Here is a 57,671-nt window from a genome sequence, read left to right as displayed (position 1 = left end):
CAGGACGGCCAGACGTGATCAACGAATCCGCCGCGCGCACGTGCGAGCCCGCGGTTCCGCGTGCCGTGATCGTGAAGTAGTCGGTCGGAACGGTGAGATCGCTGTCGTCGACTGGAATGCGACGCAGCACTCTTCCGTCTGAGGAGAGCTCAGTCAGTCCGCCAGCATGCTTGGGTGCGTAGAGCACCGACGACCATGAGGCACGCACCAGCGAACCTGTGCCCCACAGCCGCTGAATGTCCGCTGGTACCCCCCCGGGCAACGCGATGAATGACCCCTGCCACGCCAATTCCCTGGAGAACACATGGACAGACTTCCCTGTCGCTCGCGGATCGTCCGAGATACCGCTCACTACGACCCGATCGCCGTCCAGTATTGCGATATCCGAGACCGTGGCGAACGCCAAGCCGAGCATGCCGCGACGGAGGAATGTGCCGTCTGCGGCATACCACAGGAGCGTTTTCGAGCCAAGGTCCAACACCACGACGTTTTCTGCCTTGTCGAGCACGACGCGATACGGAAACATCAGTTCACCGGGGCCAAGCCCGCGGACGTTGCGCTGCCACAGCAGCTTGCCGTTCGGCAAGAAGGCCGCGAGTCGAGGCCAGCGCCCATCCGCCACGTAGATGGTGCCTGCCGCTGACACCGCGACGCCATAGGGCGTCCGCGTTTCCAGCATAACGAGGTGGCCGGATGGACGGTCGCGAAGCGTGGACAGCACGGATCGCACCTGTCTTGCGCCGCCCCAAAGCTGCCCGCTTGAGAGGACGAGAATAGCCGCAATTGCCAACTTGTATTGCACGATCGCTCCGAGCCGTTACCGCCATTGTGCGTACTATCGGCACGCCGGTTCGCGTGCTCCGCAGACCGAGTATTCGGCGGCACTGCCCCTTGTCGCAAGTCACTGGACCATGTCACCCGAGCGATGTCATCAACGATGATGACACGGTCCTAACATCATCTCGCCTACGCGTCGTTCTGCCCGCCGCCGGTGTTGTTGCGGTGTCGGACGTGCGCGGAAAACGCGCAGACGATGGCTTGGGAAATGCTGCCGACGCCGAGTCGTCGATACAGCCGGTTCTTGTAGGTGCTGACGGTGCTGACAGAAAGACCAAGTGCGGCTGCGATTATCGCGCTGCCTTCGTCGGTGAGCGCCGCCCGCAGCACGTCTGCTTCACGGGGTGCCAGCCGCAGCTCCGCGACGATGGTTATCCATTCGTCATCGGTGAAGTGCACAAAGACGTTTCCCCCGATCCGCGAATCGCGCGATTCCCTCATAAGATTCGATTTCTCAATGGGACTGAAATCACCGCGGTGCGGCGTCGCACTTCCGCAGATGCGCAGGCTCGCAGGCTCGCAGGCTCCCCAGACTCCCCAGGCCCGCAGGCAAACCATCGATTCTCAATGAGGGAATGTCAAGTACCAACTGCGCACAGGCTGGGGCGCGGCCACACTATCGACGCGAGAAGTTTTTCCATTCCTCCGCGCTGTTCGTCGCGACGTCGGAGTGCCGGCGGGACAGAGGGTCGCCCGGCGGCTTTCTGCGAGCGCCCACACGGGCCGCGCCGAAGCGCCAAGACGCCAGTGCGCGAGCAGTGAGCAAGCCGGGCGATCCTCTGTCCCGTCGGCACGCGCACCAAGCACAAGGGGCGCAGACAAGCCGCCCCTAGGCAACCTCGGCGACAACCTCGACGTCGTCAGGCGATGCCACGTCCCACTCGTTGCTGCACTTGAGACACTTGCGATATGTGCCGCGGGTTTTGTTGCTCTTGGCTTCCGCGCCCACATACCCGCACTCCGGGCAGGTCTCCAGCACCGGCTTGTCCCACACCACGAAGTCGCAGTTCGGGTAGTTCTCGCATCCATAGAACGCCTTGCCGCGCTTCTTGCTGCGACGCTCGGCGATTTCACCGCCGTCTTTCGGACACTTGACGCCTGTGGGCATCGAGCGTGTCCCGCGGCACTTGGGGAACTTGCTGCATCCGAGGAAATCGCCCGAACGGCCGTGGCGAACCACCATGGGTGCCCCACACTCCTGGCACATGAAGTTGGTGAGCTCCGCCGGCTTCTTCTCGCCCTTGATGGGGCGCGTGTACTTGCAAACCTTGGGGTGATTCTCGCACGCCACGAAAGGCCCGAAGAACCCGCCCTTGGCCACCAGCTTGCCGCCGTCCAACGGGCAGCGCTCCGTTTCCAGCGCGGACAGATCGTACGCCTCGCCGATGAGGGCGTCGAGGTCGTCGTCGTTGAGCGTGCGCTGGAACGGTGTCCAGAAATCGTTGAGCGCGCGCACCCAACCAATCTCGCCCTCGGCAATCTTGTCGAGTTCCTCTTCCATCAACGCGGTGAAGCCGACGTTGAACACGTCGGGGAATTTCTTCACCATGACCTTTTCGACGGTCTCGCCAAGTGACGTGGGGAAGAACCGTCGCTGCGTGAGTTCCACATATCGCCGATCGGCGAGCACCGAAATGATGGACGCGTAGGTGGACGGACGCCCGATGCCCAGGCGCTCGAGTTCCTTGACCAACGAGGCTTCGGAGAAGCGCGGCGGCGGCTCGGTGAAGTGCTGGGTGGGCGTGATCGCCTTCACCGGCACCGTTTCGTTGAGCTCGAGGAACGGCAGTGCCTGTTCGTCTTCAAGCGCCTTGCTATCCCCTTCCTCTCTCGCCTCGCGGTAGAGCTTGAGGAAGCCGTCGAACTTCACGACGGAGCCGGTGGCGCGGAACAGGTATTGGTGACCGCCCGCGGGAATGTCGAAGTCGACCGTGGTGGTATCGAACACGGCCGGCGACATTTGCGACGCCATGAACCGCTTCCAGATCAACTCGTACAACTTGAACTGGTCGGCCGTGAGCTTCTTGGCCAGACGCTCGTCGGGTTTGCGCGTGGGGTCGGTGGGTCGCACGCCTTCATGCGCATCCTGCGCATTGGCCTTGCCACTGGGATAGAGCTGCGGCGCCTGCGCCAGGTACGCTTCGCCGTGCTCCTTTCGCAGCCAATCGCGCGCGGCGCCCGCGGCGGTTTCGGACACCCGCGACGAGTCGGTACGCATGTAGGTGATGAGACCCGTGGCGCCCTCCGCATCGCCCACATCGATGCCTTCGTACAAGTCCTGCGCGAGTCGCATGGTCCGCTTGGAGCCGAAGCCCAGCTTCTTTGCGGCTTCCTGCTGCAAGGTTGACGTCGTGAACGGGGCCGCCGGATTCTTGCGGCGCTCGCGACGCTTGACCTCCGTCACGACGAAATTCTTGCGTCCCTTGAGGTCGGCGAGAACCCGGTCGGCATCGGCCCCCGACGGCAATTCGGGCTTCTTGCCATCGACGTGATGCAACTTGGCGACGAACGCCTGCGCGCCCTTGTGCAGGTCGGCGGCGATCGTCCAATACTCGACGGGTGTGAACGCGCGAATCTCGCGTTCGCGTTCGACGATGATGCGGAGCGCCACGGTTTGCACGCGGCCCGCCGAGAGACCCTTCTTGACGGTCTTCCAGAGTACGGGGCTGGCCTTATAGCCCACGAGTCGATCAAGCACGCGACGCGCCTGCTGCGCCTCCACTTTCTTCGTGTCGATATCCATGGGGTTGGCCATGGATTCCTTGACCTTGTCCTTCGTGATTTCGTGGAACATCACGCGGCGAATGGGTGCCGTGACGGCATGCCGCTTGGGTTGCGTGAAATACTGTTCCACGTGCCACCCGATGGCCTCTCCCTCGCGATCAGGGTCGGTGGCGATGAAGATTTCGCTGGCGCCCTTGGCGATTCGCTTGAGGTCGTTGAGAATGTCTTCCTTGCCCTCGATGGTGACATAGTCGGGGGGCAAAGCCATGTTCGATATCGATACCAAGCTTTTTGGCGGGCAGATCGCGCACGTGACCCACCGTGGCGCGCACCGTATACCCTCGGCCCAGATACTTGCCGATGGTCTTGGCCTTGGCCGGCGACTCGACGATGACCAGCGACGTCCCGGACGAGGAAACCAACGCATCCTCTTCATTGGACTCGACGACGCGCAGTGCGGCGCGCGACTTGGCCCGCGCACTGGTCGCCTTTCCAGCGAGCTTTTTCGCCGCGACTTTCTTGACCGCTGACTTTTTGGCCGCCGACTTGGTTGCGGTGGTTTTCGCGGCGGGCTTGGGTGCACTACGCGCGACAGCCGCCGGCGGTGCGGCCGTTTTGGCTGCACCCTTGGTTGCACGTTTCACGGCGGCCTTCTTGGCCGGTGCGCGCTTGCTGGTCCCGCTCGAAACCTTCTTGGTTGTCATCAGTTCTCAGTGGACCTGCGTGCGTTCGCTACCGGCGGATGCATCATCAAAACCACCCTCTTCGGCGAGGGCACGGATCTCCGGAAGGCCGATCCGTCCATCCACATGTGTCAGCGCCCGCTCGACCAACTGCTCGAAATCGTGAAGGTTGACAGCGCCGGATCCCCCGAGCATCACCAGGTATCCCCACGCCTCAGCAGTAAACCGGCCGCGTTCATGCGGCCCCTGCACTCGCAGAGGTGCCTCACGCGCCAGAACCGAGCCGTCCCAGGCTGGCTCGAATGCAGTATCGCTATAAAGAAGGGAAAGAATCTCACCGATTTGCCGACGGCTGTACCCCTGCGACGACAGATAGGCCTCAACCTCGACCACATCGCTATCGGCCGCGAATTTTTCGCGGAGATCCTCCACCACCGGCACCCAACGATCGTCCATTTCCTAACCTAGTCCTGTGGTCAAGTTGCGGGCAAGCGCCACAATCCGTTCCACAACCTGTTGTGAATCAACAACTTCCACATCTATCACCAAATCGGCCTGGGCATACAGATCAGCTCGGTTGGCCCATAATTCGTCCATCGTGACCCGTGGATCAGCCGTCTTCAGCAAGGGACGGACGATCCTGGATCTGGTCAATCGTTCAAGTGCCGCGGCGGGCGATATCAGAAGATGAATGATACGCGACGAAGGGCGGACGAGCGTCAGGACGCCGGGATTCGTCACCCATCCGCCGCCCGGCGACCAGACCATCGGGGGCGCAGCGAGCAATTCACGAGTGAGCCCCACTTCGCGGTCCCTGAACGCACGTTCTCCTTGCTCAGCAAAGAGCTGTTCGACCGTCTTGCCCGTCCGGCGCTCGATTTCCCGGTCGAAATCCATGAATGACCTGCCCAGCGTCTTGGCGACCATTCGACCGACCGACGATTTCCCTGCCCCCGGCAGTCCCACGAAAATGAGATGACCGGTGGGCGTCGGCCCGACCGGTTTGTCTGACAACGCCCCCGGTTGATCACTCACCGGCCGATCATCCCAGTCGTTCGTCGAGACGGGCCAGGTAGCTGTCCAGATTCCGGCGTACCTCTGCCAACGAATCGCCACCAAACTTCTCCAGCATCGCGTCCGCCAACACAAACGCGGCCATCGACTCGGCGATCACACCCATGGCGGGCACTGCCGTGACGTCACTCCGCTCGGCAACCGCAGACGCGGCCTGACCCGTGGCCACATCCACCGTGTTCAGCGGGCGCATCAGGGTCGCAATCGGCTTCATGGCCACGCGGACGACCAGATCCTCACCGGTGGTCATCCCGCCTTCCGTCCCGCCGGCGCGATTGGTGTGACGCCTTACGTGACCCGCCCGCGTCCGACCGGGCGCTGCCTCCATTTCATCGTGCACCTCGGCACCGGTGCGACGTGCGGTTTCGAAACCGAGTCCGATCTCCACGCCCTTGACCGCGGGGATTGAAAGCATCGCTTGTCCAAGACGACCGTCGAGCCGACGGTCCCATGACACGTGGGAGCCAAGTCCAACCGGCAATCCCGTGGCCACCACTTCACAAATCCCGCCGAGTGTATTGCCGTCCTTTTTGGCGGCATCGATGCGCTCGATCATTGACTGTTCCGCGTTACGATCGAGCGTTCGCAACGGTGACAGGTCGGCGGTGCCATTGAGGTCGTCCGGCAGCACGGAGGGGCGCGCCGCATCGATGCCGCCCAGGTGCACGAGATGCGACCCGACGCGCACCCCCAGCTCCCGCAGGAGGACGCGACAGATGGCGCCTGCCGCGACCCGCGCGGTGGTTTCCCGTGCCGAGGCGCGCTCGAGAATGTCACGCGCGTCGCTGCGATCGTACTTGAGCAGTCCCGTCAAGTCGGCGTGCCCTGGACGCACGCGGGTGACGTGACGCTTGCGCGGACCGCTGGCATCTTCAGCGCGTGGTGCAGGGTCCATGATCTCCGCCCAATTCTGCCAGTCGCGATTGCGAATCAGCATGGCGATCGGCGAACCCAGCGTCTCGCCGGCACGCACTCCGGCCAGCCATTCAATGCGATCGGTTTCGATCTGCATGCGTCGTCCGCGGCCATACCCCTGCTGACGACGCGCGAGTTCCGCATCCACGTCAGCCGCGAGGAGCGGCACGCCGGCGGGCATGCCTTCGAGTGTGGACACCAGCGCGGGGCCGTGCGATTCACCGGCCGTCGTGAAACGAAGCATTTCGGAACGTATTCACCTCCACGCAAAAACGCACGCCGCCTCCCCGAAGGGAGACGGCGTGCGGTGCTGGCCTGCCACGGTCCGGGGTTGCCCGTCGGACCGTATGCCCGTGTTACGAGGTGCGTATCACTGACAGGTTGTGGTGAAGTTGTCCGGCAGCGCCACCAACGTCACTCCGCGAACCGTTGCCCCGACCAGGACGATTTGCCCGTTGGGGCGGATCGACGCGCGCACCGGACCGATGATCGGGTCGCGGATGGGCACTGACGCCACCTTCTGATAGCAATAGGTGTCGAAGATATCGATCACCGCTTCACTGGAGGCGACGAACGCCAGCCGCGTACGGAGCGGTGTGGAATTCATGCCCCGATTGAGCGGATGGAAATCCAGACCACCACCGCTGGACCGCGACTGCAGGATGCCCTGCAAGCGCAATGTGCGATCGAAGATATATGTCGAGTCGCCCTTCACCGCCGACAACTCGCCATCGAAGTTGATCCCCACGCCCTGAACACGCGCGAATGAATTCGCGATGAAGTCGGTGACGTCGAGCGGCCGCGACAATCCACGGTCGATCACCGGCAACGGCGTGCTCTGGTCGAGTCCCATCGTGGCATCGTACGTCATGGCACGGCTGCCCAGCACCGGTCCACCCTCGCCCACGACGGCGCGACGGAAGTTGCCCGAGTTCCGCACGTACGTGGTATCGCGGAAGGCCAACTGGTCGAGTCGCACGACGACCGAGTAGTTGAAATTCCCGTTCGGCGTGACGATGGTTTGCTTGGCCGGCAACAGCAGTGAATCATTGCCGAAACCAGCGGCCGCGTAGCGCTCGATTTCCAGTGTATCGGAGCGTCCCGCCGACTGACCCATCGCCTGTTCGAAGAAGAAGTGCGATGTGCGCTGGGTGACGTTTTCCCACCGCATCGTGCCCTGACTGGCAAACGGCGTCGACTGTCCGGGCGTCGGCGTGGTGGAGTACACCACAATCACGTCCTGACACGGCGATCCGGCCACCGTCCCACCGGTGCATGTGGTAGCCAGGAACTGCGGTCGATCGCTGAAGTCGTACACCGTGCGCTGCGTGATCGGTTGATCGGTGGTGTTCGACTTCACGGTGGTGATGCTGTACGCCACGATGTTCGGCAACGCATAGCGGAACACTTCCCGTCCGGTGTTTCCGGTGTTCAGATCGACATAGCTGATGTTCGTCCCACCGGAATTGGCCACCAGGAGCGTGTCGCCCATGAGCCCATCCCGATTGCGCGGCCAGGCGCTGATGCCCCAGGGACGCGACCCGACGTTGATGGACTGACGGAACGACGAGTCGGCCAGATTGAAGACTTCAAGCTGATTGCGCTCGATGTTGGTGAGATAGAGCCGATCGTTGCGCGGGAAATACAGCGCATCGGCCACCTTGCCGCCGTTGGGCAGCGGGTTGGTGTAGCCCGCCACGACCGCCACCGTATCGAAACGCAGGGCGCCTGACGAATAGCGCGTGACGTCGCGTCGTCCGTTCGCATTGCGCGCGAAGCCGGTGATGGTGACGCTGGTGGGGAACGTGGTGACCGGCAGGCGCGTGCGGAACGTGCGCACGAGCGTGGAGAAGCCGCCGGTGGAGCTGACGGAGTCGGCCGTGATCAGTTGACCGGCAAACGACCGCACCTCGTATCCGAGCGTGGAGATGCCCACCGGATCGGTGGCTTCCACGAAGATGGTATCGTTGATTTCCATGCGCGTCGTGACGCCGGCGCGCACCACGGGGATCGTGTTCGCATTCGTCGCGTTCTGGACGGCATACGACACCGGCGTGCCCAGCACGCGCTGGCTGAGCGAGTCGACGATGAACGGCGTGACGGTGATGACCGATCCGCGGACCGTATCGGGAATCGTGAGCGTATCCAGCAGCGCGATGGAATCGCGGAGCGGGGCGCCATAGAGCACCGAATCCCGTGTCACGTAGGCACCGGCAATCTGATACCCCAACGTGCGCACCTTGTAGCGTGCCCGTGCCGACAGCGAGAGCACGAGGGCCTTGCCGGACACCACTGGCGAGCCGGCGGCCGGACTGGTGATGACGGCGTGCGGCGGCTCGAGATTGCCGACGGTCATTACCAGGCGCGCCGTGTCAGACATGTTCGTGGCGCCATCGATGGCGATGGCCTGGATGTTCACCGTGGCGCCAAGCGGCGCGCTGGCCGGCACCTTGACGGTGAGCGCGAGGGTGGCGGTTTGAATCGAACTGGTGAAGGTGGTGTCGTACGCGGCCGACACGCCGCCGCTCATCGTGACGCGGATGGTTTTCAGCCCGATGTTGTCGGTAGCGTTCACCGACATGACGAGCGTGGTGTCGGACTGGCTGTTGCCCTTGGCGACTGTGACACGCGGCTTCACCGCGTCCCGGAAGGGCGGATCGATTACTTCATCGCCATTGCACGCGCCAAGGGCGACAACCGCGCCCAGGGCGACGAGCACGCGACGCATCGTCGCGGTCGGCCGGGTCCGCGCCGTGGCGCGGATCGGAGTGAATGGATTCATGAGTCGGAGATCCTCGGCGGTCAGCGGCCCGGAGGCGGCACTGCGCCGTCTTCCAGGATATGTGGCGTGACAAGGATCAGCAGATCGCGCTTCGTCTCGTTCTTGGAGTTCTGCGAGAAAAGGCGACCGATGAAGGGGAGATTCATCAGGACCGGAATGCCGCTGCGAAAGCGTGTAGTCTCCGTGACCGTGAGACCGCCGATGACGGCCGCCTCTCCATCCGCGACGAGCACCTTGGAGTCAGCCCGCTGGCGATTGAAGATCACGCCGACGTCGGTGTTCGAGATCTCGGCGCTGGAGTTCTCCGCCTGGATGTCGAGCAGCACCATCTTGTTGTTGGTGATCTGCGGTGACACGGTGAGCTTGATGCCCGCCTCTTCCTTGGACACAGTGGCCCGCGGGAAGAAGGCCGCCGCATTGGGCGAACCCTGCGCGCCGCCGCCGCCACCACCGCCGCCACCTTGCGCGCCGCCACCCGAACTCGCGTCGATCACACGGATCGGAATTTCCTGGCCGACGAAGATCTGCGCGGTGCGGTTGTTGAGGATCGTGACGCTCGGCTCGGACTGCACATCAGCCAGCGACGACGTCTGCAGTGCGTTGATGAACGCGGTCAGCTGATAGCGGCCGAGGGCCGTGCTGTAGATGAGGTTCAGGGCGTTCGGCTTGATGGCGTTGTTCGCGTTGGCGATACCCGAAATCGCATTCCCACCCAGAGCGATACGGGCCGGTCCCTGGAACGGCGTGCCGCCGCCCGTGGCATCCGGTACGCCGTCACCGTCGGTGTCGATGCCCGTCAGCGTGCTGGGATCGGTGCGCGGCACAAGCTGCTGGAAGAATTGCTTGGTGCCGGTGCCCAGATCGTACGCCAGTCCGATATCCTGGATGCCGGTGCGGTTGACGAAGATGATCTTCGCCTTGATCGCGACTTGTTGCGTCCGGATGTCGAGTTCCTGCAGCCGTGAGACAATCTCCGGCAGACGCGACGGCACTTCGGTGATGATCAGCTTGTTGGTGGCGCTGTCCGACGCCACGTTGCCGCGCACGACACAGCCCTGCCCGCTGAGCTGATTGCCGCCCTGACCGCCGCCCGACGAGCCCTGATTCATGGGCATGCCGAGTTCGCGTCCCGTGGCCATCGTGGACAGACCCGTGCAGTCACGCGCCAACAACGACTGCACCGTCTTCTCGAGCACGGCCGCTTTCGCGTAGTTGACGTTGATGATCCGCGTTTCCATCGGTTCCAGCGCCTGATTGGACGCCAGATTGCGATAGCTGTCCACGGTGATGATGCCGCTGGCGTCTTCGGTGGCGGCCAGACCCTGCGCCTGCAGGATGGCCTGCAGCGCGACGTCCCATGGCTTGTCGTTGATGTCGGCCGTGACCATCCCCGAGACTTCCTTGCCCACCACGATTGTGCGCGTGGAGAACGCGGCGAACGCCGCAATCACATCGCGGATATCGATGCCGTCATAGCTGACGGTGATACGCGCCTTCTGCTGTTGTTGCGACTGTTGCGTTCCCGTGCGGCCCGCGGCGCCGGCCCGACCGACCATTGGCGCGTCGGCGATGGCCTTGAGCTCCTTGCGGGCGACTTCCGCCTTGACCGCCTCGGCCCGCGACTTTTCGGCGCGCGTCACATCGAGTGTCACGGCCTCCCCACGCGCCTGCTCGGCGAGCGACGGAACGGACACCTTCGGACGACTCGAATCGCTGGTGACGACCGGTAAGGCGAACGTCGGTGCCGGCGCATCGAGGCGACCGGCCGCCACGTGCGTGGTGGACTCGCCGCCGACTGCCCTGGTTTCCCACTGGGCGATGGCGACGGCGGGACCGGTCACGCTCACCCGGAGCTTGCCGCCCGAGCGATCGACCGAGTACTGCCGTGTGGCATCGAGATCGATGACCATGCGCACCGTATCGCTGCGATACTGCGACAAGCGCACGTTCCGGATCGGTCCGCGGGCCTGTCCATCGTAGGCGGCGCCTCGTACGGTCAGGCTGGCCCCACCCAGATCGACGACGAGCCGTGCGGGTCCGTCCAGGGTGAAGTGTCGAACAGTCACGCTCGAGTCGAGTGTGATCGCGATCTCCGCGCCGCCCGTGCCAGGTCCGACACTGATGCGCGAGACGCGGCCATTGGCCGGTGCCGGGTCATCGTGCGAGATGGCCGGGGCGGCCGAGTATGCGGTTGAGCCTGCGGGCACTGCCTCGCGGACGGTGGATGCGCCAAAGGTGGCACTTCCCAGCGCCGCGTGTGCGAGAGCCGCGGTCATCACCGCGACGGTCGTCGGTCCCATCATGGGTTCCTCACTTTCGTCGTGTCACTGCTCAGCGGCAGCGTTTCGATGCGATTAAATCCGAATTCCTCAACCGTGAACTGCACCGCCTTCTGCTTGATCGAACTCACGTGCAACCGGCCCAGCTGCTGGCCGACCCGCACGCGATACTGCTGCTTCGAGAACGAGTCGCGCAGAATGGCGACGGAGTTGTCCCCGGTGGCATCGAACACGACGACCGTCAGCCGCAAATCACTGAGCAGTGGACGGACATCGCTGGTGCTCATGAGCGACTTGTACGGATCACGCCGTCCGCCGCCGTTGTAGTCGAACACTTCGCGCTGAATCGTGACTTCTGTGGGCATCGCGGTCTTCTTCGGCGACACGGCGGGGCTGACCGTGCCAGCCGATTCCCGGGTCACCGTCTGTGCCGCCGCCTGGGCCTGCAACCGCCCGCCTGTCGCGGTCAGTACCATCGCCATCGAGGCGACGGACAGCGTTCGCACCATGGTGCGGATCATGACGACCTCTCCTTCGCCGTTGCCGGTTTCGCCGGCGCCGTGCGTTCAACGTAGGTTTGCAGCGTGATCGTGGACGCCAACGAATTCTTGTCCGAGGTCTTGATCATCTGCGGGCGACCCGGTCCGCCGGTGACGATCGAGAAGTTCACCGGCGCGACAATGCGCGCGAGTGATCCGACGTTGGCGAGGAACGCGCCGAACTGGTGGTAGCCGCCGATGATGGTGACGGTGTAGCGATAGGTGTCGTACTTGTCACCCGGTATCACCGCTTCGGGCGTCACCCCGCCGACGTCAAGGCCCGCGCGCCGCGCGGCCGTGCTGACCTCTTCAAGCAACGCCGGCACTTCGTTGCCGGTCGGCACCAGACGCCGCATCACGGTCAGCGCCGACCGATTCTCGGCCGTCTGCACGCGCAGTTCGTCGATGCTGCCGCCGGCAAACTCGCGCGCCGCCTTCTGGTTGGCGTCCTCGAGTTGGGCAAAGCGCTGCGCGTCCGCGGCGATCTGTTCATCGCGCGCGGCGTAGGGATACACATAGTACGCAACGGCCAGCGCGGCCGCCGCGAAGCCGATCATCAGCTTGATTTGATCGCGCTGGGAAGTTGGAAGCAGAGCCATATGATCCTCTGGTCAGCGAACCGGGACGACGAGCGGAGAGGTCCGGACGACCCCCGGGGGCGGCACTTCATACGACGCCGAGAGTTCGAACTGCGTGACGTCCTTTTCGTCCACGATCACGATCTCGGATTTCGTCAAGGCGACCTTCTGGATGAACGGCGAGCTCTCCATCTGGCGCATGAACATCGTGAGCGCCTGGATGTCGACGGTTTGTCCCACGACGCGGAACGTGAGGTCGGGATGAATGTTCACCGTGTCGACGACCGGCTTCACCTTCTTGTCCTTGGCCGCCGCGGCGGCCGCGCGTGACGGGACGGCCATCGCGGCCCTCGCGCTCGCACTGGCCGTGTCCGCGCCTGGCGGCAACGGCATCTTGCTGGTCTGCTCAAGAATCGTGAGCCAGGTATACGCCGGCAGTGAACGACTCACTTCATCGAGGATGTGCGCCCAGTTGTAGCGGTTGTCGTCGATGGTGCGGATGATCTGCAGCTGGCGATGCACCGAATCCCGCTCCGCCGACAGTTTGCGTCGCGCTTCCAGCACCTTGGCGTAACGCGTGGAGTCGCGGACGGCGCGCTCGATCTTGCCACCGACTTCGCTGGCGCGCGCGTTCTGTGACGTGAACAGAATCCCGACGGCCGCGACGGCCACCACCACGGTGGAGGCCGCACCCACCAACCATGGATCACGCACGCGGGCGCCGATATCGCCGAACATGCTGGCGACGTCGAATTTGGAGGCGCCCCGAGTCGGCTTCTTGCCGCCGGGGAGGAGGTTGACTTCAATCATCATGGCGCGATCCTCAAGCCGCTGCGCGGAGAGCGAGTCCCACCGGCAGCATCAGCAGCGGTGCGACTTCATCGGTGGACAGGAACTCCAGGGCGCCTTCGCGCACGATCACGCGGGCCAACGGATTGGCCAGTTGAACCGGAATGCGCAGCCGCTCCGACAACCACGGCAGCAGTCCCGGGACCCGGGCCCCGCCGCCGCATGCAAACACGGCGCGGATCTGCCCGAAGCTCCGTGACGAGGTTGCGAGGAACGTGGCAGCGCGCTCCATGCCCACGGCAATTTCTTCGCCCCGCATGGCCACCACACTGTCGAGCGCCATCGTGCGGTCGTAGCCGCGGAGCATGACTTCGGCCTCGTCCCCATTGACGCCGTGCTCGCGCTGCAGGTCTTCGCGGAAGCGACGCGTTCCCACGGTGAGGTCGCGCGTCAAGATCGGCACGCCTTCGTCGAGGATGTTCAGGTTCGTGGCTTCGTTGCCGATGTTGAGCAGCGCCACGGTCCCCTTCATCGCGTCGGGATGACTGGCCTCGAACGCGTTGTGCAAGGCGAACGAGTCGACATCGATGATCGAGGGTGCGGCGCCGGCATCGGTCAGCAGCGTGCGCTTGGCCTCCACGAGTTCACGCTTCGCGGCCACCAGCAGCACGCTCATCTCGAGCCCATCGGCATCCGGATCGAGAATCTGGAAGTCCAGCTCCACCGATTCCATGTCAAACGGGACGTGCTGTTCGGCTTCCCAGCGCATCAATTCGCGCGCCTGCGCTTCCTTCACGCGCTCGATCGCGATTTTCTTCACGATGACATCGCGGCCACCCACTGCCGAAACGATGTGCTTGGTCTTCACGCCGGTCGCTTCGAGCGTCTGGCGAATGGCGTCCGCAACGATCGCGTGGTCCATCACCTCGCCCTCGACGATCGCCGTGTCGTTGAGTGGGGTGATGACCACCTTCGTCAGTTCCGGAGTCCCGCTCGTATGGTCCATGACCACTGCTTTCACGAGACCGGAACCGACATCGAGACCGACGGTCAGTTTCTTTCGACCGAGGAACGCCATGATAGGATGGGGTTGTACTGTGGTGGTCGCGATGTGGCCTGACGCGCATGCGAAACGCGATGGCTCGGACACTTTGACCTGTCCAATTCGGACGATTCTCCCAACTAACGACCGGACCCTCACGAGGTAACGCTGTTCAGAGGGGGGTGGATGGGTACGACTGCCGACTTTGTGATAGTGTCGGCCCGTGCCGTGTTTTTCATGAGTTCCACCGGTTCGATCGCGCGCTCGGCGTGGGTGTCGGCGTTTTGTCAGGGGCTGTTCCAGACGCCGAAGGGCCGCCGACTGGGCTGCGCCACGGCCACCAAAGCGCGACCGACCAGGCAGGGCGCGTACGCGACGCGCAGCGTCGCGCCAACGCGAGAACCGATGGCGGCGCGATCGCGCACCACGAGTGCTCCGCGCACATCCAGCGCGCCGCTTGACACATCGACCGCGCCGCGCACCAGGAGCATGCCCTCTACCCGGAGTGTCCCGCGAACGATGAGATCACCGTCCACCGCGAGCAGGCCGACATAGTCGGACACGCCGTCGATTGTCACGCCAGGCGTCACCTGTATCACACTGGCGCGCCACGGCGAACTTCCCGGGACGGACCCAGGTGCCGCCATCGCGAAAGTGCGAGTGCGTCCGGCAATCGCGGCGAATCCGCTATCGAACTGTGCACGCGCAATCGCCATTGACGGAGGCGTGAGGCTGAATGTGAGGCCAAACAGCGTCCCAGGCGTCCGCCAACTGAATCCCTCGGCCGCGATGGCCGCGATGCTGGCGCTGTCGCGCAGTGACCCGCAGTCATCGCGCGCAGGATCATAGGGTGCGAACTGGTCACGCCCGTCAACCGTGCCTGCGTTGATTTCGAGATCGCCGAGCACGGTGAGCGCCGCAAGTACGGGGACCGACGGCGGTTCGAGGCGAATCGCCCGGACGACGGTCCGCTGAATCCGCGTGCCGTCGCCGAGCATGCCGGCGACGGCGGCTGACGCCACTGCGGCACTTGCCCGGTCGCGATGCGTGGTGCTGCGTATCACCGCGGTCAGTGTGCCGGTGCGCACCAGCGCAGTATGCGTCCACCATCCATAGGGGGCGGGGTCGATGCGCTCCTGTGGTACACCGATCGGCGTGGCCGCCATCGAGTCCGGATTCCACGTGGCCATGGCCTGTATGGTCGCTGCGTCCGCGGCGTACAGACCTGTCTGCGTGTCCCAGAGGGTGCGCGCCCCGCGCGCCGATCGCCACGCGGCCTGTTGCAGTGCGACGCTCATGACCAGCAACAGCAGCATGCCCACCATGACGAGCGGCAGGACCACGCCGCGACGAGTGAGGCGCCGGTTCCCGGTGCTGCCGCTCATGCCGCACCGCCCCGTTCAGCGCGCAACGCGACATCGATGCGCACGGAATCCACCCGCAGGGCACGCGGCGTGGCGCGGCCGGATCGTCGTGGTGCGCGCATCTCGATACTGACTCGCGCCGCCGCGTTCGCTGACGCGCTATCCACGGCCTGACCGTTGGCATCGTGCACGCGGATCACCAGTCCCCGGTCGCGAGCCGACCTGAGTGGTCCGGCGACCGGCTGCACAACGTCCCATCCTCCTGGGCCGCGGGTGCGACGACCGAGATACCATTCGCCATCGCCGCCGCGATACAGCGAATAGCGGGTTCGTCGTGTGACGCGGATCGGCGCCCCAGCCACGGCGTCGCCCGGGAGCGTATCGACCAGCGCAATCCGAACGGCTTCTCCGATGCCAGCCGACCGCAGTGGTGAGTGCGCGCAGTCGCGGCTGGAGGTGACGACGCGAATCGCGCTGGCCTGCGCGCGCGGCGTGCTGGTCGATTGCGATGGTGCCAGCCACAACTCGACTTCATCGCCGGCCTGCGGCGGTTGGTTCCAAATGACGGCCAGCGGACCCGGCGCATACGATGAGGAATCCGGGCCGACGATCAGCACCTGCGTGCGACCGGTCGACGCGCAGGCGATGCCGAGTCCGACCATTCCGTCGAACTCCACCGCCGTGTCACTCCATGCCACGAGGTCGCTCGGTCGCAGCGGCCGCAGTTCGGCGGCCAGCACACTGGCGCCGTGCCGGAGTTCCCGGGTGGCACCCATCACTGCGTCTGCCTGTACAATCTGCCGGTGCAGCCCCAAGAGCAACTGGACCGCAACAACGCCGAGCAGCGCCATCAGCGGCAATGCCACGACGACCTCCAGCAATCCCGTTCCCGCACGGGCGCGACTCACGGGCAGTTCCACGCGGCGCGCGCTGCCAGACGCATCGGCGCCGCTGACGCGAAGGCGGAGGGTGTGATCGTGATGTCCATATCGCGCTCACGCCAGCCGGCCTGCGCGCGCTCCATCCAGGCCGAGTACAGTTGCGGGTGTGCGACCGCGCCGGCGGTGGCGGCGGCGGTTGTGCACGGAGCGGCCACCGCCGACTCTGTGTCGTGGGTGACAAGGGCCCAGGACGCGGTGGTCAGTTGCGCCGCTTGTGTCGACCGGGCGGCGGCGCGCGCGAGGCCAACGGCGATCACTGCGCTCACGTTGAGCAACAGCATGGCCATCAGGCATTCAACGAGGAGGCGCCCGCGTCGGGCCCGCGAAATGGAGGAAGGAGATATCGACACGACGGCACAGTAGCACGTGCCGGCGAACCTCCTTCACCGTCCTATTTCGTCGCGGGCGATTCCATTGCGCCACCAACCGTCGGCGAACTCGTGGGCGTCGTGGCCTGAATCGCCGCGAGTCCACTCGAATGCAGCGGCAGCAGAATCACGAACGCTGCGCCCCCCTCGCGCGCCCGTTGGACCCAGATGGTACCACCAAGATTTTCGATGGTGCTGGAGACGATGGCGAGTCCGAGGCCGGTCCCCTTGCCCGGCTGCTTGGTACTGAAGAACGGCTCGAAGATCCGTTCCTCGTCTTCCGGCGCGACGCCCGTGCCCGAGTCGGCGATCACGGCCTGCAGAAATCGGACGGGTGATTCCGGACGCGCCAGCCAGGCCAACGCGCGTCGACTCGGACGATGCGTCCAGCGTTCCTGGGAACTATCGGTGCGTCGTTTTTCCGATGCCTCGCCAAACGCGGTCACGTCATTGATCTGCGTCCGAATGGCGACGAGTCCCTGCTGGTCCATCGCATCGACGGCGTTCAGCAGCAGGTTCACAAACACCTGTTCCAGATCATGCCGCTCCGCATACACGACGCCGGTGGGGGCCTCCAGGTCGACGGTGACCCGATGACGACGTGTCACGCCCTGATCGCCCAGCAGGCGCAACACATCGGTGATGACATCGTCGACCACGATCGGTTTCGGGGTCAGTCGGCGCGGCCTCGAGTAGTCGAGCAGTCCGCGCATGATGCGATCAATGCGCGTGATCTCGCGTTCCAGCGCATCCAGTGGTTCCGTGGTGCCGGGCACATTTTCGGTGCGCATGCGCAGCAGGTGCGCATAATTGGCAATGGCGGAAATCGGATTGCCGATCTCGTGCGAGACACCCGCCGCAATGCGACCCATGGTGGCGAGCTTTTCCACGCGCAATCGCAGCTGGTGCGAGGCGAGCAATTGCTCCGTCATGCGATTGATGCTGGTGGCCAGCTGATCGAACTCGTACGTGTCCCCGGGCGGCACGCGTCGGGAGGTCTCGCCCTCGGCGATCGCCTCGGCCGCGGCGACACTTTCCGCCAGTGGCGCCTCGACCAGTCGCTCCACCTGGCGGCGCAGGACACTGGTCCACACCAGTGAGACGAGGAACAGCAACGCGAGGACGACCGGCCATCGGATGTCCTCGGCGAGGTACTCCGTCACCCACATCGTGACGATCACCCCCACGAGGGCGAAGACACTGACCGCGACGACGGCGACGGTCAGGCGGTGATGAATACGTGGAAGTTTGGCCGGGAGCACGGCAGAGGATGCTTCATCGCCCGCCGACGTGCAACCGGCAAAACCGGGAACGCACGAAAGGCCGGGCAATTGCCCGGCCTTTCGCCACCACGGTGCCTACTTGACCGGGCGTTGCTCCAATCAGGTTACTGGCAAACCGGCTCGCCTTCCGCCTGGCCGCTCGGCACCGACGTGCCGACACCGATCTGGCAGGTCTTGGTGGATGACGCGTGCGAAGCAGTCGCTGCCCAACCCGTGGCCGAACCGTTGAACGTCAGGCTCACACCGGCCGAGCCTTGGGGGGCCGCGTAACCGGCGTAGGTGTTGTTGTCCGAGAACGACGCTTCAGCGGCCGACACCATGTTCTTCAGGTCGGACTTCATGGCGGTGATGTACGCCTTTTCCTTCGTTTCGGCGAACTTCGGAATCGCGATCGCGGCCAAGATGCCGATGATGACGACGACGATCAGAAGTTCGATCAGGGTAAAGCCTTTGCGGGTCCGGGCCATGTGAGACTCTCCAGTGGGGGGTCCTCCAGTGTCGGACAGGCATCCGACCCTTCGACCGAAGAGATTGGCAAGAGCGAGGCCGCACCGTTGTGTTGCAGCTATCTCTTTTGTTTTGAACATTTTAGACGAAGGCTGGCGTTCTGCCGGATTGCATCAGTCATCGCGTCGCGCCCGATTCCACGCAAATCGCCATACGTCCGACCATTGCCACCGTTCGTTGCGGGAGGGCCGAAACGCATGAGGGGCCGAGCTCTCGCTCGACCCCTCTACGCCCCGGTCCGGACGGACCGGTGATTCCATCAGCCGCTGCTTACTGGCAGACCGGCTCGCCTTCCGCCTGGCCGCTCGGCACCGACGTGCCGACACCGATCTGGCAGGTCTTGGTGGACGACGCGTGGCTCGCCGTCGCTGACCAACCCGTGGCTGAACCGTTGAACGTCAGGCTCACACCGGCCGAGCCCTGGGGGGCCGCATAACCGGCGTAGGTGTTGTTGTCCGAGAACGACGCTTCAGCGGCCGACACCATGTTCTTCAGGTCGGACTTCATGGCGGTGATGTACGCCTTTTCCTTCGTTTCGGCGAACTTCGGAATCGCGATCGCGGCCAAGATGCCGATGATGACGACGACGATCAGAAGTTCGATCAGGGTAAAGCCTTTGCGAGTCCGGGGCATGAAACATTCTCCGTTGGGGGGTCTTTCGCGTCTGGCCCGTGAAGTGGTGCCCAGCGCGACGCAATGGCATATCGCAACCGGCGGGCCAGCAGGTGGATTCACAATGAAATGCGTTGCGACATCATCACTTGCACCGTTTTCACGCTCGGCCTATCCACCTATTGCGCTCTCTCGTTTCGCAAGGACTTTTGCACCGTGCAAGACGCGCTCGCCGCAGACCTTGGATCGCGTGGCCAACCGCGTAACGACGCGACGCGGATTGTGACGGCGGTGGGGCGAAGCAGCCGGATTACTGGCAGACCGGTTCCGTCGCCGCGCCCGCCGCCGGTCCCCGTTCAATACGGCACACGATGCCAGGAACCGCAGCGTGGGATGCGGTCGCGACCCATCCATCCAACGTGCCAACAAACGTCAGCGTGATCTGGTTGGTGGGAGTGGGCCCATTCCAATTGGCGTACGTGCCGTCCTCGGCGAAGTGCGATTCGGCCGCCGACACCACATTGCGCAAGTCCGACTTCATGGCGGCGAGATACGCCTTCCGCTTGGAGTCGGCAAACCGCGGCAGGGCAATCGCGGCCAGGACGCCGAGGATGACGATCACCACGAGCAACTCGATCATCGTGAACGCCATTCGCCTGCGGCGGCGCATGCGGCGGCGCATGCGGCGGCTCATGCGTCACCGTATCGCGCCAGCTTGCGATACAATGTTGAGGGATCGATGCCGAGCATATCCGCGGCGCGGCTCTTGTTGCCGCCTTCGTTTTGCAGCACCCACTCGATGTAGGCGCGCTCAATGGCCTCGAGCGTGGGCGTCGTTGGTGTTCGCTCGCTTACCAGTGGTTCGGCGCGCCGGGCGGTGATGCGCTCGGGCAGGGCCTCCGGATAGATCACGTCGTCCGACGACAGGATCACCGCGCGCTCCAGGGCATTCTCCAGTTCCCGCACGTTGCCGGGCCACTGGTAGGCGTTCAGGATATCGAGTGCGGCCTCGCTGAGCGTTTTGACCGGCTCCTTGCGCTGCATGGCACTCCGGGCCAGAAATGACTCCGCGAGCACCGCGATGTCGTCGGCGCGGTGGCGCAAGGGCGGCAGATGCACGGCAATGACGTTCAACCGATAGTACAGGTCGGCGCGGAAATGGCCGCGCTTGATTTCTTCTTCGAGATCACGGTTCGTCGCGGCAATCACCCGCGTGTCCACCGATTGCGCCTCGGTCGCGCCCACCGGGATCACTTCGCGTTGCTGCAAGACACGCAGCAACTTCACCTGGGTGGACGGCGTCGTTTCGCCGATTTCATCGAGGAAGAACGAGCCACTCCCGGCGGCCGCGAACAGGCCGGCCTTGTCCTTGATCGCTCCCGTGAACGACCCCTTTACATGTCCGAACAACTCGCTCTCCAGCAACGATTCCGGCAACGCGCCGCAGTTGATGGACAGGAACGAGTGGTCGGCCCGCGTGGAGAGGTCATGGATATATCGCGCGATGACCTCCTTACCGGTGCCCGACTCGCCGGTGATCAGCACCGTGGAATCCGTCGGCGCAACCGTCTCGGCAAGCCGCAGGACGTCCATCCACGATTTGCTGCGACCGATAGGCCGCAGCGACGTGGTGCGCTCATGTCGCCGGATTTCCTGCTTCAACTCATGATTTTCGACACGCAGCAGGCGATGTTCAGCGGCACGTCGCAGGATGGCCAGCAGCTCGTCGTTGCGAAACGGCTTCTGGATATAGTAGAACGCCCCTTCGTTCACCGCCTGCATCGCCGATTGCAACGTCGCCTGGGCGGTCATCAGGATGACCGGCATGTTCGCGTCGGCTTGGCGCGCGGCGCTCAGGACCTGCACTCCGCTGACATCAGGCATGCGCACATCGGTGAGCACGATATCGGGACGCAATTCGGTGAGGCGTTCGATGCCTTGCTTGCCGCCCAGGGCCGTGAATGGGACGAAGCCTTCATTCTTCAGCAGAATCCGCAGCGAATCGAGGATGCTCGATTCATCATCCACGACGAGGACGCGGGGAGCGGCGGCGCCAGTATGCGCAGAAGCAATCACAGTGCCAATCCAGTAAGGGAAGCTCCGACCACGGGAGTCGTCGGCAGCAGAATGGTGAAGCGGGTTCCGCGGGCCAATGCATCGACGAGCACGAGTCCGCGATGCGCCTCGACGGCGCGATGGACGACCGGCAGGCCAAGCCCGGTCCCGCCGGGCTTGCCAGAGACGAACGGCTCGAACAGGCGTTCGCGGACCTCTTCCGGGATCCCGTCGCCATTGTCCGACACGCTGATTGCCAACTGACGCGATGGGGCGTTGCCAGCGGTCGGCGCAGGATGGTGCTCGCCCACGCGAACGTCCACCTGACCGGACGGGCCCACCGCCTGTATGGCATTCAACACCAGATTGAACACCGCGCGATGCAGCAAGTCCTCATCGCCTTCGACGGTCGGTAGGCCCGAATCGATCACCACGGCGACCTCGACCCCGTCGGCGCGGTCCGGATGCGACGCCGCGAGCGTCGATGCCGCTGTCACCAGCGCGCCGACATCCAGCGTCACGACGCGCGAGACACGTGCCCGCGCGAAGTCGAGGAAGTCCCCGAGCAATCGACTCAGGCGATCCGCCTCGCGGACCACCAGGCCGTGCAACACGCGCTCGTCATCGTCGGCCGGCAGCGCTTCCAGATCACGTCGACGCGCGAGTTGCTCGGTGGCGCTGCGAATGGACGCCAACGGGTTGCGAATTTCGTGGGCCAGCGAGGCGCTGAGCTCGGCCACTGCCTCGAGTCGTTCGGCGCGAACGTGCAGGGCCTGAATGCGCTTGCTGTCGGAGATGTCCTGGAAGATCGCCGTGGCACTGTGTCGTTCGCCCCCGTCGGTGGCGTCGGATACGGTGGTGGTCACGCCGATTTCCACTTCGCCATCATCGCGCCGAATGCGTCCCTCCGCCCGGGTGGTGCGAATGCCGCTCTGCGATGATTGTTCGAGGGCCTGGGCCAGTTGCGGGGACACCGCGCGCAACGTATCGAGCACGGGGCGACCCGTGAACGAGCGCAGATTCACGCCCAACAGTTCAGTGGCCGCAGGATTCGCATACAGCAATCGACCCGCGGTATCCACCGTCAGGATGCCGGACCGGATCGTGCGCAGGATATCGGCCGCTTCGAGTTGCACCTTGACCAGTTGCGCGGCGAGTTCATCGCGACCCACTCCCGCCTGTCGCAGACGGAGCGACACCAGACCCGACCCGATGGCCACGACCATGAAGACGCCGATCTGCACCGCAATGCCGACGGGAGCGACACCCGGACGCAACCACAGCACGTCGGCGGCATACAGCACGCAGGCGCCGGCAGCCACCGCCAGACCGCCCCGGAACGGCAGGAGCAGCGCCCCGCTGGCGATGACGAGGATATAGAGGGCCGCGAACTGCGAATTCCAGCCGCCGGTGATATGCACGATCGCCGTCACCAGACCCAGATCGACGGCACATTGAATGCCATAGAAGATCGGCCCGTACGGGCGCTGCTCGATCTCCCCGTACATGGCCGACGCCACGGTGGTGAGTGTGGCGACGGCAAAGATCAGCGTAGCGATCAGCGTATCGTTGGGCTCGGCCCGATTCCAGACAAAGACCGCCGCCACGAGTATCGCGCACGACAACACGACGCGGCCAAGCCAGACCCAGCGCAACATGCGGCGCGGGTCAAGCGTCTGTTGAATCGCGAACTGAGGAAGGGCGGGTGTGTATCGCACCGACGACAGACTGCCAGCCGCCGCACAGGCGCGACGGACCGGACCGGAAGGAAGAAGTGAGGGACCGCAGACCGGCGATTCGCAGGATGCAAGAGACGTGGACCCGCCTCGAGTCTTGCAGATTGCATGAGTCCGGGTGGTGCACTACCCTGACGAATCACCCGCCAGTCCGTTTCCTTTCGGAATGATCGACGCCGTGTTGCCCAGCCAAAGTCCTGAGAGTCTGTCCTTTTCCAGCGGAGCCATCCGGCTGGCGTTGGTGCTCCTGCTGGTGCTGCTCAATGCGTTTTTTGTGGCCGCCGAATTCGCGCTGGTTGCCGTTCGGCGCAGCCGCATAGACCACATGGCGGCCGAGGGCGACCGCTCCGCGCAAGTGGTTCAGCGGGCCCTGAACCAGTTGGACCGATATATCTCCGGTACGCAACTGGGCATTACCCTGGCGTCGCTCGCGCTGGGCTGGATTGGCGAGCCGGCCATTGCGGTGCTGGTCGACCGGGCCCTGCATCTGGTAGGGATCGAGCCGGCCCCGGATGCCCTGCACACCGGCGCGGGCATCGCCGTGGCGTTCCTTGTCATCACGTTCCTGCATATCGTGCTGGGCGAATTGACGCCCAAGTCAATCGCCCTGGCCATCCCGGAAAAGGTCTCACGGGTGGTGGTGCGACCGCTGATGCTGTTCTCACGCATCATGTCGCCCTTCATTGGGTTCCTCAACGGCACGGCGAATCGACTGCTCAAGCTGCTGGGGGTGGCACCGGCTTCGGAAGGCGGGCATGTGCACTCGCCGGAGGAGCTTCGCCTGCTGGTGATGCAGGCCCGCGCGCACGGCACGCTGGAAGAGTCGGATTCGGCCATGCTGGCCGGCGTTTTTGACTTTCACAACAAGAAAGCCTTCGACATCATGCGACCGCGCACGGAGATGGTCGGTATCGCTGACGACGTGGAGCGTGAGGAACTGGTGCAGATACTCCGTCAGGAACGCTACTCGCGCTATCCGGTGTACCGGGATACCGTCGACGATATTATCGGCGTCTTTCTGGCAAAGGACTTCTGGCTGCATGAGGACCCGCAGCATTTCGAACTTCGCGAGCACTTGCGCGAGCCCCTGTTCGTACCGGCCACGCGCGCGGCGGAACGCGTGCTCGAAGACCTGCGTCGCACCCGCGCGCAGATGGCGGTGGTGCTCGATGAGTATGGTGGCACGGCCGGCATCGTGACGATGGAAGATCTGATTGAGGAAGTGGTCGGTGATATTGCCGACGAGTACGATCCGCTGTCGCGTGATGCGCTGCTGTTTGACGGCGTGCTGGAACTGGCGGGCTCGATGTCGCTGGTGGACGTCCGTTCCAATCACAAGCTGCCCATCGCGGAAGGCGACTGGACCACGCTGGGCGGGTACGCCTTTGCCCGGCTGGGTCGACTGCCACACGTGGGCGACCGGGTGACCTATGATGGCGGGGAATTGGAAATCGTCGCCATGGACGGACGGCGGGTCGCGGCGCTCCGCGTGCATCGTCGCGCCGACCCGATCGGGCGCTAGCGTGACCCGGCCAGAAGACGACGCCCCGCTCGACACCCCCGAGCTCTCTGCCGGCATCGATGTGGCGCCCGGCGTACGGATCGCGGTCGGTGAGTTGCAGCTGCGGGCCATCACCGGATCGGGTCCCGGCGGACAACATGTGAATCGCAGCGCGACGCGCATTGAATTGCGCTGGAACGTCCGCACGTCGCGTGCCCTGAGTGACGCACAGCGGGCGCGCGTGATGGCCAAGCTGGCGTCGCGCCTTGATTCGGACGGGCTGTTGCGAATTGTCGCCGGTGAATACCGAAGCCAGCAACAGAATCGACGAGCCGCGCTCGAACGCCTGACGACCATCGTGGCGCGTGCGCTGGTGGTGCCACCGTCCCGCAAGGCCACCAGGCCCACCCGCGCGTCGGTGGAGCGCCGACTGGACGACAAACGCCGGCGCGCCGACACCAAACAGGACCGTCGAGGCCGACATGACGACTGAAACACCGCCGGTAGTTGGCCCGGTGACGTTTGTCCCGAAACTTTTCTCCACCCTGCGCGGATACTCGCGCGAACAGCTGCTCAAGGATGTCACGGCCGGCGTCATCGTCGGCATCGTGGCCCTGCCGCTGGCCATTGCGTTCGCGATCGCCAGCGGCGTGACGCCCGACCGCGGACTGATCACCGCCATTGTCGCCGGATTCCTCATCTCGGTCCTCGGCGGTTCGCGTGTCCAGATTGGCGGACCCACCGGCGCCTTCGTGGTGATCGTGTCGGGGATCGTCGCCAAGCACGGAGTTGATGGCCTGCTGGTGGCCACGTTCCTCGCCGGCGTGTTGCTCATTGCCATGGGCGTCATGAAACTCGGCGGCGTCATCAAGTTCGTGCCGCAACCGGTCGTGGTGGGGTTCACCAGCGGCATTGCGATTCTCATCTTCTCCGGGCAAGTGAGAGACGCGCTGGGACTCACGATGGCGACCGTGCCGCCGGATTTCTTTGAACGATGGCAGGCGTATGCGGTGCACATTGGCACGACGGCCTGGCCCGCCGTGGGCATCACGGCGCTGACCCTCGTCATCCTGCTGTTCTGGCCGCGCGTGTCACTGAAAGTGCCCGGCCCATTCGTGGCGTTGATCGTGACGACCGCGCTGGTACAATTGGCGGGAATCCCCGTCGAGACGATCGGTTCACGCTTCGGGCACGTGGGGGGCGGACTTCCCGCGCCTCATGTCCCGCACGTCACCGCCGCGATGGTGCGCGATCTCGCCGGCCCGGCGTTCACCATCGCCCTGCTGGCCGCCATCGAGTCGTTGCTGTCGGCGGTGGTGGCCGATGGCATGATCGGTGGGAAACACCGATCGAACATGGAGCTGGTGGCACAAGGCGTCGCGAACATGGTTTCCCCGATGTTTGGCGGCATTCCGGCCACGGGCGCCATCGCGCGCACCGCCACCAACATCAAGAGTGGCGGTCGCACGCCGATTGCCGGCATCACCCACGCCATCGTGCTGCTGCTGATTGCCTTGTTTGTCGGGAAGTGGGCGGCGCTCATCCCGATGGCCACGCTGGCCGGCATCCTGACCCTGGTCGCGTATCACATGTCGGAATGGCGGAATTTCCGGGCACAGCTGCGCGCGCCGCGCTCCGATGTCATCGTGTTGGTCACCACGTTTGCGCTCACCGTCGTGGTCGATCTCACGGTGGCACTGCAGGTCGGCATGATCCTCGCGGCGTTTCTCTTCATGAAGCGCATGGCGGAGGTGACCAATGTGCAAGCCGTCACGCGGGAGCTGTTTGATCTGCCGGAGGGTGTCGATGCCATGGACATCGGACTGCGGTCCGTGCCGCGCGGCGTCGAGGTCTTCGAGATTGACGGACCGTTCTTTTTCGGCGCGGCCGAACGATTCAAGGAAGCGCTGGGCGAAATGGGTCGCAAACCGCGTGTGCTGATACTGCGCCTGCGCAATGTGCCCGCCATTGACGCCACGGGGATTTCCCTGTTGCGCGACCTGCATCGTCGCGCGGTGCGCGACGGCACCGTGCTGATGCTGTCAGGGCTTCATTCGCAGCCGCTGTTCGCACTCGAACGCGACGGCTTGCTCGCGGAGATCGGCGAATCGGGCGTGTTCGCGGGCGTGGACGACGCGCTGGCCGCGGCGCGCGATATTGTGGGAGCGCCAGCCGTACCGGCACCGGGTGACGTCCACCGTGTGGTGGCCAACCCGACGCCGGCCGGCGGCACACCGATCAGAAGACCACCACGTTCGCACCCAGATAATAGGTGACGAAGTCGGCGCGACCACGGAGCGGAATCGGGTCGCGGTTGTTCTTGAAGGCCTCTTCCACGCGCGCTTCGTTGAGATAGCTGACATCATCGTGGCGCAACAGACGCGCGCCCAGATCGAGGCGCACCGGCCGATCGCCTTCGTGGAGTCGGATGGTCAATCCCGCCGCGCCCCCGTAGGCCACCACAAAGTCGCTTGCATTGGTGGTGCTGGCAAACGGCTCATTGCTGTTATTGCGCGAACCCTCCACCGAACTTTCGGTCCAGAACACCGAGAATCCGCCCAGCGCCGCGATGTACGGCGAGATGGGACCCGCCGTACCACCGATCTGCGGTCCACCGACCAGCGAGAAGATGCTGCTGTTCGTGCGCAGATCGAGCTTCACCAGACCACCGGTGTTGGCGAAATCAATGCGGCGCGTGTTTGAGCCGTACGTGATGAAGCCGGCGTCGGCGCGGATGTTGGCGAGACCGCTTGGCGCGAGGCGCCAGATGCCCGCGGCGTTGAGACCGAACCCGTTGCCGGTGTTCGTGCCGAAGTCCCCCTTGGGCTCACTCACCTGGAGATAGCCGGCGCCTGAAAAGATGCCTCGCGGGGGAGCCGCGGACCGGCGCTGCGCCTGCGCACGGGCGGGAAGCTGCGCGGCGATACCCAGCAGCAACACGCACGATGCGCGTCGAAACACTCTGGAATTTCTCATGGAATAGACGGGGAAGCGTGGAAAGTGACCGGATGCACCTTCCTACGCCGCAGCGAAAAAAAAGTGTCGCTACCGGATCAGACTCGCGTCACCAACGGCCACCACCAGTGCGGCGCGCGCGGCGGCCAGTTTCCCCTCGACGGTGGCCAGCTTGGCCGACTCATCCAGCACCAACCTTTCCCGCAGATTGACCACCAGCAAGGTGCTCTCCCCGCTGCTGAAACGCGTCTGTTCGGCGTCCCGCAATTGTGAGGCAGACCGCACGTTGGCCCGTTGCGCCGTCAACACGCGTTCGAGCAGCACCACATCATTGAGCGCCAGGCGCACGTCGTACGCCAGTTCCCGGCGCAGCAGGTCGCGATCAAGGCGGACGAACTCCTCCTTCTGACGGCTGCGCGCGGCTTTGCCGCGCTCCTTGAGCAGCAGCAGTGACGACTCCACGTCCAGACCCGCCTTGAAGTTGTCCCGCCAGCGATCGCTCGCGCCCAGCAGTCCTATCGGATCACGATCGCCGATGGCCGCCACCGTAGCCTCGGCAAACGGAATCTGCGCCTGCTGGGCGAACAGACGCTCCGCCTGCGCGGCGCGCAGTTTGCCTTCAACCTTTCGCAATTCCGGATGCCGGCTGGCGACGGCGGCGATCCAGATGGCCAGGCGCGTCGTGTCCGTGGTGGTCTGATCGAGCCCTGCCAATACAGGCTGCGCGTCGGGCGGCAGCTCCTCCGGTTGACCGCGCGAATCCCAAAGGAACACGGCCGCCATCACGCGCGCCGCGAGCCGTTCGTTCTCAGCCTCCAGCCGCGCGACGGCGCGTCGTTGCACTTCAAGCGATGCTTCCAGCGTGTCAATCGGCGCATTCTCGCCGTTGCGCACCCGCTGTTCGACCGCCTGCAGACGAAACGTCGCCAGAGTCACGCCCTCCGCCGCAATCTCGAATCGGCGCTCGGCCGCATACCACGCACCATACGCCTTGGCGGCGTCAAGCAGCAACTTGTTGATCATGCCCTGGCGTTCCGCGTCACCGATCTCGCGCTGCGCCCGCGCAATCGTGAATGCGGTTCGCCGCTCGTCGGTGATCAGGCGCTGTCCCACGGGCACCGAGAGTCCCAGTGAGAACAGGCCGGACCGTGGCGTGGTGCGATCGTCACTCACGCGAAAGCCTGACGCGCGTTCAAATCCCAGCTTGAGATCGGCCCCTATCGGCGTCGGGACTTTCACACCGGCATCGAGATACGAGAAATACTGTTCGCCTTTGTACGCTTTCTGGGCGAATGAGAGCGACAGCTTTGGATCGAACGCGCCCCAGGCCTCCTGCATGGCCGTGCGCGCCTGAGCGGCGACCAACCGGGCCTGCTGGGCAATCGGGTGATTCGCCTCGACCTGCGCGGCATACCGCGAAAACGGCATCACTGCTTGCGCACGAAGGCTGCCACCCATGACCGTCAAGCCGAGGATCATGGTCGCCCGACAGGCCTTTCGTGTAAACGCCATCACTTCTTCCCGCCTCCGCCGCCACCGGACGACGCGCCATCGGCGTTCGCGATATCGAGACTGGGTGGGAATCCGTTCAACTGCCGCCAAATCTCGAACCACACGCGCACCGTGTTGAGCGCGGCCCATGCGTGCACACCTGAACCGATACGGAGCTGCGTCGGCCACGCTTCGTCAGCGCCGTCTGGCACCACCAGCGTACGGAATCGCCCATCAGCGCCTGCCACCTGATCAATGACCACAATCTCGCCACCAAATGTCCCCACGGACACGCTGGGCCATCCGGAGAACTGCAGCGCCGGCCACCCATCGAAGATCAGGCGGACCTTGCCACCCACGCGCAGCAGCGGCACGTCCATCGGCCGCACATGCAGTTCCACCGCACGCTTCGCGGCCGTCGGTTGTACCGTGACAATGGGATCACCCGGCTTGACCATTTCGCCCACACCCTGCTTGATCGCCTTGACGACGTAGCCATCCTGTGGCGCAGTGATGCGATAGTAGCCGTGGCGCACGTTCAAGGACGCGACCTTGTTCCGCAGCTTGCTCACCTCCCCCACACCTTCCTGGATATCGGCCAGCGTCGACAGCCGCTCACCGCGCGCCTTTTCGATCTTCTCGCGGTATTCCGCCTCGATGCCCTCGAGATCGACTTCGGCGTTCGCCAGTTCGTTGCGCTTCTCGACCATTTTTGCCGAGGCCGATTGCGACTTGAGTCGCGATGCCTGCAGGTCGTTGAGCGACGTCAGCCCGAGCGGCGACGCGAACAGCGCGTCGCGGCGACGATACTGGTCGCGCGCCAGCGAATCGTCCAGCACCGCCTGCTCCAGCGCCGCCGTGTATTGCGCGACCTTGTTGCGCGCCTGCTGCCGCTTCACCGTCAGCGAACGCTCGAGCGCCTCGATCTGACGCGAATAGGCATCAGCCTTGCCCGCTTTGTCGCGATTTCCCTGAACCTTGGCGTCCAGTTGCTCGGTGGTCCGCTCAACCAATCGAGGATCCATGTATTCGTCCTTGATTTCGCTGATCTCGACGATCGTGGTCCCCGCCCGCACGAACGTGCCCTCGGGCACCAACCAGCGTTCGATTCGTCCGTCAATGCGTGACGGCAGCGTCTGCGGACGATCCTGCGGAGACAGCGCCGACACCTTGCCATCGCCCTGCACGGTCTGCTGCCAGGGCAGGAAGAGTACCAGCAGCAGCGCAATGCCGATGCCGCCCAGCCACATCCAGACGATGCGATACGACGTTTGCTCCTGCAGCAGCCGGGCAGTCGTCAGCGGCAGCTGGTCGGGCGGGATCCGCTCCGGTACGCCTGCCATGGTCAGCGATCCTCCGATGCCGACGACGCGCCTAGCGCGCCCTCGTCAAGCACGAGCACACGGTCCATGGCCGCCAGCAGCGCGGGATCATGTGACACCACGACCACGGTCCACGAGCGCGAGCGATCGACGAGCAGCGCGATGAGTCGCCTCCGGTCGGCGCCCTGCAGGTTCTGAAACAGATCATCCACCACGAGCAGCCGAGGTGTCCCGGCGATCGCCTGCGCGAAGTGCAGCTTGATGGCGGTGTTCTGCGTGAGCCGACGCCCGCCGTGGGTGATCTGTGTGTCCAGACCATGCGGCATGTCCTCGATGTCCCGTGTCAGTCCGACCTCCTCGATCGCCCGACGGACCGCCGCGTCATCGATGCCGGCGCGACCCACCGCAACGTTCTCGCGCACGGTCCCGTCGAACAGGTCATTGGTGGACATGTACTGGCCGACCTGCGCGCGCAATACAGCGCTGTCCAACGCCCGCAGCGGTTGTCCATCGAACAACACGGTCCCTTCGTAGTCATCCAGCAGCCCCGCCATCAGCTTGAGCAGCGTGGTGCGCCCCGAGCCTTCAAAACCGGAGATGCCCACGCGCTCACCCGGGCGAACCGTGGCCGTGGCGTTGCGCAACACCGGCCGCTGGTCGGGCGCATAGCGATAGGACACGGCGCGCAGCGTGATCGACATCCCGTTCCCAGCCGTCGGCAGCGCGCTTCCACCGCTCGCATCGAGCGGGAGGTCGGACACGAACCCCGCCTTCTCCGCTGACGTGAGGATATCGTAGATGGTGCTCATGCTGAGGATCAGCTTCTCCACGCCCACGAGGACGGTCACGATAATCAGTTCGGACGCGACGAACTGCCCCAGGGAGATCTGCCGGTCGATCACCAGCCGACTGCCGAGAATCAGGAATCCGCCCACCACCACCGTGCGAAACACGACGATGGCAATCGTCTGCTGCATCAGGACCTTGAAGTGCTTGCCGCGATACGCGAGATAGCCCGTCAGGATTTCGTCCATGCGCTGGACGCCGATGGGTGAGTGACCGGCAAACTTGAACGCATGGAACGCGCGGGCCTGCTCTTCCAGCCAATGCACGGCCCGATACTTGTACTTCGATTCCATCAGGCTGGTTTCGAGGCCGCGCGGACCCGAAACCCAGAGAATGCCGCCCAGCACCGCAAGGAGCATCAGGCCGAAGAACGTGAAGTACGGGTGGTAGAACGTCAGCAGTACGAGGCCGGCCAATACCGTCAGCAGCGCGGTCGACGTATCCAGCAGGAACTTGGAGAGGCTCTTCTGAATGTTGACGGCTTCGAACAACCGATTCATGGTTTCCGGCAGGTCCACCTGCATGGCCGTCTCGTATCGAATGCGCGGAATGCGGAACGTGTATTCCAGTGCCAGCCGGGCAAACACGCGCTGTTGGATGCGTTCCACGACCGCCAGTTGCATGACCTGCAATGCGCCGCTGGCCAGCGTGCCCACCACCACGTAGCCGATCAGAATCACGACCGGCTGCAGGATGAGTCCGCCCTGTACCAGCTGGACAATTGCCCCCACGGACAGCGGAAGCGTGAGGGCGAACAGACCGGATAGGGCCGCGAACACGAACAGCATCGCGATGTCGCGCTTGTCACGCGCCAGCAACAGCGCCACGCGGGAGAAGACATTGCGGTCCGGCACCGGACGCGCACCCAGTGACGGCGAATGAGAATCGCTGATTGCGTCGATCGGTCCGGGCACCGGGTCCGCCGGCGCAATGAGGGCCAATGGAGAAAGCGCCAGGGGCGATCCGCCAACGATGCGCACGATGGAATCAAGGAGCGCGCCGAGGTTGCCCTTGATCGGCTGTTGAGCGCCCGTCGCCGAGATACGCAGGACGCGGGCATCGCCGCGTTGCGCCATACCAATCAACACCGCCTCGTCGCCGTCACCCAGCAACACCAGCGGTGCCGTGCTCTGCCGCAGGGCCTCGCGTAGCCCTGCCCGATCGAGCGTGCGCGATAGATAGGAAATCCCGATCGCGCCGCCGATGGACTGCAGACGCTCGGCCAATCCACCAATATCCTGACGGCGACCAATGATCGCCCGCGTGTCCGGCGATAACTCCCGCTGCAGTGCCTCGGCGACAAGCAGCGTGATCTCAGTATCCTGACGAACGAGCATATGAAGCGGAATCGGTCTCCGAATAGGCGAAAACGTGAAACCCCTGAATTTACGATCAAATCCGTCGGATTTGAAGTCTCCGGCCCCCTGCGCGGTATATTGCGCTTCCCTCGCGAACCCACGGAAGCCGATGGACCAGCCTGACGAATGGGAACCCGTCGATGACGAGTTTCTCGAAGAAGATGTGCCCGATGACTCAAGGGCACGATTGGATGGCGAGTTCCCGCTGGGCGACGGGGTCGCCGATCTGGCCAGCGTCGTCTCCTGCCCGTATTGCGGTGAGTCGGTGGAGATTACGCTTGATCCAGGGTCTGGCGGGCAACAGGACTACGTGGAAGACTGCGCGGTGTGCTGTCGACCTTGGAATGTGTCCGTGACCTATCATGACGACGGGACGGCCGATGTCTTCGTGGAAGCGAGTGACGATCCGTGACGCACGCTGACATGCCCATGACCGCCGATGAGATCGCCCCGCTTCTGGCGACGGCGCTGTCACGTTCGTCGCACGAAGGGGCGCGGATTGTTGCCCTGCACTGGTTGCACAGTCTGACGGCGGCGCGGGCGCAGTGGCAGTTGGCGACGATGGAAGCCGAGGCGATGGGCGACGGAACGACGCCGCACCAAGGGTCGATCGACGCCCTGCACCAGGCACGCGTCGCGCTCCGCCGGCTGCGCGCCACACTGCACGAACACCGCGACACGCCGGAACTCCGCGAGGGTGGGCGTATTCGTCGGTCGTTGCGGCGCCTCGGCGCGGCGACTGGCGCCCCGCGCGATCACGATGTGCAGCGGGACTGGCTGGTTACCGAGCGGGATCACCTGCCCGTAGACGCCCGGGACGAGGCCGACGCCTTGCTGCACACGATTGCGGCCGGTTCGCGGAAAGACCGTGCCGCGGTGTCACGGGCCTTTGCGCGCGACTTCGACCCGATCGTTGCGCGACTGGCCGGTCGCTTGAGCCGATACTGCCTGCCGCACTCCGTCGGTCGGGAAGGAATCTCCATCCCGTTCGCTCGCCTGCTCGCCGACCGCATCGACCGCGGGTCGGCGCATCTGCGCCACGACATCGGCATGGTGTGTGACGTGGGTTCGCAGAAGATTCTGCACCGGATACGCATTCGTCTCAAACGGCAGCGGGCGATGCTCGCCCCGTTTGCACGAACGCACCCGGCCATCGGGGCCTGGTATGACAAGGCCACCGAAGGGCAGGATCTGCTGGGTGCGATGCGCGATGCAAGTGTGCTGGCCTTGCGCGCGCACGACGAACACCACGAGGCATTGGTTCGCGCGCTGCACGACACCACCATCGCGCACTTTGAGCGTTTCAGTGAATACTGGTGCGGCGACGCGGACGTCATCGCACGACTGAAGGATGCGGCCGCGCTCGCCCTGCGGTCCATGCCGGTGACACGCGGGAAACGATTTGGCGACCTGCCCGACGGCCACGGCCTGCCCATGGAAATCGAGCGCAAGTTCCTGCTCCACGGACTCCCCCCGCACGCGGCCATGGCGCCATCGCATTTGATCGAACAGGGATGGCTGCCCGGCACCATGCTGCGCGAACGATTGCGGCGATCGGTGTCGCCGAACGGTGACGAACGTCTGACGCGCACGATCAAGCTCGGCCAACCGGGTGAGCGCATCGAGGTTGAGGAGCCGACCGAGCCGGACTTGTTTGCCGCACTGTGGCCACTCACCGCCAATGCCAGAATTCGCAAGCGTCGCCACGTTGTTCGCGAGGGATCGCTGACGTGGGAAGTGGATGTCTTTCTCGATCGCGACCTGGTCCTGGCGGAGGTCGAGTTGGATGACGTGGGACAGCCCATCGAGATTCCGCAGTGGCTGTCTTCGTTCATCGTGCGGGAGGTGACGCACGAGACCGCGTACCTGAACTCCGTCATGGCGCAGCGCGATGGTGCGTCGCCCGATCGCGGATCGCGCTGAGCCACGCAGGTGAGTAACGACGCCGTCCTCACGTCGCTGTTGCCGATCCGCGATCGACGGGAGCGCGTGGTGGGGTATTCCGTCTCAGCGTGTCCGGCGTACGAGCGCGCCACGCCGGGAGACGCCGAGGCGGACGCGCGGCGGACCTTGGAATCGGTGGCCACCCTCAGACGGTTGGCCGGGCGCAGTCTGGTCGTTCCGCTCACGCCGTCGCTGTTGCGCGACGGCAGTGTGACGCGCTTTGCGTCGACCGATGCCGTGTGGTTGCTGGCCACCGACGCGCTTGACGACCCAACGAACCGCCGCGCGGTGGATCGACTGCAAGCAGCCGGACTGCACTTTGCCCTGCAAGGATTCCCCGACGGCGCGCCGTTGCCCCCGACGCTCATCGGTTCGATGCTGGTGCTCGATGCCATGCGGACGTCGGCGCCGCTGCTGGAAAGCCGGGTGCGCGTGCTGATCGAAGCGGGCCTGCGCCCTTTGGTGCGAAATGTCGACGATCGGGCGACGCGACATCGCGTCCTGGCCACGGGCGTGTCGATGATTTCGGGTCGACTGTTGCCGCGCGGTGCGTCGGCGCCCGTCGACCGGACCGCCGAGGAGTGTGCGTTGCGCGCGCTGCGCACATTGGCCGGATACGCCGATGGGCGCCCCGCCGACGCGGCGTTTGACAAGTACGTGCATGAAGATCAGCATCTGGGTGCCTCCCTGCTCCGTTCGCTGGGATCCGCCTCCATGGGCAATCGCGGCCCCCGCTCGGTCGCGCACGCGATCAACGTGCTCGGTCGTGACACCATCATGGAACGACTGCTGGTTGTCACGGCACGCTTGTTGGCTGACGCGGCTCACGATCCGGAGATCGCGCTCGTTGCGCTGCGTCGCGCGCGTATGCTGGAGCGGCTGGGCGCCGCCGTCGACGGCGCGCCGCATCCGCGCGCGCGCGCGATGGCCGGACTGTTGTCGGTGGCCGAGTTTGCATTCGGGGCGCCGGCCATTCAGCTCGCGGAGCGTCTGGAATTGCCGGCGGTGCTCGCGGACACGCTCGTAGATCGCGCGCTGCCGCTTGGCAAGTTGGTCGACGTCGTGGATGCGATCGAGTATGGCTGGTGGGATGATCTGCGATCGCGGTGTGCCGGTCTGGGTATTGCCCCGCTGGTGGTGAGTGAAGGATGGCTGGCCGCATGGCGCACGGCGCGGGATGAGATGGGAGACAGTGCATAACCGAGTACGGCCGAAACCGAGTTCCTCTCACGTTTTCCTCTACGCATTCCATGTTGCCGCGCGCCTACCTGCTTGACCGATTCCGCACCGATGCCAGCGTGCTTCGCCAGCGCGCCGAGACGCTGCGCGGCAGTCCGCCCCAACCCGGCCCGGACGCCGACACCTCGGCACGTATGGCTGCTGCCTGCGATGATGTCATCGGCATGATTGACGCCATTCCGGTCACCGATGACGCGCTGGCCATGATCACCACGCTGACGGCGTTGATCCCGTTGCTGGAGCAACGCGCGGCTGCCGTGGCCGGCACGCCTGCCGTGCGCGCCGTGTACGCGGGCGCCGCGACCCGCATTCGCGAAGTGGCCGCGGCGGAAACCGGTCGACCGACGGGCGACCCGGTGGATCACGATGACGAGATGGACGAGGACGACGACGCATGAGTCGGCGCGGTCGTCCCCCGGCACCGGAACCCGTCGAAGCGGACGACGCACCGCCGGGCAAGGCGCGACTGGACAAATGGCTGTGGGCGGCGCGGTTCTTCAAGACGCGCGCCTTGGCCGCCGAAGCGATTGATGGCGGCAAGATCGAAGTGAACGGCGAGCACACCAAACGATCCAAACTGGTGCAGGCCGACGATCGCATTCGGTTGCGCGACGGGCCGTACGAGTGGCAGCTGATTGTGCGCGATATTGCACAGCGCCGCGGACCGGCGTCGGTGGCGCAGCAATTGTACGAAGAGTTGCCGGACAGTCGTGCGCGGCGCGAGGCGGTGTACACGCAACTGAAATCGATGCCGACGGCATTTGCGTTCGGCGACAGCCGTCCCGGCAAGCGGGATCGCCGCGACCTGCGCAAGCTCAAAGGCGATCGCTGACTCGCAGCGCGGCGCGGGTGAGGCTGACCACCACGTCGGCCGTGTCGCGTGGTTCCAGTGCATACACCGAAGCCGCCAATCCGCGAGCCAGCGCGGCTGCCCGAACGGCGTCGGCATCGTCGGGGGCATCGACCAGGAACACCGCAACCACGGCGGGATCGGCCAGACACTTGGCGGCTTCGGCCGCGCGCGACGACACCCGCACGCGCACCGACAGACCGTCGGCGGAACGCAGCGCCGTTGCCAGCGACGCGCGGCGTGCCATCGTTCCGCCGTGTACCAACACGGCGCCGTTCACAACGCTGTTCACGACGCTGTTCACGGCGACGTGCCGAACTCCGACAGGAGCGTGGTCAGCAACGGCACGTCCAACTGGTGCGCGCCATCAAACGATCGCACGCGGTACGGGACCTCCAGCGCGATGATCATCTCGGCCATCGCCGCCCGCGCCGCTTCCGTGGCGAACGGATCGTGGAGCCCGGCCACCAGTGTCGTTTGGGCGTCCTTCATCCGCGCGGTAAACGCCTGGCGATCGAGATCCTGCGCGAAACCTCCCGCCCAGGCGACGAACTCCCGCGGCGCCACGTGTCCAGCGGTCACCCAGCGCATGGCGGTGGCCACCCCCTGTGAAAACCCGAGCACCGCGATCTGCGGCGCCGAACCCTGTCCGGCCGTTGACTCCGCGACGATCTCGTCGTGTACCGTATCCAGCCATCGATGCGCATCCGCGATTTCCGACTCGCGCGATTCACGCGTCAGCCAGGTGGCGCCAATGCGTTGCATATGCCCGCCGTCGGCACGCGGCATCTCGAGATAGAAGCGCGACAGTGCTTCCGGGGCGACAATGCACGTGTCCTCGGGGATCGCCTGCTCGAAGGCGCGGATGAATCGCGTGGCCAGCATCCCGTAGCCGTGCAACGCAAACCAGATGCGTCTGGCGTGGGCCGGCTCGGCGCCCAACAGGGCGTATCGGGCCGTCCGTAGCGTGGATCGCTGACGAATGCGCGGCACGGCGCCGGTCGCCGGTGTATTGATGGTCACGGCAGATACGCGATGGCGGAAATTTCCACGAGGATGCCGCGCAGCTCTGCGCCCACCACGGCGCGCGTGGGATACGGTGGGGTGAACACGGTCTTGTAGACCTCGTTGAACCGGCCCCAATCATCCTCGTCGGCCAGATAGACCGTCACACTGACCACGTGCTGGAGGGTGGCACCGCCGAGTCCAAGAATGCGCTCCACATTGGCCAGCGTCAGGCGTGCCTGCTCTTCAACGGTGGTTCCGACAATCTGTCCGGTGGCCGGATCACGGGGCGTTTGCCCGGAAACGAACAAAAGATTGCCGGCTCGCACCCCCGGAGAGTAAGCTCCCGCAGGTGGTGGCAGCTCCGGCAGGTGAATGGGTGTCCAATCACGCGCAGTGGGAGACATGGCAACAAACTCTCGAAGGGGATGTGTGGGGGAGGCGGCATGACGACGTTTCTGGAGCAGATGGAAACGCCGGTGCCGGTTGTTGACCTCGACCGGTTGGCCTTGAATCTGGACCGGATGGCGGCATACGCCACCCTCCATGGTCTGCAATTGCGCCCGCACGTGAAGACCCACAAGTCGCCGCGGATTGCCGCCGAGCAGCTCCGGCACGGCGCGGTGGGACTCACCTGCGCCACACTGCGTGAGGCCGAGGTCATGTGCGAGGTGTGCGACGATCTGCTGGTCGCCTATCCGCCCGTGGGCGCGGCGCGCCTCGAACGGCTGGCACGATTGCCGCAAAACGTTCGGGTGGGCGTGGCGGCGGATGATGCGGCGGCCCTCACCGCGCTCTCCGTCGCGGCAAAACTCGGTCGGCGGCAATTCGATGTGTACGTGGAGGTTGACGTCGGCATGCATCGTGTCGGTGTGGCGACGCCCGACAAGGCGATTGCCCTCGCGCGCGCAATCAGCGACGCCTCGCAGCTGACGTTCGCCGGGCTGTTGTTCTACCCTGGCCACATTCGACAGGATGTGGGCGATCAGGCGGCGCCGTTGGCGCAGCTGACGACCACACTGGCGCGGTACACCGAGGCGCTGCGCGACGCGAGCCTCCCGGCGCGCGTGGTGAGTGGCGGCTCGACACCGGCCGCCTGGCGCATGCACGAAGTCCCGGGAGTGACCGAGGTGCGCCCCGGCACGTATGTGTACAACGATCGCACCACCGCCACGATTGGTGCCTGTGACTGGGACGATTGCGCACTCACGGTGCTCGCCACGGTGGTCAGTACGGCAGTCAAGGGTCAGGCGGTGATCGACGCCGGATCGAAGACGCTGGGTCGTGAGCCCCTTCGTGCCGACGGCGACGGGTTTGGGGCGTTGCTCGACCATCCCGAGGTGGTGGTGGCGCGCATGTCGGAAGAACACGGCATTCTTGACCTGTCCAAGTCCGACTGGCGCCCGCGCCTGGGGGAACAGGTGCGCATCGTTCCCAACCACGTGTGCATTGTCGTGCATCTGTTCGACGAGATCATCGGCGTCCGCGGTCACGCGGTCGAGACGCGATGGCCGGTGGCCGCGCGTGGCCGCGGGCCGGCCATGGAATTCGACGACCTGGGGCCGTCGCGTCCGCGGGCGGTCTGACGCGCGACGCGATGGCGACCGCGGACCGGCGCATCCTGTTGGTGGACGCCGATGCGTTCTTCGTGGCGGTGGCGCGCCAGGAAGACCCGGAAGGCGCCGGCCGCGCGCCCCTGCTCATCGTGGGTGGACGCCCCGGATCACGCGGTGTCGTCTGCAGCGCGTCGTACGAGTGCCGCGCATACGGCGTGCGCTCGGCGATGCCGATTGCGCGGGCCCTGCAGCTGTGCCCCAACGCGATGTGCGTGCCGGTACCCCGCGGAGCCTGCAGCAGACGCAGTCGGGAAATCCAACAGGCGCTGGCGCGATTTGCGCCGGTGGTGCAAGCGTCGAGCATCGACGAGTGGTACTGCGACATGGCGGGCACGGAAGCCTTGTATGGCCATGAGTCGTTGACGGCCACCGCGCATCGCCTTCGCGACGCCGTGTTCGACGCGACCGGGTTGTCCGTGTCCATTGGCGGCGGGGCCACGCGACTGGTGGCCAAGATGGCGGTGGAAGTGGGCAAGCCGAAACCCGGTACCGGCGCCACCGGCGTGCACTGCGTGACGCCGGGCGATGAGTCGCACTTTCTCGCGCGTTTCCGCCTCGGCGATCTCCCCATGGTTGGCCCGCGGTTTGCCGAGACGCTGGAGCGATTGGGACTGGTGACGGTCGCCGAGGCACAGGCCTGGACGCGCGAGGCGTTGGTTGCCCGTCTCGGTGAACGTGCCGGGCACTGGCTGTTTCGGCGCGTCCGTGGTCTGGATGATAGTGTGGTGACGCCTCGCGACACCCAGAAGCAGGTGAGCCGGGAAGAAACGTTTGCACAGGATCTGCACGACGAGACGCTGATTGATCGCGAGTTGTTGCGATTGGCCGTTCGCGTGTCGGCCGATCTCCGCAAACAGTCGCTGCAGGCGCGCACGGTGACGGTCAAACTGCGTGACACGGATTTTCGCACACGGTCGGCCCAGCGGACCCTCCGGTTGCCGATCGAGTCCGAACGGTCGGTGATGCAGGCCGCCCATGCGTTATTGCGTCAACTGCGCACTCGCCGCCGGGTGGGTGTGCGACTGCTGGGCATTGGCCTGTCACATTTCGACGACGGTCCACCGGAGGCGGCCCAATTGGGGCTCTTTGAGGCGTCGTCGCCGCCCTCCGACGAACCGGCGGAAAGCGCCCGTGATCGTGCGCTCACCCGAGCGCTGGATCGCATACGTCACCGCTACGGCGCCGGCTCGATCGTGCCGGCCCAGTTGATTGACGGCGGACGGGACCTTGGCCCCCGCGTCGAGGAATAGCTTCGAGCTGCGCCCCGCTACCGGGGGTCGGGGTGAGCGCTTACTTTCCGACCGATTCGGTTCTCCAGTTATTCCAGACGGGGTTTTCCATGAGTGCTGCGTACAATCCGAACAAGTTGGGCTGGGGTGCCGCGGCCCTCACCTGCGTGATGACCGCCACGCTGGCGTTTACCGCCTACACGATCCACAAGAATACGTACCTGCACCCGCGCGACCCGATGGCCGCGCAGGTCTTTCGCGATCGTGATGCGGCGGGTGCCGAGCATGCACCCGCCAGCGGTGAAGCGAAGCCGACCGACGCGAAGCCCGCGCACTAGGCGTTATACCGCCAGGGGTGCGCTTGGCCGAAGGGTTGCCATCGCTCCCACGGGTCTGGTGCTGCGGTTGAGCTGACGGATTTCTTCCCACTCCAGCACCAGCTTTCCGTTTGCGCGCTCCGCCTGCCGCTCCCAACTCATGATGGATTCCAGCGCCGCGTGGTCCACAAATGACGCGCGCTCGATATGAATGTGCAGTTCGGCCGACCGCGGAATGGCCTCCAGCGCCGTGGCGAGTGCCGGCAGGCGCAGAAACGTGGCCGCGCCCTCGATATGCACATGATATGTCTCGTCCACCTGCGTGGTCGTAAGCGTGAGATGCGTGAACGTGTACAACAGCTTCGCCACTGAGGCGACCACGCCGACCATGACGCCCGTGAGCAGATCGGTGAAGACAATAGCCAGCAGCGTGAGCGCATAGATCGCGAATTCGGCGCGCCCCTGGGCCCACAGCTTCTTCATCTGCGGAATGTTGAGCAGCTTGAACCCGGTGTATACCAGAATGGCAGCCAGCGCGGCCACCGGGATCGTCGCCAGCACGAACGGCGCGGCGGTGACCAACAGCAGAATCCACGCGCCGTGCAGGATCGCGCTGGTGCGAGTGCGACCGCCCGCCTCCACATTGGCCGCCGAACGCACGATCACACCGGTCATGGGCAACGCACCCACCGAACCGCAGATGGCGTTGCCAATGCCTTGCGCCACCAGTTCGCGATCGTAGTTGGTGCGCGGTCCATCGTGCTTTTGGTCGATGGCCGTGGCGCACAGCAACGTCTCGGCACTGGCGATGAACGCCAATGCGGCAGCGGCCTTGAGGATGTTCAGATCGCGGAGCGCGCCAAGCGTTTCGGCCGTTGGAAAGGTGAGCGTGGCCAACAGATTGTCCGGCACCGACACGAACTTGATGCCCAGCGCGAACGCTTGCGCCACACCCACCGCCACCATCACGGCCACCAGATGCGCGGGCACCAACTTGAGTCGCGACGGTGAGAATCGCAGCCAGGCCAGCAACGCCATGATGGTGACGAGTCCCACGGCGGCCGCCTGATGGTGCACAGACCCATCAACCGGAAAGACGCCCTTCATGATCGCCGCCGGAATGGACATCAGATTCATGATGCCGCTGCCCTTGGGACCATCGTCCAGCATCACGTGAAACTGCGAGGCAAAAATCAAGACGCCGATGCCGCCCAGCATGCCGTGGATGACCGCCGGCGAGACCGCACGGAACAGCTGGCCAATCTTGAACAGACCCGCTGTGAGCTGCAGCAACCCGGCCAGCAGCACGATGATTCCCAGCGTGGCCACGCCGAACTGCTGCACCAGCTGATAGACAATCACGGCCAGGCCTGCGGCCGGGCCACTGACCTGAAGCGGTGACCCGGCAATGGTGCCGACCACCAGCCCGCCCACCATGCCCGTCACGAGGCCAGCGGCGGGCGGCAGGCCCGAGGCGATGGCAATACCCATGCACAGCGGGAGCGCCACGAGGAAGACCACCACCGACGCCAGCGCGTCCTTGGGGAACGCCTCGCGCCAGTGCGGCCACGTTGTGGTGGACATGATCAGATTTCCGCCATAACGGCACGATTGCCGCGCTGCGACTCGGCCACCGTCACCTGATCCATGCGCACGAACTGCCCCTGCGTCGGATCGAACCCGAACACTTCGCCGGTTTCGATCTTGTACACCCAGCCATGCAACTTGACTTTCCCGCGGGCCAGTCGCGCCGCCACCGACGGGTGCGTTTTGAGGTTCTCGAGTTGCGCCAGCACGTTCTCCTGCACGCAGGCCGATACCAGCTTCTCACCTGTCAGCCCCACGTAATTCTCCTTCATCACGCGCTTGGTGCTCTCGGCATGCCCCAACCAACTGCGCACGGCTGGAATGTCCGCAGTCAGCGACTCGTCCAGCAGTCCCTTCATGGCCCCACAATGCGAGTGACCGCACACAATGATGTCTTGCACGCCAAGTCCCGCCACGGCGAATTCGACCGTGGCCGCTTCACCGCCCTGCGAGGCGCCGTAGGGCGGAATGATGTTGCCGGCATTGCGCAGGATGAACAACTCCCCCGGCTCGGTTTGCGTGATCAGGTTGGGATTGATGCGCGAATCGGAGCAGGTGATGAACAGGGCATCGGGCGACTGACCGCCCGCGAGACGCTCGAACAATTCACGCTGGGTACTGAAGAGCGTGGTTTGAAAGTGATGGAGACCGTCGATGAGTTTTTGCATGGGTCGTGGTGTGGGGCCGAGAGCGTTAGTGTTTCGACCAGGCGAGTCGCGCCCGTCGTAGATCGCGTTTCGTATCGCGAGATCCTTCCGGATCTGCCTCCAACAGGGTGAGTCCGTCCAGCAGCCATTGCGAGAGCGCCGGGTTGGCCAGTCGATAGTGCACATGCCGACCATCGCGCCGTTCCAGCACAATGCGGCGCGCTCGAAGCTTGCTGAGATGCTGCGACGTGCCCGACGACGAGATCTCGAGCAACGCCGCGATCGAGGCCACGTCGAGCTCGCCAGACCCCAGTTCCTCGACAATGCGCAACCGATGCGGATGGTCCAGCACCGAGAGCATGTCGGCCAATTGCTGGCTGGCGTTCGATCGGAAAGGCATGGGCCGTGAATGAGAGGACGGAGCGCGCCACGTGGCGACGCGTCGGCTGGCGTGGCAATCAACATGTGCATATGTTTGCACATATGAATACTTGCACGTTTTGTCGCCGCCCGCAAGCCCCCATCCACTCCAGCCGCGCCTCGTCGTGAGAATTCCATCCTCCCCGCCGCTGCTCGCCCTGCTCCTGACCGGGCTGGCGCCGACGCTCACCGCCCAGACGACCCCGTGGATCTCACGGCACCAGAACGCCCAGTGGCTGGGTGCCTTTGTGGACCAGCCGCTGCGCGGCCGGTGGTCGCTCTGGTTTGATGGGCAGTGGCGGCGACTGGACTCCGGACAGCAGCCGCAGCAATTGCTCATCCGGCCCGGGGTGCAACTCACGGTGGCACCCGGTGTGCGACTGGCGGCCGGGTATGGCTATGTGGCCACGGCTCCCTATGGAGCGCTCCCCATCGCGAACCCCACCCGCGAACACCGCAGCTGGCAACAGCTGTCGCTCACGCACAAGGCAAGCGCGCTGACGATCAGTCACCGGTATCGGCTGGAACAACGGTGGGTGACGGCCGTGCTTCCTGATGCGCCGGTCGGCGAGCACACCGCGCCAACCACCTACGCCAATCGGGTACGATATCTGGGGCGCCTGCAAGGGCCGCTGGCCGGCCCTTCGCCTTCGCCGTCGTCCCCTCCAGACGTTTGTCTGGGATGAACTGCTGATGCCCATCGGCGGCGGCGGCGCCACAGTGCAGGTCACGCAAAACCGCGCGGCCATCGGCATTGGCCTGCCGCTCGACGCGCGACAGCGCATCGAAATTGGTTACATGAATCTCTGGAATGCATTCGCGGCGCGGCGCGCGAACGAAGTGAACCACACCCTCACGCTCTCGTGGTTGCTGATCGCTCCTCCTACGGCACCGGAACCGTGAACCAGAACTCACTCCCCTGCCCGACATTGCTCACCACCCCGATTTCGCCGCCGTGCGCCTCCACAATCCCCTTGGAGATGAACAGTCCGAGTCCCGAGCCCGCGCGCAACAATCGCGGTGCCTGCCAGTAACGCTCGAACAATCGCGGCACATCGTCCGGAGCCACGCCAGGGCCCGTGTCGCGCACCGCAATGCGCACCGCCGATTCGCCGCGCTCGAGCGATAACGTCACGTCGCCGCCGCGCGGCGTGAAGCGCACCGCATTCCCGAGCAGGTTGGAGAGCACCTGCAACAGGCGCCCGCGATCGGCCGGCAGTGGGTCGATGCCCGGCGCGACCTGCACCGCGAACGTGATCCCGGCATCACGCATCGCCGGCTCGAACATGTCTGCGGCATCGTCGACCACCTCTTCAATGGACACGGGGCGCTGCTCCACCCGCAGTCGGCCCGTCGAGATGCGCGAGACATCCTGCAAGTCCTGGATCAGGTCGTTCGCCTGACGCGCCGCGGACCGGATGCTCTCCACGTCATCGCGGTTCATCAGGGCGCCCCCCTCGTGGTCCCCGCTCAACACGGCACCGGTCAGGAGAACAATGGCGTTGACGGGATTCCGCAAATCGTGCGACACCACGGCCAGCATATCGTCACGCTCGCGGACCGCCTGGCGCGCTTCATGGTAGAGTCGTGCGTTCTCCAGCGCCAGCGCGGCCAGTCCGGCATACTGGTCCGCCAACTGGGCGTCTTCGGGCAGATGCATGGCGCCAGACTTCGCGCGCACCACATGCAATACGCCGATGGCCCGTCCACCCGCTCGGAGCGGTACCATCAGCACCGCCGAAGCCCCCAGTGTCTCCACTCGCTCGCGATCCAGCGGATCGGGGAAATTCGCCTCTATCCATGCCTTCGTGTCCGAAATGCGTTGGGCCTCCACCTCATGCGCGGCGCGCCCGCCGCTCGTCGTCGGTGGGTTGTCACTGGATTCAACGGCCGCGCGCGACACCAGCGCGGCAGTCAACGCGGTGTGTGCGGCATCGGCATGGGCCGAGGCCACCCGCCGAATGCGACCGTCGGCCGTCACCAGCTCCAGGAGGGACCAGTCTCCCACCAACGGCAGCGGGAGTTCCGCCACGGTTGCCATGGTCGAATCGATGTCGAGTGAGGCAGCCAGGACCCACCCGGCCGCCGCCATCAATCGCTGGCGCTCTTCCACACGACGGCGTTCGCTGACATCGCGCAGCGTCACCATGAACGTTTGCACCCCGTCGATGGTCACACGGGCAATCGACGCTTCGGCGGGAAATCCCTCGCCAGTGCGCCGCAGACCCGAGATCTCCGCGCGTTGCGCCATGCGACGCGACGCAACCGCCCCCTCGGCGAACCGTCGCACATGATGGTCATGCACGGCGCGAATGCCCGCTGGCAGCAGGCGATCCAGCGGTTGACCCAGCATCTCCGCCTCGGTCCACCCGAATGTGTCCTCGGCGCCACGATTGAAGCGGATAATCTTGTACTGATTGTCCAGCGCGATGATCGCATCGGAGGAGATATCGACGATCGCGGCCAGCGCGGCGTCGGAATGCGTAGGCGTGTGCACGGGGAGTTCCGTCGGTTGGAGACAGTCGAGAATAGCCCGACGACCGTGACGCTAGCCAGTGTGACCGTGCAAATCCGTCACGACGGCATGTGCGCGGTGTGCTTTCGGCGATATTCTTAAGAGATGCGATCATTCGCCTTGCCCAGAATGCCACTGGCCGCGCTCCTGTTCCTCACGGTGGGAGCCATGCTCTCGTTCGCGCCAGACGGCGCGATCTGGCGTGAGCGAGTGTGGTACGCCGGCCTGATACTCACCGGCGTGCCCGTGTCGTGGAAGACGTTGCGGGGAATGCTGCGCGGCGAATTTGCGGCGGACGTGGTGGCGATGCTGGCCATTGCCGGTGCCATTGGATTGCAGCAGCCACTGGCAGGGTTGGTGGTGGTCCTCATGCAAACCGGCGGCGAAGCGCTCGAGACCTATGCCGTCGCCCGCGCCAGCAGCGCGGTGGAGGCGCTGGAGGCCGATGCCCCGCGCATTGCCCATCGCGTCGCTAACGCGGTGGTCACCGAGATCGCGGCCACGGCCATCGTTCCCGGCGATATGCTGCTGGTGCGTCCGGGCGAGCTGGTGCCGTGTGACGCCGAGGTCACGTCCGGTGCGTCACATGTGGACACCTCGCGTTTGACCGGCGAGCCCATTCCCGTCAAGGCGCTGGCGGGCACGAAGCTGCTGTCGGGCAGTGTGAATCAGGAGGGCGCGCTGACCATCCTGGCCATTCGCACCTCGCAGGACAGTCAGTATGCGCGCATCGTGGAACTCGTGCGCAGCGCGCAGGCCAGCAAGAGCCCGCTGCAGCGCATGGCCGACAAGATCGCGGTCTGGTTCACCCCGCTCACGCTCGCGGTCTGTGCACTGGCCTGGTTCCTCTCCGGCGACGTGACACGGGTGCTGGCCGTGCTCGTGGTGGCCACACCGTGTCCGCTGATTCTCGCGGTACCGGTGGCGATCATTGGCGGGATCAATCGCGCCGCGCGTCGGGCCATCATCGTGCGCAACGGCGGCGCCCTGGAGGCGCTGGCCCATGTGCAGACCGCGGTGTTCGATAAAACCGGCACGTTGACGATCGGCAAACCGCGCGTGCATCAAATTGTGACTGACGATGGCCTCACATCGGAGGCCTTGCTCGCCCTGGCGGCGGCCGTCGAGCAAGGCTCGGGTCACCTGCTGGCACGCGTGGTGGTGGCCGAGGCTGACGCGCGCAACATGTCCGTGGTGCTGGCGGACAATCTCCAGGAAACGCCCGGCAGCGGCGTGATGGGTCACGTGGCCGGTGTGACCGTGGCCGTGGGATCTCCTGCGTATTTACGCACGACCCTACCGGCGTTGGCGCCACGGCTGGACGCCATGGAGGTCGATGCCGACGGCTTGCGCGCGTATGTCGGTTCGTCGAATGGCGCGCTGGGTCGCATCGAATTTTCCGATGAGCTGCGTGACGACCTGCATCTCCTGTTCGACGAGCTGGCGCTCCTGGGCCTTCGGGACTCGCAGCTGCTCTCCGGGGATCGTTCCGAGAATGTGGCGAAGATCGCCGCGCAGCTGGGCATCACCAACTTCGCGGGCGACCTCTCGGCAGAAGACAAGGTGCGACGCGTGCAGGCGCTGGAAGCCAGCGGTCGGCGTGTGCTGATGGTGGGCGATGGCACCAACGACGCCCCGGCGCTGAGCGCGGCGAGTGTGGGTGTCGCGCTGGCGGGTCATGGCGGCGGCGTGGTGGCCGAAGCGGCAGATGTGGTGTTGCTGATCGACGATCCGGCGCGCGTCGCGGAAGCGGTTCGCATTGGACGCCGGGCGTTGTACATCGCGCGCCAGAGCATCGGCGTGGGTCTGGGGCTCAGCATGGTGGGGATGGTGCTGGCCGCGTTCGGCTATCTCACGCCGATTGCCGGTGCGCTGGCGCAGGAAGCGATTGACGTGGCGGTGATCCTGAACGCGCTGCGGGCAAGCTTCGATCAGTCCTGAAACGCCGAACGCCCCAGCCAATCGGCTGGGGCGTTCGGTCATTCGCAATCATCATGGGGGCGTATTTTCCAACCTCTCATTCGTCATTGCGTTCGGTCATGCCACCTTGGTGGACGCGCTTTCGGCCACAGCGACCCGATCGCGACCATTCTGCTTCGCCTTGTACAGCGCCTTGTCGGCGCGCGCCTTCCACTCCTCCGCGTCTTCCAGCGGCTCCAGCTGCGCCACGCCCACTGAGGCGCCGATACTGAACTCCATGGCCGGATGCGGCGCGGGCAACTGCGACAGCGTGTCACCCAACCGACGCGCCAGCGTCTGTGCCATCTTCCAATCGGTGTTGTGCAGGATGGCGGCAAACTCGTCGCCGCCGTAACGGCACAACACGTCGGACTGGCGCAGGAACACCTTGGTCAACGCGCGGCCCAGCGTCGCAATCGCGGTGTCACCGGCCTGATGCCCGTACATGTCGTTGACAAGCTTGAGCTTGTCCATGTCGATCATCAGCAACACCACTGGCTGCTTGGACAGCGAGAACATCTGCACCGCGCGCGCAATCATCGTATCGAACAACTTGCGATTGCCGATACCGGTGAGCGCATCCGTCGTGCTCTCGCGGCGCGCTTCTTCCAGTTGCTTGCCCAGCTTGTCCAGCTTGGTGGCCAGGTTCGTGTACTGGTCCGCCTGTTGTTCGCGGCGCGACTGCAGCGCCCCTTCAATCGCCAATACGGCGCCCAGCACATCCTGCTTGATGGATCCGGGCTGCAAACGCTTCAGCGCGTTGCGGGCCTTGTCCATCTGGTCGTTCGTGGTCACGTCCGTCTTCTGATCCACCTTCACCGCATTGTGCACCGTCTCGACGCACGCCCACAGCGCGTCACGCAGCTCGTTGATGGAGCCCGCCACGTGGCGGTGCTCCTCGCGACGCTGCTCGGTCACCGTGCGAATGATGCCGCCCCAGTCGCGGTCGGCGACACCAACTGAGCCCGTCTGATCCGCCTCGTCGAGTCCGTAGCCCAGCGTCGCGTGACGCTGCCACTTGGCGATTTCGCGGGCGCTTTCCTCACCCGGACGGTCCGGCAAATCAATGGGATAGCGCGCCAGCGCGGTCAGCACACCACCAAGGGCGTCGATGACCATGCCGATACTGTCGTCGCTCGATGAGGACGAGCGTTGAGGCGCGGCGCTGGCAGCGGCACCGCCCTGGATCACATTGAGCTGCGGGGAGCCATTGACGCCGTTCGAGCTGCTTCGCTCGGACGCGGGACGTGGCTCGGGTGTGGATTTCTTGAAGAACATGGTAAGGGGTAGAGGTGTGTATTCGTCTATCGGCAGGTGGTCCCACCGAGTTGAGTGCCGGACACCCCACTGTTACAATCCCGGCACCCCCGTCACACCCTGACCCGCTTGGCCCGTCAATGCACGGTCAAACGCTCCGTCAGAACTGCTCGACGTCCAGCGCCATGATGGGCGCGCACCCCGACTGGATCGCGGCCAGCAGCGTCGCGGCCTCGGGAAGCAACCGCGCCATATAGAACCGGGCGGTCTTGATCTTGGCCTCCATGAAGCGCGCGTCGCCGGAACCGGCAGCGAGCTTGGCCTTGGCGACCGTGGCCATCCGCATCCACTGCCATCCCACCGCCACGTAGCCCATGAGGTGCAGGTATTCAGTCGCGGCCGCACCCGCTTCGTCGGGGTTGGCAAAGCCCCGTTCAGCCAGCATCATCGTGGCCTTCTGCAGCTGATACAACGACGCGCCCAGCGGCTTCGCGAATTCTTCCATCGACGGGTCGGCCGACGACGCGTCGATGTCCGCCTTCACGATTTCAAAAAAGCGTCGCACCAGTCGCCCACCCTCCATGGGCAGCTTGCGACCCACGAGATCCAATGCCTGCACCGCATTGGTGCCTTCGTAGATCTGCCCGATCCGCGCATCGCGCACATACTGCTCGATCCCGTACTCCTTGATGTATCCGTGACCACCCAGCGTCTGCAACGCGATGTTGGTGTTGTCGAAGCCCTTGTCGGTGAGGAACGCCTTGATGACCGGCGTCATCAGCGCCACGATGTCGGCCGCTTCCTGCTTGACGGCGGCATCCGGATGACGATGCTCGAGATCGATACGGATACCGATCCAGTAGGCGAGCGAGCGCATTCCCTCGTTGAACGCCTTCACGCGCAGCAATCCCTTGCGCACGTCGGGATGCACGATGATGGGGTCGGCCGGACCAGACGGATTCTGCGGACCGGTCAGCGCCCGACCCTGCAATCGCTCCTTGGCGTACGCCAAGGCGTTCTGGTACGCCACCTCGGCGAGTCCCAGCCCCTGCAATCCCACCGCCAGGCGTGCGCCGTTCATCATCACGAACATCGCCTTCATGCCCTTGTGGGGTTCGCCCACCATCCATCCTGTCGCGTTGTCGAAGTTCAACACACAGGTGGCCGACGCCTTGATGCCCATCTTGTGCTCGATGGCGCCGCACGTCACACCGTTGGGCGTGCCGGGTGTTCCTTCGTCCGTCGGGAGATACTTGGGCACAAGGAACATCGAGATGCCTTTCGTCCCGCCCGGCGCATCCGGCAGCTTCGCCAGCACCAAGTGGAGGATGTTCTCGGTCAGATCGTGCTCGCCGGCCGAAATGAAGATCTTCGAGCCCGTGATCTGATACGCCCCATCGCCGGCCGGGACGGCTTTGGTGGTGAGGATGCCCAAGTCGGTGCCGGAGTGCGCCTCGGTGAGGCACATAGTGCCACTCCAGGTGCCATCCACCAACTTGTGCAGAAACCGCTGCTTGATCTCCTCCGACCCGTGACTCATCATGGCGCTGTACGCGCCGTGCGAGAGTCCAGGATACATGCTGAACGACAAGTTGGAGGAGCACAGCATTTCCTCCATCACGAAGCCCACCGTCTCGGGGAGCCCCTGACCGCCGAACGCGGGGTCGGCCACCACGCTCGTCCACCCGGATGACGCGTACTGCCTGTACGCCTCCTTGAATCCGGATGGTGTCCGCACCGCGCCGTTCTCCAGCGTCACTCCTTCCGCGTCCCCCGACTGATTGAGCGGAAACAACACCTGTTCGCAGATGGCGGCCCCTTCGGTCAAGACCGCGTCGATCAGGTCGGGGGTGGCCTCTTCGAAACCGGGGAGTGCCGACAGCTGCGCCACGTTGTGCACGTCGTGCAGCAGAAAACGGATATCGTCGAGCGGAGCCTTGTACGCGGGCATGGACAACGTCCTCGGAGGCGAGGGACAAGGGAATGGGGTCCCGGAAAGTTGGCGGGTCCGCAGGCGTCGGGCAAGCGCCGATTGTGACGGTAGCGTCATGTTTGGCCTGCCCGTCAGCCGGGACGCGGTCTTCCTGCTAGACTCCTTCGTATTCCGCAGTACACGCACGGATACCCGGAGCCCCGCATGAAGGCGTTTTTCACGGCCATTGCCGCCAACCTCGTCACCATCGCGCTGTGCGTGGTGGGTGGGTTCATTCTTCTCATTGGCATTGCCGCGGCGGCTGGTGGCAGCAAGCCGGTCACCGTCAGACACGGATCGGTGCTCATCATCGATCTCGACCAGACGTTGGTGGATGCACCGACCGGCACGGAACATCGATCGGTGCTCGACGACGCGCTCATGGCGGGCGGGAAGAACACGGTGCCGCTGCGCGCCGCCATCCTGTCACTGCGCGCCGCGGCCGGCGACGACGACATCAGCGCGGTCCTGATCCGCGGCTCGATCAATCCCAGCGGGTACGGCTCGGGATATGCGGCGCTGCGCGAGCTGCGCGCGGCCATCGGCGACTTCCGCAAATCGAAGAAACCGGTGCATGCCTACCTCGTCAACCCGGACACGCGCGACTACTACCTGGCGTCAGCGGCGTCGGTGATCACACTCGATCCGTTCGGCGCGTTGCTGCTCCCTGGCATGGCGTCCGAGCAGGTGTTCTTCGCGGGATTGCTCGAGAAGTACGGCATCGGGGTGCAGGTGAGTCGGGTTGGTCGATTCAAGGCCGCCGTTGAGCCCTACACCCGCACCAGCATGAGCCCCGAAAGCCGGCTGCAAACGCGCGCCTATCTCGGCGAAATGTGGAGCGAGGTGAAGCGTGGTATTGCCGACAGTCGCGGTGTGGACACCACGACGTTGCAGACGTTGGTCGATACGCAAGGCATCATTCAGCCGGCCGATGCGAAGTCGGCCCAGTTGGTGGACCGCGTGGCCTATTTCGATGAGGTGCTGGCCGACCTCGAGGTACTGGCCGGTGTGCGAAACAAGACAGTGGCCGGCTCGCCCCGATCGGACAGCGTGGCGGTGACGCCGGCCACGGCTGATGGCAGCAAGCCCGACGTCGCCACGCTCCTCAACCTGCCGACGCTGCCGCAGGTTGCGCTCGAGGACTACGCCCCGATTGCGTCCGCGCGGGCGCGGACGTTTGGCGCGAAGCAGAGCGTCGCCGTTGTCTATGCCGAGGGTGACATCGTCGATGGTCAAAGTTCGCCCGGCAGCATCGGCGGTGACGGGATGGCCCGCGAACTTCGGCGGTTGCGCGCCGACGCCTCGGTGCAGGCCGTCGTGCTGCGCGTCAACAGCCCCGGCGGCAGTGCCATTGCGTCGGAGAAAATCCAGCGCGAACTGGCGTTGATTCGTCGGACGAAACCGATCGTCGTGTCGATGGGCACCATGGCCACCAACGGCGGCTACTGGATTTCCACCGCGGCCACGCGAGTGTTTGCGCAGCCCAACACGATCACCGGTTCCATTGGCGTCTTTGCCCTGGTGCCCAACCTCAAGGGCATCGCCGCCAAGAACGGCATCACGTTCGACACGGTGAAGACCGGTCGCTATGCGGACATCTTTACGCTGACGCGTCCGCGTACCGAGGCCGAGTTGGCCATTTTGCAGCGCGGCACCGACGCCGTGTACGCGGCGTTCATCGATCGCGTGGCCACGGCCCGCAAGATATCGCCCGATTCGGTGCGTTCGATTGCGGAAGGCCGTGTGTGGTCGGGCACCGACGCCATGCGCATCGGTCTGGTGGATTCCATCGGCGGCCTGGATGTCGCGATCAAGAGTGCTGCCGGGTTGGCGAATATCACCGGCGATTACGACATCAAGGAGTTTCCGCGCACCAAGACCACCGCCGAGTTGCTGACGGAGATGTTCGAGCGTAATCCGCAGCCTGTGGCGGCCGTCGGCAACGCCCTGTTTTCCGGGCGTGGACCGGCCCAACGGATGGGCCGGGAGGTACTCGAGCAGATGAGTGCCCTCTTGCGCTTCGACGATCCGCGCGGCGTGTATGCGCGCATGCCGTATGTACTGATCGTTCGCTAGCGTCGGCCGCCGTTATCGACCGGTCACGCGCATGGAAACGAACACCCGTCGCCTAAGTCCGGGTTCGAAATACCGGCTGCGGGTGGCGTTGATCACTACGCTGGTGGTGAAGGTGCGATCAAACACATTGTCGACCCCAATCGTCGGTTCGAGTCCGAGGCGATTGAAGTGCGCGGGGCCCGCGTAGCCACCGCGCAGTGACCACACCGAATAGCCGGCTGACGTGATGGCCGCCGCATCGTCGGCGGTCATCGCGGACGACATGGTGGATTCCACGGTGCCGAACCACCCGCGGGCCCGCGCGGTCGTCCACAGCTGGGCCATCTGGCCGGGGATTCCCGGGATGGGCTTTCCGGCATAGTTCGCGGTACCCACCGCGTACCGATCGAAACGAAAGTGCGAACGCGTGTAGGACGCACCAAGATCGACGCGCGGCCATGCGGCTATCAGGCTCGACTCGAACCCTACCCGCGACGTGCGCCCGGCGTTGCGAAACGCCCGTCGCCCCGCCTGGTTGGGCACGTCAAATGGCACCAGTTCATCCTGCACGATGGCCCGAAATGCAGCGACATCAACGCGCAGTCGGCCGCCGACCAATCCCTGCATGCCGGCCTCGATGGTCCGTGTCCGCTGCGGGGCCAGCCGCGTGTTCAATCCGGCCGCGCCATTGTCCTGATTGGTGAGTTCGGTGATGGTTGGTGTTTCAAACGCTGCCGTCCAATTGCTGAACAGCGACATCGTGGGTCGCGCGCGCCAGACCACGCCCAGCATCGGCGTCGTGGCCGACAGCGTGTGTTCGCCGGAGTCGTCGAGATTGGTGCCGGTGATGAACCGATCGGTGACGTGAAACGACACCGCGTCGCGCCGCGCCGCGGCACTCACGAATACCCGCCCGGGCGCTTCGACTTCGGCCCGCGCATAGCCGCCCAGCCCACGCACCTCCTCGCGCTGGTCCAGACGCACGGCACCGCGTTCGAACCCAATGCGGGGACATTTGGTGGTCGGGTTGCCGGTGACGACATCGGCGCAGTTTTCGTAGTTCAGTCGCGAATCATCCTGCCGTTGCGCATCGGCGCCGGCGGTGAGCCGCAGCGGCCAGGGTGTGCGCGCCACGCGCACCGTCGCGCGCAGCGACGCGCCGGCGACGGCGCGATCGACGGCGACAATCGCAAAGGGCAGCGGGTTGTCGAGCACGCGCGTCCCGGCAAACACCGATGCGTTCATGGATCGCTGGGCATTGCCGTGCGTGAGAATCACCGCCAGTTGCTGTTGCGTGACCGCCTTGCGCGAATGCTTGGTGATGTTCAGCGAGTCGGGCAGCGATGGATCGCGTGCCAGTTCCGCCGCGGTCAGCGCACCGCTGTTCTCGGCGCGCGGCGCATCGTACCGAGTGCCCTGCACTTCGATGGTCGAATGCCCCACCGTGGCAAAGGCACGCGCGAACGCGTTGGTGGCGTCCAGTCGCGACCATTGGCGTGGTCCGTCACCCCTGGTGCGCGTCAGGGTCATCAATCCACCGACATCACGAACGCCGTGGGCGTCGGCGGATTCCGCACGACGCTGGGCACTGGACACCGTGGCCGTGGTGCGTGACAAGCCGCCTCCGTTCCACCATCGGACGTCGACGCCCAACGGCGCAGCCATCGGTTCCTTGGAACGAAAATCCACCACACCGCCCGCCGCATTGCCATACAGCGCGGCCGCCGTGCCGCGAACCACCTCAAGGCTCCCCACGCTTTCCAGTTCCAGCCAGTCCACCGGGGTCTGCCCGTCGGGCAACGACAACGGAATGCCGTCGCGCATCACGCGGACACCACGCACACCGAATGCGGATCGCGCGCCAAAACCACGCACGGCCAGTCGCGGATCCTGTGACGGATTGGCGCGGTCCTGGACAACCACCCCTGGAACGCCCAACAAGAGATCGGACATCGACACGCGACGCTGGCCGGGGCGCTGGGCATCCGGCACCACGCGCGTGGTGGCGAACGGCAGTTCAAAGGGCGCGCGCGCCGCGTCACGCGACACGGTGACGGTGACGGCGCGAAGCAGTGTGCGCGCCGACGAATCAGCGGGCGGGGGAGATTGCGCGAAAGCCGATACCGCTGGAACGAGCGCCAGCCCGGCGATGCGCCGCAGATGAATGGGGAATGTCGACACGCGTGGACTCTGTCGCCGTGCGCATCGAATGTCGAGTCTTTCCGGGCGATTTACCGGGATCGTGCCCGGCTAGGGGGCATCCCGACACACCGGGGTCCGCTCGAAGCGATCCTCGTCCATCAATTCGCCGGTGCGGTCGCAGATGACGCCGGCCTGCTGGTCGCGAATGGAGATGAACCAATGCGAGGCATCGGCATTGGAGCTGTTCACGGTCTGGCGCGGTCCCAGCGTGGCCCCGCGTTGACGAAGCTCCGGCCAGGTGGCAAAGCGCCCGGTCAGACTCCGGAATTCCGACTGGCGACGATGGACCACCGCGAACGTCTGCCCCATCTGGGTCTTGGCCTGCGCCTTTCGCGACGAGTCGGCGACGCTGAGCGACGCCAGCCACAGCGCCCCCACGACAAAGACGCCGATCAGGCCGCTCACAATGCGGCGATCACGCGCCGCACGCGCATCCCCGGCAGAGGGGCGATTGGTGGATTTCGCAGAGGTGATGGGCATCCTGAGTCAGAGACGATTGAACAGGCGTCGAGGCACCGGCATATTGGGATCATGTTCTTTCGACAGTTCTACGACCAGCCGCTGGCGCAGGCCAGTTATCTCATTGGCTGCCAGGCTACCGGTGAGGCGGTCGTCGTCGACCCTTTGCGCGACGTGGCGGCCTATCTGCAGGTCGCATCCGCCGAAGGTCTTCGTATTTCGCATGTGACGGAGACCCACATTCACGCGGATTTCGTGTCCGGGGCGCGCGAATTGGTGGCCGCGAGCGGCGCCCGTCTGTTTCTCTCGGCCGAAGGCGGGACCGACTGGCAGTATCGGTTTGCCGCACGCGACGGCGCCACGCTGTTGCGTGACGGCGATACGATCATGGTGGGGAACATTCGGCTGGATGTGTTGCACACGCCTGGGCACACCCCCGAGCACCTGTCGTTTGTGGTGACCGATACGCCACGCGCGGCCGGCGCCATGGGGATTCTCACCGGCGACTTTGTGTTCGTGGGTGACGTGGGACGTCCGGACCTGCTGGAGCGGGCGGCCGGCATTGCGAACACGATGGAAGCCGGCGCGCACACCCTGTTTCATTCGCTCGAGCGGTTCCGCGCACTTCCCGATCATCTGCAGGTGTGGCCGGCGCACGGCGCGGGTTCGGCGTGCGGAAAGGCGTTGGGGGCCGTGCCGTCCAGCACCGTCGGGTACGAAAAGCGGTCCAACTGGGGCGTTGCCGAAACCGACGAAGCGCAATTCGTGGTCAACGTACTGGATGGACAGCCAGAGCCACCGGGCTACTTCGCGGAGATGAAGCGGATCAATCGCGAGGGTCCCCCCGTGCTGGGCGGCATGACGACGCCAGCACGCCTGGCGGCGACTGACATCGTTACTCTGGCGACACAGACCTGGGTGCTGGACCTGCGTCCGGCCGCGGCATTCGCCGCCGCCCACATTCCGTCGTCATTGTCACTGCCCTATTCACGGTCATTCTCCACGTATACGGGCACTCTCGTGCCATACGACGTCGACATCGTGTTGCTGGCCCCGTCGGCAGCTGGCGAAGGCGTGTCTCCAGTGGCGGTGAGCGCCGCGCACGACCTCGCCCTGATCGGGCTCGACCGCGTGGTCGGGTGGGTCGACGCCGACGAAGCCGTGGCCGCGTGGACGAACGCGGGACACCAGGCAGGGACCGTGACGCAGATGAACGTTCGATCGCTTGAAGCATGGTCGGACGAAGCGATCACCGTGCTTGACGTGCGTGGCGAAAGCGAGTGGCGGGAAGGACACTTGCCCCACGCGCTGCATGTGCCACTGGGGCAACTGGCTTCGCAACGGCACGCGCTTCCTTCCACCACGCTGGTACTGCAATGCCAGTCGGGAGCGCGGTCGGCCATTGCCGCCAGTCTGCTCAAGCGGCTCGGGCGTGACGATGTCGTGAATCTCGAAGGTGGCTATCTGGCCTGGCGCGAATCGCGCCGGCCGACCACCACCTGACGTCAGTCGGCCGCGCTCGACAGCAGGCGCTGGCCCAGGACGTCGCTCACCACACGACGCTCGCGCGCGTTACCGACCCGCAGGACATCAACCATGGCCAGCAGTTCGTGCAGCCGCACATCGCGAGCCGCCACGGCGGGCAGGTTGGGGAACAACGGCACCAGCGATTCGCCGCGGATCGTCCCCCGGTCACTGGCCCATACCAGGTTGCGAGGACGTTCACCGTCAGCAAACAAGGGGGCAACGTCCTCGTGCGTCCACGCCGTCGCCAATCCTGTGCGTTCGGGACCGTGCACGGCAGGAAATGCGAACCG

54 protein-coding genes (2 of these 54 only partly in view) are annotated in these 57,671 nt (G+C 65.0%); 16 read left to right on the top strand and 38 right to left on the bottom strand.

Going from position 1 to position 57,671, the window contains the following annotated elements:
* From IPP90_05940 to IPP90_05835, 22 genes are all read right to left on the bottom strand, one after another.
* Positions 1–721 carry the 5' portion of a hypothetical protein gene (locus IPP90_05940; protein ID MBL0170265.1) on the bottom strand. 314 nt of this gene lie to the left of the window's left edge, so 721 of the gene's 1,035 nt are visible here — the first part of the coding sequence; it begins with the start codon at positions 719–721; its stop codon lies off the left edge, out of view.
* A gap of 245 nt (positions 722–966) precedes the next feature.
* Positions 967–1,395, bottom strand: coding sequence for a helix-turn-helix transcriptional regulator (locus IPP90_05935; GenBank protein ID MBL0170264.1), 429 nt, complete (start codon positions 1,393–1,395; stop codon positions 967–969).
* Between the two features lie 271 nt (positions 1,396–1,666).
* Complete coding sequence (gene topA / locus IPP90_05930) at positions 1,667–3,829, bottom strand: type I DNA topoisomerase (GenBank protein MBL0170263.1); 2,163 nt, start codon at positions 3,827–3,829, stop codon at positions 1,667–1,669.
* Positions 3,720–4,265 carry a hypothetical protein gene (locus tag IPP90_05925; protein ID MBL0170262.1) on the bottom strand — a complete coding sequence of 182 codons (546 nt, stop codon included), beginning with the start codon at positions 4,263–4,265 and terminating at the stop codon, positions 3,720–3,722. Before IPP90_05925 ends, topA begins: the two co-directional genes overlap by 110 nt.
* Before the next feature lie 6 nt (positions 4,266–4,271).
* Positions 4,272–4,700 carry a DUF494 family protein gene (locus IPP90_05920; protein ID MBL0170261.1) on the bottom strand — a complete coding sequence of 143 codons (429 nt, stop codon included), beginning with the start codon at positions 4,698–4,700 and terminating at the stop codon, positions 4,272–4,274.
* A gap of 3 nt (positions 4,701–4,703) precedes the next feature.
* A complete protein-coding gene (locus IPP90_05915) occupies positions 4,704–5,279 on the bottom strand; it encodes a shikimate kinase (protein ID MBL0170260.1) in 576 nt (191 codons plus the stop codon).
* Between the two features lie 7 nt (positions 5,280–5,286).
* Positions 5,287–6,477 carry a chorismate synthase gene (gene aroC / locus IPP90_05910; protein ID MBL0170259.1) on the bottom strand — a complete coding sequence of 397 codons (1,191 nt, stop codon included), beginning with the start codon at positions 6,475–6,477 and terminating at the stop codon, positions 5,287–5,289.
* A 126-nt stretch (positions 6,478–6,603) separates the two neighbouring features.
* Positions 6,604–9,015, bottom strand: a complete 2,412-nt coding sequence (locus IPP90_05905) for a hypothetical protein (protein ID MBL0170258.1) — start codon at positions 9,013–9,015, stop codon at positions 6,604–6,606.
* 20 nt (positions 9,016–9,035) lie between these two features.
* Positions 9,036–11,318 (bottom strand): AMIN domain-containing protein, encoded by a 2,283-nt coding sequence (locus IPP90_05900; GenBank protein ID MBL0170257.1) that lies wholly within the window; start codon positions 11,316–11,318, stop codon positions 9,036–9,038.
* Positions 11,315–11,815, bottom strand: coding sequence for a hypothetical protein (locus tag IPP90_05895; GenBank protein MBL0170256.1), 501 nt, complete (start codon positions 11,813–11,815; stop codon positions 11,315–11,317). Before IPP90_05895 ends, IPP90_05900 begins: the two co-directional genes overlap by 4 nt.
* Positions 11,812–12,432, bottom strand: coding sequence for a type 4a pilus biogenesis protein PilO (gene pilO / locus IPP90_05890; protein ID MBL0170255.1), 621 nt, complete (start codon positions 12,430–12,432; stop codon positions 11,812–11,814). The genes IPP90_05895 and pilO overlap by 4 nt, the downstream gene beginning before the upstream one ends.
* Before the next feature lie 12 nt (positions 12,433–12,444).
* On the bottom strand, positions 12,445–13,224 hold the full coding sequence (locus IPP90_05885) for a PilN domain-containing protein (protein ID MBL0170254.1): 780 nt from the start codon (positions 13,222–13,224) through the stop codon (positions 12,445–12,447).
* A 10-nt stretch (positions 13,225–13,234) separates the two neighbouring features.
* A complete protein-coding gene (pilM, locus tag IPP90_05880) occupies positions 13,235–14,278 on the bottom strand; it encodes a type IV pilus assembly protein PilM (protein MBL0170253.1) in 1,044 nt (347 codons plus the stop codon).
* A 251-nt stretch (positions 14,279–14,529) separates the two neighbouring features.
* Positions 14,530–15,627, bottom strand: coding sequence for a hypothetical protein (locus IPP90_05875; GenBank protein MBL0170252.1), 1,098 nt, complete (start codon positions 15,625–15,627; stop codon positions 14,530–14,532).
* On the bottom strand, positions 15,624–16,514 hold the full coding sequence (locus IPP90_05870) for a hypothetical protein (GenBank protein MBL0170251.1): 891 nt from the start codon (positions 16,512–16,514) through the stop codon (positions 15,624–15,626). Before IPP90_05870 ends, IPP90_05875 begins: the two co-directional genes overlap by 4 nt.
* Positions 16,511–16,834, bottom strand: a complete 324-nt coding sequence (locus IPP90_05865) for a hypothetical protein (GenBank protein ID MBL0170250.1) — start codon at positions 16,832–16,834, stop codon at positions 16,511–16,513. The genes IPP90_05870 and IPP90_05865 overlap by 4 nt, the downstream gene beginning before the upstream one ends.
* Before the next feature lie 104 nt (positions 16,835–16,938).
* Positions 16,939–18,177: a HAMP domain-containing protein gene (locus IPP90_05860; protein ID MBL0170249.1), complete on the bottom strand. Its 1,239-nt coding sequence runs from the start codon at positions 18,175–18,177 to the stop codon at positions 16,939–16,941.
* A gap of 125 nt (positions 18,178–18,302) precedes the next feature.
* Positions 18,303–18,665 (bottom strand): prepilin-type N-terminal cleavage/methylation domain-containing protein, encoded by a 363-nt coding sequence (locus IPP90_05855; GenBank protein MBL0170248.1) that lies wholly within the window; start codon positions 18,663–18,665, stop codon positions 18,303–18,305.
* A gap of 310 nt (positions 18,666–18,975) precedes the next feature.
* Positions 18,976–19,338: a prepilin-type N-terminal cleavage/methylation domain-containing protein gene (locus IPP90_05850; GenBank protein MBL0170247.1), complete on the bottom strand. Its 363-nt coding sequence runs from the start codon at positions 19,336–19,338 to the stop codon at positions 18,976–18,978.
* Positions 19,339–19,627: 289 nt separating this feature from the next.
* Positions 19,628–19,999: a prepilin-type N-terminal cleavage/methylation domain-containing protein gene (locus tag IPP90_05845; GenBank protein ID MBL0170246.1), complete on the bottom strand. Its 372-nt coding sequence runs from the start codon at positions 19,997–19,999 to the stop codon at positions 19,628–19,630.
* An 8-nt stretch (positions 20,000–20,007) separates the two neighbouring features.
* The gene (locus IPP90_05840; protein ID MBL0170245.1) at positions 20,008–21,393 is read right to left on the bottom strand and encodes a sigma-54-dependent Fis family transcriptional regulator; all 1,386 of its coding nucleotides are present in this window, start codon (positions 21,391–21,393) and stop codon (positions 20,008–20,010) included.
* Positions 21,390–23,030 carry a PAS domain S-box protein gene (locus IPP90_05835; GenBank protein ID MBL0170244.1) on the bottom strand — a complete coding sequence of 547 codons (1,641 nt, stop codon included), beginning with the start codon at positions 23,028–23,030 and terminating at the stop codon, positions 21,390–21,392. The genes IPP90_05840 and IPP90_05835 overlap by 4 nt, the downstream gene beginning before the upstream one ends.
* A 244-nt stretch (positions 23,031–23,274) precedes the next feature.
* On the opposite strand from IPP90_05835, the gene IPP90_05830 reads away from it, so the two are divergent.
* The 3 genes from IPP90_05830 to IPP90_05820 are packed head-to-tail and all read left to right on the top strand — an operon-like array spanning position 23,275 to position 26,885.
* Positions 23,275–24,630 (top strand): HlyC/CorC family transporter, encoded by a 1,356-nt coding sequence (locus IPP90_05830; protein MBL0170243.1) that lies wholly within the window; start codon positions 23,275–23,277, stop codon positions 24,628–24,630.
* Complete coding sequence (gene arfB, locus IPP90_05825) at positions 24,542–25,102, top strand: aminoacyl-tRNA hydrolase (protein MBL0170242.1); 561 nt, start codon at positions 24,542–24,544, stop codon at positions 25,100–25,102. Before IPP90_05830 ends, arfB begins: the two co-directional genes overlap by 89 nt.
* Positions 25,092–26,885 (top strand): STAS domain-containing protein, encoded by a 1,794-nt coding sequence (locus IPP90_05820; GenBank protein MBL0170241.1) that lies wholly within the window; start codon positions 25,092–25,094, stop codon positions 26,883–26,885. The genes arfB and IPP90_05820 overlap by 11 nt, the downstream gene beginning before the upstream one ends.
* Here the strand turns inward: IPP90_05820 and IPP90_05815 are convergent.
* From IPP90_05815 to IPP90_05800, 4 genes are all read right to left on the bottom strand, one after another.
* Positions 26,848–27,585: a hypothetical protein gene (locus IPP90_05815; GenBank protein MBL0170240.1), complete on the bottom strand. Its 738-nt coding sequence runs from the start codon at positions 27,583–27,585 to the stop codon at positions 26,848–26,850. The two genes, IPP90_05820 and IPP90_05815, sit on opposite strands and share 38 nt — an antisense overlap.
* 69 nt (positions 27,586–27,654) lie before the next feature.
* On the bottom strand, positions 27,655–29,076 hold the full coding sequence (locus tag IPP90_05810) for a TolC family protein (GenBank protein ID MBL0170239.1): 1,422 nt from the start codon (positions 29,074–29,076) through the stop codon (positions 27,655–27,657).
* The gene (locus IPP90_05805; GenBank protein MBL0170238.1) at positions 29,076–30,398 is read right to left on the bottom strand and encodes an HlyD family efflux transporter periplasmic adaptor subunit; all 1,323 of its coding nucleotides are present in this window, start codon (positions 30,396–30,398) and stop codon (positions 29,076–29,078) included. The genes IPP90_05810 and IPP90_05805 overlap by 1 nt, the downstream gene beginning before the upstream one ends.
* 2 nt (positions 30,399–30,400) lie before the next feature.
* Positions 30,401–32,560 carry an ABC transporter ATP-binding protein gene (locus tag IPP90_05800; GenBank protein MBL0170237.1) on the bottom strand — a complete coding sequence of 720 codons (2,160 nt, stop codon included), beginning with the start codon at positions 32,558–32,560 and terminating at the stop codon, positions 30,401–30,403.
* 130 nt (positions 32,561–32,690) lie between these two features.
* On the opposite strand from IPP90_05800, the gene IPP90_05795 reads away from it, so the two are divergent.
* Genes IPP90_05795 through IPP90_05775 form a run of 5 tightly spaced genes read left to right on the top strand, consistent with a single transcriptional unit; the run spans position 32,691 to position 36,596 of the window.
* Positions 32,691–32,993: a CPXCG motif-containing cysteine-rich protein gene (locus tag IPP90_05795; protein ID MBL0170236.1), complete on the top strand. Its 303-nt coding sequence runs from the start codon at positions 32,691–32,693 to the stop codon at positions 32,991–32,993.
* Positions 32,990–34,504 carry a CHAD domain-containing protein gene (locus tag IPP90_05790; GenBank protein MBL0170235.1) on the top strand — a complete coding sequence of 505 codons (1,515 nt, stop codon included), beginning with the start codon at positions 32,990–32,992 and terminating at the stop codon, positions 34,502–34,504. Before IPP90_05795 ends, IPP90_05790 begins: the two co-directional genes overlap by 4 nt.
* A 9-nt stretch (positions 34,505–34,513) precedes the next feature.
* Positions 34,514–35,725, top strand: a complete 1,212-nt coding sequence (locus IPP90_05785; protein MBL0170234.1) for a hypothetical protein — start codon at positions 34,514–34,516, stop codon at positions 35,723–35,725.
* Between the two features lie 50 nt (positions 35,726–35,775).
* Complete coding sequence (locus IPP90_05780; protein MBL0170233.1) at positions 35,776–36,162, top strand: hypothetical protein; 387 nt, start codon at positions 35,776–35,778, stop codon at positions 36,160–36,162.
* Positions 36,159–36,596: an RNA-binding protein gene (locus tag IPP90_05775; GenBank protein ID MBL0170232.1), complete on the top strand. Its 438-nt coding sequence runs from the start codon at positions 36,159–36,161 to the stop codon at positions 36,594–36,596. Before IPP90_05780 ends, IPP90_05775 begins: the two co-directional genes overlap by 4 nt.
* Here IPP90_05775 and IPP90_05770 read toward each other — a convergent pair.
* Genes IPP90_05770 through IPP90_05760 form a run of 3 tightly spaced genes read right to left on the bottom strand, consistent with a single transcriptional unit; the run spans position 36,580 to position 38,026 of the window.
* Positions 36,580–36,918 carry a hypothetical protein gene (locus IPP90_05770; protein ID MBL0170231.1) on the bottom strand — a complete coding sequence of 113 codons (339 nt, stop codon included), beginning with the start codon at positions 36,916–36,918 and terminating at the stop codon, positions 36,580–36,582. The two genes, IPP90_05775 and IPP90_05770, sit on opposite strands and share 17 nt — an antisense overlap.
* Positions 36,915–37,637, bottom strand: a complete 723-nt coding sequence (locus IPP90_05765; GenBank protein MBL0170230.1) for an esterase — start codon at positions 37,635–37,637, stop codon at positions 36,915–36,917. The genes IPP90_05770 and IPP90_05765 overlap by 4 nt, the downstream gene beginning before the upstream one ends.
* Entirely contained in the window at positions 37,634–38,026 is a 393-nt protein-coding gene (locus IPP90_05760; GenBank protein ID MBL0170229.1) for a reactive intermediate/imine deaminase, read from the bottom strand. The genes IPP90_05765 and IPP90_05760 overlap by 4 nt, the downstream gene beginning before the upstream one ends.
* Positions 38,027–38,065: 39 nt before the next feature.
* On the opposite strand from IPP90_05760, the gene IPP90_05755 reads away from it, so the two are divergent.
* The 3 genes from IPP90_05755 to IPP90_05745 all read left to right on the top strand — a co-directional run bounded on the left by IPP90_05755 (position 38,066) and on the right by IPP90_05745 (position 40,802).
* Positions 38,066–39,205, top strand: a complete 1,140-nt coding sequence (locus IPP90_05755) for an alanine racemase (protein MBL0170228.1) — start codon at positions 38,066–38,068, stop codon at positions 39,203–39,205.
* An 11-nt stretch (positions 39,206–39,216) separates the two neighbouring features.
* Positions 39,217–40,485 (top strand): DNA polymerase IV, encoded by a 1,269-nt coding sequence (locus tag IPP90_05750; protein ID MBL0170227.1) that lies wholly within the window; start codon positions 39,217–39,219, stop codon positions 40,483–40,485.
* An 89-nt stretch (positions 40,486–40,574) separates the two neighbouring features.
* Positions 40,575–40,802 carry a hypothetical protein gene (locus tag IPP90_05745; protein ID MBL0170226.1) on the top strand — a complete coding sequence of 76 codons (228 nt, stop codon included), beginning with the start codon at positions 40,575–40,577 and terminating at the stop codon, positions 40,800–40,802.
* Positions 40,803–40,805: 3 nt separating this feature from the next.
* Here IPP90_05745 and IPP90_05740 read toward each other — a convergent pair whose 3' ends face one another.
* Genes IPP90_05740 through IPP90_05730 form a run of 3 tightly spaced genes read right to left on the bottom strand, consistent with a single transcriptional unit; the run spans position 40,806 to position 43,415 of the window.
* Positions 40,806–42,365 carry a SulP family inorganic anion transporter gene (locus tag IPP90_05740; GenBank protein MBL0170225.1) on the bottom strand — a complete coding sequence of 520 codons (1,560 nt, stop codon included), beginning with the start codon at positions 42,363–42,365 and terminating at the stop codon, positions 40,806–40,808.
* Between the two features lie 2 nt (positions 42,366–42,367).
* The gene (locus IPP90_05735) at positions 42,368–43,036 is read right to left on the bottom strand and encodes a carbonic anhydrase (protein ID MBL0170224.1); all 669 of its coding nucleotides are present in this window, start codon (positions 43,034–43,036) and stop codon (positions 42,368–42,370) included.
* Positions 43,037–43,061: 25 nt separating this feature from the next.
* Positions 43,062–43,415, bottom strand: coding sequence for a helix-turn-helix transcriptional regulator (locus IPP90_05730; protein ID MBL0170223.1), 354 nt, complete (start codon positions 43,413–43,415; stop codon positions 43,062–43,064).
* Positions 43,416–43,560: 145 nt separating this feature from the next.
* Between IPP90_05730 and IPP90_05725 the strand changes: the two genes are divergently transcribed.
* Entirely contained in the window at positions 43,561–44,121 is a 561-nt protein-coding gene (locus IPP90_05725) for a DUF2490 domain-containing protein (GenBank protein ID MBL0170222.1), read from the top strand.
* 7 nt (positions 44,122–44,128) lie between these two features.
* The gene (locus IPP90_05720) at positions 44,129–44,338 is read left to right on the top strand and encodes a hypothetical protein (GenBank protein MBL0170221.1); all 210 of its coding nucleotides are present in this window, start codon (positions 44,129–44,131) and stop codon (positions 44,336–44,338) included.
* Here the strand turns inward: IPP90_05720 and IPP90_05715 are convergent.
* Complete coding sequence (locus IPP90_05715; GenBank protein MBL0170220.1) at positions 44,319–45,932, bottom strand: PAS domain S-box protein; 1,614 nt, start codon at positions 45,930–45,932, stop codon at positions 44,319–44,321. The genes IPP90_05720 and IPP90_05715 overlap by 20 nt on opposite strands.
* 123 nt (positions 45,933–46,055) lie before the next feature.
* Here IPP90_05715 and IPP90_05710 point away from each other — a divergent pair, with 123 nt between their 5' ends.
* The gene (locus tag IPP90_05710) at positions 46,056–47,891 is read left to right on the top strand and encodes a heavy metal translocating P-type ATPase (protein ID MBL0170219.1); all 1,836 of its coding nucleotides are present in this window, start codon (positions 46,056–46,058) and stop codon (positions 47,889–47,891) included.
* 96 nt (positions 47,892–47,987) lie between these two features.
* Here the strand turns inward: IPP90_05710 and IPP90_05705 are convergent, their stop codons facing one another.
* Together IPP90_05705 and IPP90_05700 are read right to left on the bottom strand one after the other, a co-directional pair.
* Positions 47,988–49,187, bottom strand: coding sequence for a GGDEF domain-containing protein (locus IPP90_05705; GenBank protein ID MBL0170218.1), 1,200 nt, complete (start codon positions 49,185–49,187; stop codon positions 47,988–47,990).
* A 139-nt stretch (positions 49,188–49,326) separates the two neighbouring features.
* Positions 49,327–51,117, bottom strand: a complete 1,791-nt coding sequence (locus tag IPP90_05700) for an acyl-CoA dehydrogenase C-terminal domain-containing protein (protein MBL0170217.1) — start codon at positions 51,115–51,117, stop codon at positions 49,327–49,329.
* Positions 51,118–51,303: 186 nt separating this feature from the next.
* On the opposite strand from IPP90_05700, the gene sppA reads away from it, so the two are divergent.
* Positions 51,304–53,214, top strand: a complete 1,911-nt coding sequence (gene sppA, locus IPP90_05695) for a signal peptide peptidase SppA (protein ID MBL0170216.1) — start codon at positions 51,304–51,306, stop codon at positions 53,212–53,214.
* 12 nt (positions 53,215–53,226) lie between these two features.
* Here the strand turns inward: sppA and IPP90_05690 are convergent, their stop codons facing one another.
* On the bottom strand, positions 53,227–55,374 hold the full coding sequence (locus IPP90_05690; protein ID MBL0170215.1) for a TonB-dependent receptor: 2,148 nt from the start codon (positions 55,372–55,374) through the stop codon (positions 53,227–53,229).
* A 69-nt stretch (positions 55,375–55,443) separates the two neighbouring features.
* Entirely contained in the window at positions 55,444–55,875 is a 432-nt protein-coding gene (locus IPP90_05685) for a hypothetical protein (GenBank protein MBL0170214.1), read from the bottom strand.
* A gap of 51 nt (positions 55,876–55,926) precedes the next feature.
* Here IPP90_05685 and IPP90_05680 point away from each other — a divergent pair, with 51 nt between their 5' ends.
* Positions 55,927–57,357 carry an MBL fold metallo-hydrolase gene (locus IPP90_05680; protein MBL0170213.1) on the top strand — a complete coding sequence of 477 codons (1,431 nt, stop codon included), beginning with the start codon at positions 55,927–55,929 and terminating at the stop codon, positions 57,355–57,357.
* Between the two features lie 2 nt (positions 57,358–57,359).
* Here the strand turns inward: IPP90_05680 and IPP90_05675 are convergent, their stop codons facing one another.
* On the bottom strand, positions 57,360–57,671 hold the 3' portion of the coding sequence (locus IPP90_05675; protein MBL0170212.1) for a MarR family transcriptional regulator. 186 nt of this gene lie beyond the right edge of the window; only the last 312 of its 498 coding nucleotides appear in the window; its start codon lies beyond the right edge, outside the window; the stop codon is at positions 57,360–57,362.

It is taken from the genome of Gemmatimonadaceae bacterium (assembly GCA_016720905.1).
Lineage (GTDB): Bacteria > Gemmatimonadota > Gemmatimonadetes > Gemmatimonadales > Gemmatimonadaceae > Gemmatimonas.
This window is presented reverse-complemented; position numbering and strand designations above follow the sequence as displayed.

What these genes read in the sequence shown, in the direction of transcription:
- IPP90_05925 (MBL0170262.1), bottom strand. Translation starts at nt 4,265, where the DNA reads ATGACAACCAAGAAGGTTTCGAGCGGGACCAGCAAGCGCGCACCGGCC.
- IPP90_05775 (MBL0170232.1), top strand. Translation starts at nt 36,159, where the DNA reads ATGAGTCGGCGCGGTCGTCCCCCGGCACCGGAACCCGTCGAAGCGGAC.
- IPP90_05895 (MBL0170256.1), bottom strand. Translation starts at nt 11,815, where the DNA reads ATGATCCGCACCATGGTGCGAACGCTGTCCGTCGCCTCGATGGCGATG.
- IPP90_05845 (MBL0170246.1), bottom strand. Translation starts at nt 19,999, where the DNA reads ATGCGCCGCCGCATGCGCCGCCGCAGGCGAATGGCGTTCACGATGATC.
- arfB (MBL0170242.1), top strand. Translation starts at nt 24,542, where the DNA reads ATGGCGGGGAATTGGAAATCGTCGCCATGGACGGACGGCGGGTCGCGG.
- IPP90_05920 (MBL0170261.1), bottom strand. Translation starts at nt 4,700, where the DNA reads ATGGACGATCGTTGGGTGCCGGTGGTGGAGGATCTCCGCGAAAAATTC.
- IPP90_05820 (MBL0170241.1), top strand. Translation starts at nt 25,092, where the DNA reads ATGACGACTGAAACACCGCCGGTAGTTGGCCCGGTGACGTTTGTCCCG.
- IPP90_05850 (MBL0170247.1), bottom strand. Translation starts at nt 19,338, where the DNA reads ATGCCCCGGACTCGCAAAGGCTTTACCCTGATCGAACTTCTGATCGTC.
- pilO (MBL0170255.1), bottom strand. Translation starts at nt 12,432, where the DNA reads ATGGCTCTGCTTCCAACTTCCCAGCGCGATCAAATCAAGCTGATGATC.
- IPP90_05740 (MBL0170225.1), bottom strand. Translation starts at nt 42,365, where the DNA reads ATGTCCACCACAACGTGGCCGCACTGGCGCGAGGCGTTCCCCAAGGAC.
- IPP90_05815 (MBL0170240.1), bottom strand. Translation starts at nt 27,585, where the DNA reads ATGAGAAATTCCAGAGTGTTTCGACGCGCATCGTGCGTGTTGCTGCTG.
- IPP90_05720 (MBL0170221.1), top strand. Translation starts at nt 44,129, where the DNA reads ATGCCCATCGGCGGCGGCGGCGCCACAGTGCAGGTCACGCAAAACCGC.
- IPP90_05855 (MBL0170248.1), bottom strand. Translation starts at nt 18,665, where the DNA reads ATGGCCCGGACCCGCAAAGGCTTTACCCTGATCGAACTTCTGATCGTC.
- IPP90_05835 (MBL0170244.1), bottom strand. Translation starts at nt 23,030, where the DNA reads ATGTTGCGCTGGGTCTGGCTTGGCCGCGTCGTGTTGTCGTGCGCGATA.
- IPP90_05735 (MBL0170224.1), bottom strand. Translation starts at nt 43,036, where the DNA reads ATGCAAAAACTCATCGACGGTCTCCATCACTTTCAAACCACGCTCTTC.
- IPP90_05745 (MBL0170226.1), top strand. Translation starts at nt 40,575, where the DNA reads ATGAGTGCTGCGTACAATCCGAACAAGTTGGGCTGGGGTGCCGCGGCC.
- topA (MBL0170263.1), bottom strand. Translation starts at nt 3,829, where the DNA reads ATGGCTTTGCCCCCCGACTATGTCACCATCGAGGGCAAGGAAGACATT.
- IPP90_05780 (MBL0170233.1), top strand. Translation starts at nt 35,776, where the DNA reads ATGTTGCCGCGCGCCTACCTGCTTGACCGATTCCGCACCGATGCCAGC.
- IPP90_05730 (MBL0170223.1), bottom strand. Translation starts at nt 43,415, where the DNA reads ATGCCTTTCCGATCGAACGCCAGCCAGCAATTGGCCGACATGCTCTCG.
- IPP90_05705 (MBL0170218.1), bottom strand. Translation starts at nt 49,187, where the DNA reads ATGTTCTTCAAGAAATCCACACCCGAGCCACGTCCCGCGTCCGAGCGA.
- IPP90_05755 (MBL0170228.1), top strand. Translation starts at nt 38,066, where the DNA reads ATGACGACGTTTCTGGAGCAGATGGAAACGCCGGTGCCGGTTGTTGAC.
- IPP90_05680 (MBL0170213.1), top strand. Translation starts at nt 55,927, where the DNA reads ATGTTCTTTCGACAGTTCTACGACCAGCCGCTGGCGCAGGCCAGTTAT.
- aroC (MBL0170259.1), bottom strand. Translation starts at nt 6,477, where the DNA reads ATGCTTCGTTTCACGACGGCCGGTGAATCGCACGGCCCCGCGCTGGTG.
- IPP90_05810 (MBL0170239.1), bottom strand. Translation starts at nt 29,076, where the DNA reads ATGGCGTTTACACGAAAGGCCTGTCGGGCGACCATGATCCTCGGCTTG.
- IPP90_05800 (MBL0170237.1), bottom strand. Translation starts at nt 32,560, where the DNA reads ATGCTCGTTCGTCAGGATACTGAGATCACGCTGCTTGTCGCCGAGGCA.
- IPP90_05905 (MBL0170258.1), bottom strand. Translation starts at nt 9,015, where the DNA reads ATGAATCCATTCACTCCGATCCGCGCCACGGCGCGGACCCGGCCGACC.
- IPP90_05750 (MBL0170227.1), top strand. Translation starts at nt 39,217, where the DNA reads ATGGCGACCGCGGACCGGCGCATCCTGTTGGTGGACGCCGATGCGTTC.
- IPP90_05805 (MBL0170238.1), bottom strand. Translation starts at nt 30,398, where the DNA reads ATGGCAGGCGTACCGGAGCGGATCCCGCCCGACCAGCTGCCGCTGACG.
- IPP90_05760 (MBL0170229.1), bottom strand. Translation starts at nt 38,026, where the DNA reads ATGTCTCCCACTGCGCGTGATTGGACACCCATTCACCTGCCGGAGCTG.
- IPP90_05700 (MBL0170217.1), bottom strand. Translation starts at nt 51,117, where the DNA reads ATGCCCGCGTACAAGGCTCCGCTCGACGATATCCGTTTTCTGCTGCAC.
- IPP90_05710 (MBL0170219.1), top strand. Translation starts at nt 46,056, where the DNA reads ATGCGATCATTCGCCTTGCCCAGAATGCCACTGGCCGCGCTCCTGTTC.
- IPP90_05885 (MBL0170254.1), bottom strand. Translation starts at nt 13,224, where the DNA reads ATGATGATTGAAGTCAACCTCCTCCCCGGCGGCAAGAAGCCGACTCGG.
- IPP90_05830 (MBL0170243.1), top strand. Translation starts at nt 23,275, where the DNA reads ATGATCGACGCCGTGTTGCCCAGCCAAAGTCCTGAGAGTCTGTCCTTT.
- IPP90_05795 (MBL0170236.1), top strand. Translation starts at nt 32,691, where the DNA reads ATGGACCAGCCTGACGAATGGGAACCCGTCGATGACGAGTTTCTCGAA.
- IPP90_05875 (MBL0170252.1), bottom strand. Translation starts at nt 15,627, where the DNA reads ATGAGCGGCAGCACCGGGAACCGGCGCCTCACTCGTCGCGGCGTGGTC.
- IPP90_05865 (MBL0170250.1), bottom strand. Translation starts at nt 16,834, where the DNA reads ATGGCCATGCTGTTGCTCAACGTGAGCGCAGTGATCGCCGTTGGCCTC.
- IPP90_05935 (MBL0170264.1), bottom strand. Translation starts at nt 1,395, where the DNA reads ATGGTTTGCCTGCGGGCCTGGGGAGTCTGGGGAGCCTGCGAGCCTGCG.
- IPP90_05685 (MBL0170214.1), bottom strand. Translation starts at nt 55,875, where the DNA reads ATGCCCATCACCTCTGCGAAATCCACCAATCGCCCCTCTGCCGGGGAT.
- pilM (MBL0170253.1), bottom strand. Translation starts at nt 14,278, where the DNA reads ATGGCGTTCCTCGGTCGAAAGAAACTGACCGTCGGTCTCGATGTCGGT.
- IPP90_05900 (MBL0170257.1), bottom strand. Translation starts at nt 11,318, where the DNA reads ATGATGGGACCGACGACCGTCGCGGTGATGACCGCGGCTCTCGCACAC.
- sppA (MBL0170216.1), top strand. Translation starts at nt 51,304, where the DNA reads ATGAAGGCGTTTTTCACGGCCATTGCCGCCAACCTCGTCACCATCGCG.